This is a genomic window from Pseudomonas sp. SDI, assembly GCF_003105155.1.
Lineage (GTDB): Bacteria > Pseudomonadota > Gammaproteobacteria > Pseudomonadales > Pseudomonadaceae > Aquipseudomonas.
Genome location: NZ_QETK01000029.1, coordinates 1 through 57,274, shown reverse-complemented (window position 1 = coordinate 57,274; position 57,274 = coordinate 1). Strand labels below are relative to the sequence as shown.

At 63.3% G+C, this 57,274-nt stretch carries 49 protein-coding genes and 3 pseudogenes (1 of these 52 cut by a window edge); 30 read left to right on the top strand and 22 right to left on the bottom strand.

Translation table 11 applies throughout. The annotated features are described in order from the left end of the window. The 23 genes from DCO48_RS18370 to DCO48_RS18260 form a co-directional block, all read left to right on the top strand. Positions 1-215, top strand: the end of a protein-coding gene (locus DCO48_RS18370; protein WP_116552024.1) for a PilN domain-containing protein. It extends 313 nt beyond the left edge of the window; only the last 215 of its 528 coding nucleotides appear in the window; its start codon lies off the left edge, out of view; its stop codon occupies positions 213-215. Then, a complete protein-coding gene (locus tag DCO48_RS18365) occupies positions 212-1,072 on the top strand; it encodes a pilus assembly protein PilP (protein ID WP_116552023.1) in 861 nt (286 codons plus the stop codon). Before DCO48_RS18370 ends, DCO48_RS18365 begins: the two co-directional genes overlap by 4 nt. 24 nt (positions 1,073-1,096) lie before the next feature. Continuing rightward, positions 1,097-2,386, top strand: a complete 1,290-nt coding sequence (locus tag DCO48_RS18360; RefSeq protein WP_116552034.1) for a type IV pilus secretin PilQ — start codon at positions 1,097-1,099, stop codon at positions 2,384-2,386. Between the two features lie 4 nt (positions 2,387-2,390). Next, a complete protein-coding gene (aroK, locus tag DCO48_RS18355; protein WP_116552022.1) occupies positions 2,391-2,909 on the top strand; it encodes a shikimate kinase AroK in 519 nt (172 codons plus the stop codon). A gap of 100 nt (positions 2,910-3,009) precedes the next feature. Then, complete coding sequence (aroB, locus tag DCO48_RS18350) at positions 3,010-4,107, top strand: 3-dehydroquinate synthase (RefSeq protein WP_116552021.1); 1,098 nt, start codon at positions 3,010-3,012, stop codon at positions 4,105-4,107. Between the two features lie 16 nt (positions 4,108-4,123). Continuing rightward, entirely contained in the window at positions 4,124-5,749 is a 1,626-nt protein-coding gene (locus DCO48_RS18345; RefSeq protein WP_116552020.1) for an AAA family ATPase, read from the top strand. Between the two features lie 389 nt (positions 5,750-6,138). Further along, positions 6,139-10,584, top strand: a complete 4,446-nt coding sequence (gltB, locus tag DCO48_RS18340; protein WP_116552019.1) for a glutamate synthase large subunit — start codon at positions 6,139-6,141, stop codon at positions 10,582-10,584. A 103-nt stretch (positions 10,585-10,687) separates the two neighbouring features. Next, on the top strand, positions 10,688-12,106 hold the full coding sequence (locus tag DCO48_RS18335) for an FAD-dependent oxidoreductase (protein WP_116552018.1): 1,419 nt from the start codon (positions 10,688-10,690) through the stop codon (positions 12,104-12,106). Between the two features lie 152 nt (positions 12,107-12,258). Further along, a complete protein-coding gene (gene hemE / locus DCO48_RS18330; protein ID WP_116552017.1) occupies positions 12,259-13,323 on the top strand; it encodes a uroporphyrinogen decarboxylase in 1,065 nt (354 codons plus the stop codon). A 197-nt stretch (positions 13,324-13,520) separates the two neighbouring features. Continuing rightward, the gene (gene gbpA, locus DCO48_RS18325) at positions 13,521-14,996 is read left to right on the top strand and encodes an N-acetylglucosamine-binding protein GbpA (protein WP_256584092.1); all 1,476 of its coding nucleotides are present in this window, start codon (positions 13,521-13,523) and stop codon (positions 14,994-14,996) included. Between the two features lie 76 nt (positions 14,997-15,072). Beyond that, entirely contained in the window at positions 15,073-15,585 is a 513-nt protein-coding gene (locus tag DCO48_RS18320) for a cytochrome b (RefSeq protein WP_116552016.1), read from the top strand. Next, complete coding sequence (locus tag DCO48_RS18315) at positions 15,582-16,028, top strand: hypothetical protein (protein WP_116552015.1); 447 nt, start codon at positions 15,582-15,584, stop codon at positions 16,026-16,028. Before DCO48_RS18320 ends, DCO48_RS18315 begins: the two co-directional genes overlap by 4 nt. Then, complete coding sequence (gspD, locus tag DCO48_RS18310; protein WP_116552014.1) at positions 16,025-17,860, top strand: type II secretion system secretin GspD; 1,836 nt, start codon at positions 16,025-16,027, stop codon at positions 17,858-17,860. Before DCO48_RS18315 ends, gspD begins: the two co-directional genes overlap by 4 nt. After that, positions 17,857-19,314 (top strand): type II secretion system ATPase GspE, encoded by a 1,458-nt coding sequence (gene gspE, locus DCO48_RS18305; RefSeq protein WP_116552013.1) that lies wholly within the window; start codon positions 17,857-17,859, stop codon positions 19,312-19,314. Before gspD ends, gspE begins: the two co-directional genes overlap by 4 nt. 2 nt (positions 19,315-19,316) lie before the next feature. Then, the gene (gspF, locus tag DCO48_RS18300) at positions 19,317-20,522 is read left to right on the top strand and encodes a type II secretion system inner membrane protein GspF (RefSeq protein ID WP_116552032.1); all 1,206 of its coding nucleotides are present in this window, start codon (positions 19,317-19,319) and stop codon (positions 20,520-20,522) included. Positions 20,523-20,524: 2 nt separating this feature from the next. Beyond that, positions 20,525-20,974 (top strand): type II secretion system major pseudopilin GspG, encoded by a 450-nt coding sequence (gene gspG, locus DCO48_RS18295; RefSeq protein ID WP_116552012.1) that lies wholly within the window; start codon positions 20,525-20,527, stop codon positions 20,972-20,974. A gap of 2 nt (positions 20,975-20,976) precedes the next feature. Continuing rightward, positions 20,977-21,438: a prepilin-type N-terminal cleavage/methylation domain-containing protein gene (locus tag DCO48_RS18290; RefSeq protein WP_116552011.1), complete on the top strand. Its 462-nt coding sequence runs from the start codon at positions 20,977-20,979 to the stop codon at positions 21,436-21,438. Beyond that, on the top strand, positions 21,428-21,787 hold the full coding sequence (gene gspI, locus DCO48_RS18285; protein WP_256584090.1) for a type II secretion system minor pseudopilin GspI: 360 nt from the start codon (positions 21,428-21,430) through the stop codon (positions 21,785-21,787). Before DCO48_RS18290 ends, gspI begins: the two co-directional genes overlap by 11 nt. Further along, on the top strand, positions 21,780-22,349 hold the full coding sequence (gene gspJ, locus DCO48_RS18280; protein WP_116552010.1) for a type II secretion system minor pseudopilin GspJ: 570 nt from the start codon (positions 21,780-21,782) through the stop codon (positions 22,347-22,349). Before gspI ends, gspJ begins: the two co-directional genes overlap by 8 nt. A 13-nt stretch (positions 22,350-22,362) precedes the next feature. Next, entirely contained in the window at positions 22,363-23,181 is an 819-nt protein-coding gene (locus DCO48_RS18275) for a general secretion pathway protein GspK (protein ID WP_165840797.1), read from the top strand. After that, positions 23,178-24,239 (top strand): type II secretion system protein GspL, encoded by a 1,062-nt coding sequence (gene gspL, locus DCO48_RS18270; RefSeq protein WP_116552008.1) that lies wholly within the window; start codon positions 23,178-23,180, stop codon positions 24,237-24,239. Before DCO48_RS18275 ends, gspL begins: the two co-directional genes overlap by 4 nt. Next, the gene (gspM, locus tag DCO48_RS18265) at positions 24,236-24,643 is read left to right on the top strand and encodes a type II secretion system protein GspM (RefSeq protein ID WP_116552007.1); all 408 of its coding nucleotides are present in this window, start codon (positions 24,236-24,238) and stop codon (positions 24,641-24,643) included. The genes gspL and gspM overlap by 4 nt, the downstream gene beginning before the upstream one ends. A 65-nt stretch (positions 24,644-24,708) precedes the next feature. Next, a complete protein-coding gene (locus DCO48_RS18260; protein WP_116552006.1) occupies positions 24,709-25,056 on the top strand; it encodes a YgiW/YdeI family stress tolerance OB fold protein in 348 nt (115 codons plus the stop codon). A gap of 40 nt (positions 25,057-25,096) precedes the next feature. Here the strand turns inward: DCO48_RS18260 and DCO48_RS18255 are convergent, their stop codons facing one another. Next, entirely contained in the window at positions 25,097-26,359 is a 1,263-nt protein-coding gene (locus tag DCO48_RS18255; protein ID WP_116552005.1) for an MFS transporter, read from the bottom strand. Between the two features lie 120 nt (positions 26,360-26,479). Here DCO48_RS18255 and DCO48_RS18250 point away from each other — a divergent pair, with 120 nt between their 5' ends. Next, a complete protein-coding gene (locus tag DCO48_RS18250) occupies positions 26,480-27,382 on the top strand; it encodes a LysR family transcriptional regulator (RefSeq protein WP_116552004.1) in 903 nt (300 codons plus the stop codon). A gap of 180 nt (positions 27,383-27,562) precedes the next feature. Further along, complete coding sequence (locus tag DCO48_RS18245) at positions 27,563-28,336, top strand: ParA family protein (RefSeq protein ID WP_116552003.1); 774 nt, start codon at positions 27,563-27,565, stop codon at positions 28,334-28,336. Here DCO48_RS18245 and trxC read toward each other — a convergent pair. The 4 genes from trxC to DCO48_RS18225 are packed head-to-tail and all read right to left on the bottom strand — an operon-like array spanning position 28,333 to position 35,408. Continuing rightward, the gene (gene trxC / locus DCO48_RS18240) at positions 28,333-28,767 is read right to left on the bottom strand and encodes a thioredoxin TrxC (RefSeq protein WP_116552002.1); all 435 of its coding nucleotides are present in this window, start codon (positions 28,765-28,767) and stop codon (positions 28,333-28,335) included. The two genes, DCO48_RS18245 and trxC, sit on opposite strands and share 4 nt — an antisense overlap. Positions 28,768-28,827: 60 nt before the next feature. Then, on the bottom strand, positions 28,828-30,288 hold the full coding sequence (gene selO / locus DCO48_RS18235; protein WP_116552001.1) for a protein adenylyltransferase SelO: 1,461 nt from the start codon (positions 30,286-30,288) through the stop codon (positions 28,828-28,830). After that, positions 30,285-33,626, bottom strand: coding sequence for a mechanosensitive channel MscK (mscK, locus tag DCO48_RS18230; protein ID WP_116552000.1), 3,342 nt, complete (start codon positions 33,624-33,626; stop codon positions 30,285-30,287). The genes selO and mscK overlap by 4 nt, the downstream gene beginning before the upstream one ends. 39 nt (positions 33,627-33,665) lie before the next feature. After that, complete coding sequence (locus DCO48_RS18225; protein WP_116551999.1) at positions 33,666-35,408, bottom strand: potassium/proton antiporter; 1,743 nt, start codon at positions 35,406-35,408, stop codon at positions 33,666-33,668. A gap of 178 nt (positions 35,409-35,586) precedes the next feature. Between DCO48_RS18225 and DCO48_RS18220 the strand changes: the two genes are divergently transcribed. Beyond that, the gene (locus tag DCO48_RS18220) at positions 35,587-37,830 is read left to right on the top strand and encodes a dermonecrotic toxin domain-containing protein (RefSeq protein ID WP_133247620.1); all 2,244 of its coding nucleotides are present in this window, start codon (positions 35,587-35,589) and stop codon (positions 37,828-37,830) included. A gap of 96 nt (positions 37,831-37,926) precedes the next feature. Here the strand turns inward: DCO48_RS18220 and betA are convergent, their stop codons facing one another. The 3 genes from betA to betI all read right to left on the bottom strand — a co-directional run bounded on the left by betA (position 37,927) and on the right by betI (position 41,940). After that, on the bottom strand, positions 37,927-39,618 hold the full coding sequence (betA, locus tag DCO48_RS18215; protein ID WP_116551997.1) for a choline dehydrogenase: 1,692 nt from the start codon (positions 39,616-39,618) through the stop codon (positions 37,927-37,929). A gap of 152 nt (positions 39,619-39,770) precedes the next feature. After that, positions 39,771-41,243, bottom strand: a complete 1,473-nt coding sequence (betB, locus tag DCO48_RS18210) for a betaine-aldehyde dehydrogenase (RefSeq protein ID WP_116551996.1) — start codon at positions 41,241-41,243, stop codon at positions 39,771-39,773. A gap of 31 nt (positions 41,244-41,274) precedes the next feature. After that, positions 41,275-41,940, bottom strand: a complete 666-nt coding sequence (betI, locus tag DCO48_RS18205) for a transcriptional regulator BetI (protein WP_116551995.1) — start codon at positions 41,938-41,940, stop codon at positions 41,275-41,277. Positions 41,941-42,363: 423 nt separating this feature from the next. Between betI and betT the strand changes: the two genes are divergently transcribed. Next, positions 42,364-44,367, top strand: coding sequence for a choline BCCT transporter BetT (betT, locus tag DCO48_RS18200; protein WP_116551994.1), 2,004 nt, complete (start codon positions 42,364-42,366; stop codon positions 44,365-44,367). Between the two features lie 202 nt (positions 44,368-44,569). Here betT and choV read toward each other — a convergent pair whose 3' ends face one another. From choV to DCO48_RS18185, 3 genes are all read right to left on the bottom strand, one after another. Then, a complete protein-coding gene (choV, locus tag DCO48_RS18195; RefSeq protein WP_116551993.1) occupies positions 44,570-45,748 on the bottom strand; it encodes a choline ABC transporter ATP-binding protein in 1,179 nt (392 codons plus the stop codon). After that, on the bottom strand, positions 45,745-46,593 hold the full coding sequence (gene choW / locus DCO48_RS18190; RefSeq protein ID WP_371919524.1) for a choline ABC transporter permease subunit: 849 nt from the start codon (positions 46,591-46,593) through the stop codon (positions 45,745-45,747). The genes choV and choW overlap by 4 nt, the downstream gene beginning before the upstream one ends. Before the next feature lie 67 nt (positions 46,594-46,660). Then, complete coding sequence (locus DCO48_RS18185; RefSeq protein WP_116551991.1) at positions 46,661-47,608, bottom strand: choline ABC transporter substrate-binding protein; 948 nt, start codon at positions 47,606-47,608, stop codon at positions 46,661-46,663. A 448-nt stretch (positions 47,609-48,056) separates the two neighbouring features. Here DCO48_RS18185 and DCO48_RS18180 point away from each other — a divergent pair, with 448 nt between their 5' ends. Further along, on the top strand, positions 48,057-49,433 hold the full coding sequence (locus DCO48_RS18180; RefSeq protein ID WP_116551990.1) for an L-serine ammonia-lyase: 1,377 nt from the start codon (positions 48,057-48,059) through the stop codon (positions 49,431-49,433). A 396-nt stretch (positions 49,434-49,829) separates the two neighbouring features. Next, positions 49,830-50,933, top strand: a complete 1,104-nt coding sequence (locus tag DCO48_RS18175) for a GlxA family transcriptional regulator (RefSeq protein WP_116551989.1) — start codon at positions 49,830-49,832, stop codon at positions 50,931-50,933. A gap of 43 nt (positions 50,934-50,976) precedes the next feature. Here the strand turns inward: DCO48_RS18175 and DCO48_RS18170 are convergent, their stop codons facing one another. From DCO48_RS18170 to DCO48_RS18160, 3 genes and pseudogenes are all read right to left on the bottom strand, one after another. After that, entirely contained in the window at positions 50,977-51,237 is a 261-nt protein-coding gene (locus DCO48_RS18170; protein WP_116551988.1) for a hypothetical protein, read from the bottom strand. Between the two features lie 245 nt (positions 51,238-51,482). After that, a pseudogene (locus tag DCO48_RS18165) lies at positions 51,483-51,587 on the bottom strand (thioesterase); the annotation flags it as partial. 22 nt (positions 51,588-51,609) lie between these two features. Further along, positions 51,610-51,726: pseudogene (locus DCO48_RS18160) on the bottom strand (L-carnitine dehydrogenase); the annotation flags it as partial. A 226-nt stretch (positions 51,727-51,952) separates the two neighbouring features. Here DCO48_RS18160 and DCO48_RS23315 point away from each other — a divergent pair. After that, positions 51,953-52,195, top strand: coding sequence for a hypothetical protein (locus tag DCO48_RS23315; protein WP_371919523.1), 243 nt, complete (start codon positions 51,953-51,955; stop codon positions 52,193-52,195). Here the strand turns inward: DCO48_RS23315 and DCO48_RS18150 are convergent. From DCO48_RS18150 to tssD, 8 genes and pseudogenes are all read right to left on the bottom strand, one after another. Then, positions 52,178-52,597 carry a DUF3010 family protein gene (locus DCO48_RS18150; RefSeq protein ID WP_116551986.1) on the bottom strand — a complete coding sequence of 140 codons (420 nt, stop codon included), beginning with the start codon at positions 52,595-52,597 and terminating at the stop codon, positions 52,178-52,180. The genes DCO48_RS23315 and DCO48_RS18150 overlap by 18 nt on opposite strands. Before the next feature lie 7 nt (positions 52,598-52,604). After that, positions 52,605-53,027, bottom strand: coding sequence for a lysozyme inhibitor LprI family protein (locus DCO48_RS18145; protein WP_116551985.1), 423 nt, complete (start codon positions 53,025-53,027; stop codon positions 52,605-52,607). Between the two features lie 268 nt (positions 53,028-53,295). After that, positions 53,296-53,733: pseudogene (locus DCO48_RS18140) on the bottom strand (helix-turn-helix domain-containing protein); the annotation flags it as partial. Positions 53,734-53,850: 117 nt separating this feature from the next. Beyond that, entirely contained in the window at positions 53,851-54,186 is a 336-nt protein-coding gene (locus tag DCO48_RS18135; RefSeq protein WP_116551984.1) for a hypothetical protein, read from the bottom strand. Then, complete coding sequence (locus DCO48_RS18130) at positions 54,183-54,896, bottom strand: DUF4225 domain-containing protein (protein WP_116551983.1); 714 nt, start codon at positions 54,894-54,896, stop codon at positions 54,183-54,185. Before DCO48_RS18130 ends, DCO48_RS18135 begins: the two co-directional genes overlap by 4 nt. Then, on the bottom strand, positions 54,893-55,378 hold the full coding sequence (locus tag DCO48_RS18125; RefSeq protein ID WP_116551982.1) for an Hcp family type VI secretion system effector: 486 nt from the start codon (positions 55,376-55,378) through the stop codon (positions 54,893-54,895). Before DCO48_RS18125 ends, DCO48_RS18130 begins: the two co-directional genes overlap by 4 nt. A gap of 928 nt (positions 55,379-56,306) precedes the next feature. After that, positions 56,307-57,020: a DUF4225 domain-containing protein gene (locus DCO48_RS18120; RefSeq protein ID WP_116551981.1), complete on the bottom strand. Its 714-nt coding sequence runs from the start codon at positions 57,018-57,020 to the stop codon at positions 56,307-56,309. Further along, positions 57,017-57,274 (bottom strand): type VI secretion system tube protein TssD (tssD, locus tag DCO48_RS18115; protein WP_116551980.1); only part of this gene is annotated, 258 nt, incomplete at its 5' end. The genes DCO48_RS18120 and tssD, both read right to left, overlap by 4 nt.

The following is a 57,274-nucleotide window of genomic DNA, read 5'->3' as shown; positions in this document are numbered from 1 at the left end:
TCGGGGAGCAATTGCCGGCGGGTATCCAACTGGGTGTGTTGCAAGTGCAGGGCGAGCGCTTGTCGTTGTCCGGGCTGGCCGAGTCCGGTCCGCAGGTAGCGCGACTGCTGGAGCACCTGGCACAGGTGCCAGGGCTAGTCGCGCCGACCTTGCAGGAGATCACGGCGCTGGCCGCGGGTGAGCAGTTCCAGCTGAGCGCGCAGGTGACGCCATGAATGTACGTCTCGATTGGTCGGCCCTGAGCCAGTGGCCGCGCGCGCGCCAACTGTTGTTGCTGCTCGGCTGTTGTGTGTGCAGCGGCGTGCTGGGGTACGGGCTGCACGTGCGCGGCCTGGCAGCCGGATGGGAGCACGCAGCGCAGCAGCGGCAAGCCATACAGGCGCAATGGCTGGATAAACGTAGCCAGGCCGAGCTGGTCGGCGCCTTCCGAGCCCAGGTCGACGAGCTGGCGGCGGAACGCCGCGGGGCTGCTCGGGCCCTGCTCGACGAGGCTGGCCTGCCGGCTTTCCTGGCGGAAATCTCTCGGCTGGGCCGGGGGCTTGCCTTTGAACAGACCCGCGTGCTGGCGGCAAATGATAGGAGGTTTCCTACGCAAGTGCCGATTCAACTCAGCGTTGTCGGCCGCTATGCAGCACTGACGGCCTTTGTCGCCGCGCTGGCGCGGATGAATACCTTGCTCACCTTTCACGACCTGACCCTGGCACCGCTGGAGGACGGCGCGCCGGGGCTGCTGCGCTTGCAGTTGCAGGTGAACAGTTACCGCTCGCCGCTGGCCCGTTCGGTGTTGCCCACCGCGCAGGCTCAGCCGGCGGCGGCCCGCGACCCGTTCCAGCCGGTACAGGATGCCTCGACGTTACCGTTGTTGCAGCGTGTCCCGTTGGATCAGTTGATGGGGGTCGGCAGCCTGGCCGGCGCGGAGGAGCGGATAGCCCTGGTGCGTGTCGCCGACAGCGTGCTGCCGGTGCGCGAGGGCGATGTGCTGGGCAAGGAGGGTGCGCGGGTGGCCAGGGTGGCCGAGCAGCATATCGAACTGGTCGAACCGTCGCGGACGATCCGCTGGGGCCAGCCTTAATAAAGGAGAAGGACAATGAACAGGATGTTCAGGCTTTTCGCACTATTGATACTTGGGCTGTTTACACAGGTTGTTGGGGCAACGCTGGAGTCGGGGCGGCTGGCCGGCAACACGCTCTCGCTGAATTTTCAGGATGTTGAGGTGCGTGCGGTGTTGCAGGTGCTGGCCGACTTCAGTGGGGTCAACCTGGTGGCCAGCGACAGCGTACAGGGCAAGCTCACCCTGCGCTTGCGCGAGGTGCCCTGGGAGCAGGCGCTGGACCTGGTACTGCGCAGCAAGGGCCTTGGCCAGCAGCGTGACGGTAACGTGTTGTTGATCGCGCCGCTGGCGGAGCTGGCCGGGCGCGAGCAACTGCTGCCGGATACCGAGCGAAGCCTGTCGCGGGTCGGCCCCCTACAGCAGGTGTTGCTGCCGATCAACCACGCCAAGGCGGCGGACATCGCCGAGCTGTTTGAAACCCTCGACCTCGGCGCGGCGGGCAGCGGCGCTGGGCTCGCGGTCGACGAGCGGACCAATATGCTGATTGTCAGCCAGCCTGCGGAGCGCCTGGAGGCTTTGCGCGCGCTGGTCGGCCAGCTCGACGTACCGGTGCGCCAGGTGATGATCGAGGCGCGGATCGTCGAGGCCAATGTCGATTACGAGAAGGGCCTTGGGGTGCGCTGGGGTGGGTTGCTCAAGCTCGGCGGCGGCGTGGAGTTCAAGGGGCTGGCGGGTGAAGGGCAGCCTTTCGTCGACCTCGGTCTGGAGCGTGCCAGTGCCGGCATCGGTGTCGGCCTGGTGCGCGACAGCGGGTTGCTCGACCTGGAACTCAGTGCCATGGAGAAAAGCGGCAACGGCGAGATCATTTCCCAGCCCAAGGTGGTCACCGCCGACAAGGAGACGGCGCGCATCCTCAAGGGCACCGAGGTGCCCTATCAGGAGTCCGGCGCCAATGGCACCACCTCTACGACCTTTCGCGAAGCCTCGCTGTCGCTGGAGGTGACCCCGCAGATCACCCGTGACAACCGGGTGATCATGGACGTCAAGGTCACCAAGGACGAACCGGACTATCTCAACGCCCTGGCCAATGTGCCGCCGATCCGCAAGAACGAGGTCACGTCCAAGGTGCAGGTGGCCGATGGCGAGACCATCGTGATCGGCGGCGTGTACTCCACGGTGAAAAGTAATGTGCTCGACAAGGTGCCATTTTTCGGCGATGTGCCGTATGTTGGGCGGCTGTTTCGTCGCGCTGTCGTTCAAGAGAAAAAATCCAAGCTGCTGGTCTTCCTGACTCCGCGTATCATGAGTGACCAGGCGATTGCTGTGAGTCGTTGATTCTGTGCGAAATTTGATACTTGTAGGGCCGATGGGGGCCGGTAAGAGCACCATCGGTCGCTTGCTGGCCAAAGAGCTGCGCCTGCCGTTCAAGGATTCCGACAAGGAAATTGAATTGCGCACGGGCGCCAATATCCCGTGGATTTTCGACAAGGAAGGCGAGCCCGGTTTCCGTGATCGCGAGCAGGCCATGATTGCCGAGCTCTGCGCCGCCGATGGCGTGGTGCTGGCTACCGGTGGCGGCGCTGTCATGCGCGACGCCAACCGCAAGGCGCTGCACGACGGCGGGCGGGTGATCTACCTGCATGCCTCGGTCGAGCAGCAGGTCGGGCGGACTGCCCGCGACCGCAACCGGCCGCTGCTGCGCACCGCCAACCCGGAAGCCACCTTGCGCGCCCTGCTGGAGCTGCGCGATCCGCTGTACCGCGAGATTGCCGATCTGGTGGTGGAAACCGACGAACGGCCGCCACGCATGGTGGTGCTGGATATTCTCGAGCGCTTGCAGAAGTTGCCGCCCCGCTGACGCATGATTATCCTCGGCGATCCGTTATGCCGTGGCAGGGCACCTCGATATCACGCAGCGCGAGTCGTCGTCGCTGCGCCTTTGTTCTTTGTGGGGAAACATGCAGACACTTAAGGTCGAACTGGGCGAACGAAGCTACCCGATCTACATCGGTGAAGGCTTGCTCGACAAGCCGGAACTGCTAGCGCCGCATATTGCTGGCCGGCAGGTGGCTATCGTCTCCAACGAGACTGTCGCGCCCCTCTATCTGGAACGCCTGAGCCGTACCCTGGGGGCCTACTCGGTGTTGCCGGTGGTGCTGCCGGACGGTGAAGCGCACAAGAACTGGGAAACCCTGCAACTGATTTTCGACGCCATGCTCGGTGCCCGTCTCGATCGTCGTGCCACCGTGGTGGCGCTGGGCGGCGGGGTGATCGGCGACATGGCCGGCTTCGCTGCCGCCTGCTATCAGCGCGGCGTGGACTTCATCCAGGTGCCGACCACCCTGCTGTCGCAGGTCGACTCCTCGGTGGGCGGTAAAACCGGCATCAACCACCCGCTGGGCAAGAACATGGTGGGCGCGTTCTACCAACCGAACGCCGTGCTGATCGACACCGCGAGCCTGAACACCTTGCCTTCGCGCGAGCTGTCGGCGGGCCTGGCGGAAGTGATCAAGTACGGGCTGATCTGCGACAAACCGTTCCTGACCTGGCTCGAAGCCAATGTCGAGGCCCTGCGTAACCTCGACCAGGCCGCCCTCACCGAAGCCATCCAGCGTTCCTGCGCGGCCAAGGCGGCGGTGGTCGGTGCCGACGAGCGCGAGTCCGGCGTGCGTGCCACCCTGAACCTCGGGCATACCTTCGGCCACGCCATCGAGACGCACATGGGCTATGGTGTGTGGCTACATGGTGAAGCGGTCGCGGCTGGCACGGTGATGGCGCTGGAAATGTCGATGCGTCTGGGCTGGATCAGCCCGGACGAGCGCGACCGCGGTATCCGCCTGTTCCAGCGCGCCGGCCTGCCGGTGCTGCCGCCTCAGGAAATGACCCCGGCGCAGTTCATGGAACACATGTCGGTGGACAAGAAAGTACTCGACGGTCGTTTGCGCCTGGTTCTGCTGCGCCACATGGGCGAAGCCGTGGTTACCGACGACTACCCGCAAGAGATTCTTCAGGCCACGCTGGCGGCGGATTACCGCGCAATCGTGGCCCAGCTTTGAGGTTGATGAAAGTTCAATGACCAGTTTGCATGCCGACGAGGCCTTCCTCGGCCATTACCAGTTGAACCATGACCCCTTCGCCGCGCGGGTGCCTGGCTTCAAGTTCTTTCCTGCCCAGCGCAAGCCGGTACTTGGCCAGTTGCATCACCTGGCGCGTTACAGCCAGTTGCTGCTGGTGGTCACCGGGCCGCAAGGCAGCGGCAAGACCCTGCTGCGCCAGGCCCTGGTGGCCAGCACCAACAAGCAATCGGTGCAGAGCGTGGTGGTTTCCGCGCGCGGCGCCAGCGATGCTGCGGGCCTGCTGGCGCAGGTTGCCCAGTCGCTGAACGTGGCCACGGCACAAGTGCCGGAAATCCTTGCCCAGGTGGTTCAGCTGGCGCTCACCGGGCAGGAAGTCTACTTGCTGGTGGACGACGCGGAACAACTGGGCGAGTCGGCACTCCAAGCCTTGCTGGAACTGGCGACGGGCACCCCGGAAGGGCGTCCGCACGTGTTCCTGTTCGGCGAGCCATCGCTGATCGCCAGTCTCGACGAGTTCGAGGCCGATCAGGAGCGCTTCCATGTCATCGAGCTGCAGCCTTACAGCGAAGACGAAACCCGGGAGTACCTGGAGCAACGTCTGGAAGGTGCGGGGCGCGGGCTGGAGGTGTTCACCAGCGAGCAGATCGCCGATATCCACCAACACTCTGATGGCTGGCCGGGTGCAATCAACCAGGTCGCCCGAGACACCATGATCGAAGCCATGATCGCCAGCCGTACCACGGTGAAGCGACCATCAATGGGGTTCAATATGCCGAAGAAACACGTGCTGGCGCTGTCTGCTGTGGTAGTAGTCGCCGTCGCGGCCGCCGTGCTGATGCCGAAGAAAGGCGATCAGGCGCCCGGCACCGCGCCGGCCGAGCAGGCGCAATTGCCGCTGGGGCAGGGGCAGCCGGGCACTGCCCAGCCCAACAACGGTGGCCCGTCCATCGAGTTCGCTGGTTCCTCGCAGCCGATGCCGTTGCCGCTGGTTGGCCAGTCGCAGCCGGTCATGCGCGGCCCGCTGGCCGAAGCCGCCGGCATGGGCGAAGGTGAAGAAACTGCCCCTGCCGCCAATACTGCGTTGCAGCCGCCAACCGTCACCACCATTGCACCGCCGTCAGGCGTCGAGGCCGGCCCTGCGCCGACCCCGGCCCAGCCTGTAGCCAGCGTGCCGGCGCAGCCGGTTGCACCTGTGTCGCAACCTGTAGCGAGCAAGCCGGTTGCACCTGCAGCCAAGCCTGCACCGACACAAGTTGCAACCGCAGCGCCTGCAGTCAAACCGGCCACAAAGCCGGCCGAAAAGCCCGCGGCCAAGCCCGCAGCCGGTGCCGCCGGCGGTGGCTGGTACGCCGGTCAGGCGCCAGGTAACTACGTGGTACAGATTCTGGGCACCAGCTCTGAAGCCACTGCCCAGGCCTACGTCAAAGCCCAGGGTGGCGACTATCGCTACTTCAAGAAAAACCTCCAGGGCAAGCCGCTGTACGTGATCACCTATGGCAGCTTCTCCAGCCGTGATGCAGCCCTTGCTGCAATCAAGGCCTTGCCAGCCAAGGTCCAGGCTGGTAAACCTTGGCCACGTAGCGTTGCCAGCGTCCAACAAGAACTGGCCGCAACCCGCTGAAAATAGCCTGGTGGCACTACCCCCGCCACCTGCTGAGCGACTCCTGAATCCCGGTCAAGCCTGCTGCGTCATTACGCGGCAGGCTTTTCTGTCCCAGACTGCCGGCCACAAGCCATATTGCAGTTCAGGCTGAAACGCTTCAGACTCAAGCCGAAGCCGTTACCACGGTGCATGGTTTAAAAACATTCAAAAATGCGACATGAATTTTCACTGATTCGTCAGTAAATTTGTGAGCGTCACTGTCGCTGTGCAACACTGTGCCGCAATTGCTCCATGTTCTGGCTTCACTTTTACCCCGCAAAGCTGGCATTCGTTCGGCGTGGATGGTAAGTGGTTGTACTAAAAAGAGATTTGCCTTGGTGAGAGGCGAACCTGGTGAGAAAGTGTCTATGAAAACAGGTCTGTACCATCCCGAAGAATTCAAGGATAACTGTGGTTTCGGCCTGATCGCCCATATGACGGGCGAACCCAGCCACCACCTTCTGACAACGGCCATCGAGGCCCTGACCTGCATGACCCACCGCGGTGGGATCAACGCCGACGGCAAAACCGGCGACGGTTGCGGTCTGCTGATGCAGAAGCCCGATCAGTTCCTGCGTGCGGTTGCCCGCGAGCAGTTCGGTAGCGAGCTACCGAAGCAGTACGCGGTCGGCATGGTGTTCTTCAATCAGGACAACGCCAAAGCCGAAGCGGCGCGCGACAACATGAACCGCGAGATCCTCGCCGCGGGCCTGCAACTGGTAGGCTGGCGCAAGGTGCCGATCGACACCAGCGTCCTCGGCCGCCTGGCCCTGGAGCGCCTGCCGCAGATCGAGCAGGTGTTCGTCGGTGGCGAAGGCCTCAGCGATCAGGCGTTCGCGATCAAGCTGTTCAGTGCCCGGCGTCGCTCCTCGGTGGCCAACGCCGCCGACACCGACCACTACATCTGCAGCTTTTCGCACAAGACCATCATCTACAAAGGCCTGATGATGCCGGCGGACCTCGCCGCGTTTTATCCAGACCTGGGTGATCAGCGCCTGCAAACCGCGATCTGCGTGTTCCACCAGCGCTTCTCCACCAACACCCTGCCGAAATGGCCGCTGGCGCAGCCGTTCCGCTTTCTCGCCCACAACGGCGAGATCAACACCATTACCGGTAACCGCAACTGGGCCCAGGCGCGGCGGACCAAGTTCGCCAACGAACTGATCCCCGACCTCGAAGAGCTCGGCCCGCTGGTCAATCGCGTCGGCTCCGACTCCTCCAGCATGGACAACATGCTCGAACTGATGGTGACCGGCGGCATCGACCTGTTCCGCGGCGTGCGCATGATCATTCCGCCAGCGTGGCAGAACGTCGAAACCATGGACGCCGACCTGCGCGCGTTCTACGAATACAACTCCATGCACATGGAAGCCTGGGACGGCCCGGCCGGCGTGGTATTGACCGAAGGTCGCCACGCGGTGTGCCTGCTCGACCGCAACGGCCTGCGCCCGGCGCGCTGGGTGACCACCAAGAACGGCTACATCACCCTCGCCTCGGAAATCGGCGTGTGGAACTACAAGCCGGAAGACGTCATTGCCAAGGGCCGCGTGGGCCCGGGGCAGATCTTTGCCGTGGACACCGAAACCGGGCAGATCCTCGACACCGACGCCATCGACAACCGCCTCAAGTCGCGCCACCCGTACAAGCGCTGGCTGCGCCAGAATGCCCTGCGCATTCAGGCCGACCTGAGCGACGACCAGGGCGCCGCGAGCTACGACACCGATCAGCTCAAGCAATACATGAAGATGTTCCAGGTCACCTTCGAGGAGCGCGACCAGGTGCTGCGTCCGCTCGGCGAGCAGGGCCAGGAAGCGGTCGGCTCGATGGGCGACGACACGCCGATGGCAATCCTGTCGCAGCGCGTGCGCTCGACCTACGACTACTTCCGTCAGCAGTTCGCCCAGGTTACCAACCCGCCGATCGACCCGCTGCGTGAAGCCATCGTCATGTCGCTGGAGATCTGCCTCGGTGCCGAGCGCAACATCTTCCAGGAATCCCCCGAGCACGCCTCGCGGGTGATCCTCAGCTCGCCGGTGATCTCGCCGGCCAAATGGCGCTCGCTGATGAACCTCGACCGTCCGGGTTTCGAGCGTCAGCTGATCGACCTCAACTACGACGAGAGCATCGGCCTGGAAGCGGCCATCCGCAATATTGCCGACCAGGCCGAAGAGGCTGTCCGTGCCGGCAAGACCCAGCTGGTGCTCAGCGACCGCCATATTGCGCCGGGCAAACTGCCGGCGCACGCCTCGCTGGCGGTGGGCGCGGTGCATCACCGCCTCACCGACCTGGGCCTGCGTTGCGACAGCAACATCCTGGTCGAGACCGCCACCGCCCGCGACCCGCATCACTTTGCCGTGCTGATCGGCTTCGGTGCCTCGGCGGTCTACCCGTACCTGGCCTATGAAGTGCTGGCCGACCTGATCCGCACCGGCGAAGTGCTGGGCGACCTGGACGAAGTCTTCAAGTACTACCGCAAGGGCATCTCCAAGGGCCTGTTGAAGATCCTCTCGAAGATGGGCATCTCGACCGTCGGTTCCTACCGTGGCGCCCAGCTGTTCGAAGCGGTCGGCCTGTCGGAAGAAGTGGTTGCCTTGAGCTTCAAGGGTGTCGCCAGCCGCCTCAAGGGTGCGCGTTTCGTCGACATCGAGAACGAGCAGAAGCTGCTCGCCGCTGAAGCCTGGAGCCCGCGCAAGCCGATCCAGCAGGGCGGCCTGCTGAAGTTCGTCCACGGGGGCGAATACCATGCCTATAACCCGGATGTGGTCAACACCCTGCAAGCCGCCGTGCAGCAGGGCGACTACGCCAAGTTCAAGGAGTACACCGCGCTGGTCGATAAGCGTCCGGTGTCGATGATCCGCGACCTGTTGCAGGTCAAGGTCGCCGAACAGCCGCTGGCGTTGAGCGACGTCGAGCCGCTGGAAGCGATCCTCAAGCGCTTCGACTCGGCCGGGATCTCCCTCGGTGCGCTGTCGCCGGAAGCCCACGAAGCGCTGGCCGAAGCGATGAACCGCCTGGGCGCGCGTTCCAACTCCGGTGAGGGCGGCGAAGACCCGGCCCGCTACGGCACGATCAAAAGCTCGAAGATCAAGCAGGTCGCCACCGGCCGCTTCGGGGTCACACCCGAGTACCTGGTGAACGCCGAAGTGCTGCAGATCAAGGTGGCCCAGGGTGCCAAACCGGGCGAGGGTGGCCAGCTGCCCGGCGGCAAGGTCAACGGCCTGATCGCCAAGCTGCGCTACGCGGTGCCGGGCGTGACCTTGATCTCGCCACCGCCGCACCATGACATCTACTCGATCGAAGACCTGTCGCAACTGATCTTCGACCTCAAGCAGGTCAACCCGCAGGCACTGGTGTCGGTCAAGCTGGTCGCCGAAGCCGGCGTGGGCACCATTGCCGCCGGTGTGGCCAAGGCCTACGCCGACCTGATCACCATTTCCGGTTACGACGGTGGCACTGGCGCTTCGCCGCTGACCTCGATCAAGTACGCTGGCGCCCCGTGGGAACTGGGCCTGGCCGAGACCCACCAGACCCTGCGCGGCAACGACCTGCGCGGCAAGGTGCGGGTGCAGACCGACGGCGGCCTGAAAACCGGCCTCGACGTGATCAAGGCCGCCATCCTCGGCGCCGAAAGCTTCGGCTTCGGCACCGCACCGATGATCGCCCTGGGCTGCAAATACCTGCGTATCTGTCACCTGAACAACTGCGCCACTGGCGTCGCCACGCAGAACGACAAGCTGCGCAAGGATCACTACATCGGCACCGTCGACATGGTGGTGAATTTCTTCACCTACGTCGCCGAAGAAACCCGCGAATGGCTGGCCAAGCTTGGGGTGCGCAGCCTCGGCGAGCTGATCGGGCGTACCGACCTGCTGGAAATGCTCCCGGGCGAAACCGAGAAGCAGAAACACCTCGACCTCAGCCCGTTGCTCGGCAGCCCGCACGTGCCGGCCGACAAGCCGCAGTTCTGTGAAGTCGACCGTAACCCGCCGTTCGACAAGGGCGTGCTGGCCGAGAAGATGGTGCAGATGGCCCTGCCGGCGATCCGCGACCTGGCCGGCGGTGAATTCGAACTGGATATCTGCAACTGCGACCGCTCCATCGGCGCGCGGATCTCCGGCGAAATCGCCCGCCTGCACGGCAACCAGGGCATGGCCAAGGCGCCACTGACCTTCCGCTTCAAGGGCACGGCCGGGCAGAGCTTTGGCGTGTGGAACGCTGGCGGCCTGAACATGTACCTCGAAGGTGATGCCAACGACTACGTCGGTAAAGGCATGACCGGTGGCAAGCTGGTGATCGTGCCGCCTGCGGGCAGCCCGTTCGCGACTCAGCACAGCGCCATCGTCGGCAACACCTGTCTGTATGGCGCCACGGGCGGCAAGCTGTTTGCTGCCGGTACGGCCGGCGAACGCTTCGCCGTGCGCAACTCCGGTGCCCACGCCATTGTCGAAGGCACCGGCGACCACTGCTGTGAATACATGACCGGCGGCTTTGTCTGCGTTCTGGGCAAGACCGGTTACAACTTCGGCTCCGGGATGACCGGTGGTTTCGCCTACGTGCTCGACCAGGACAACAGCTTTGTTGACAAGGTCAACCACGAACTGGTGGAAATCCAGCGCATCAGCGGCGAGGCGATGGAGGCTTATCGCAGCCATCTGTCCCGCGTCCTCGGCGAATACGTCGAGGAAACCGGCAGCGAGTGGGGCCGTGAGCTCTGGGAAAACCTGGACGATTACGTGCGTCGCTTCTGGCTGGTGAAGCCGAAGGCGGCGAGCCTGAAGAACCTGCTGTCCAGCACCCGTGCCAACCCGCAATAAGCCGCTGCAAGCTTCAAGCTGCAAGTGGTGCAGATTGAGCGGGCGTAAAGATTCTTGCAGCTTCAGGCTTGCCGCTTGAAGCTGCTGCTAAGAGGTTTTGAACATGGCTGAACGTCTGAGTAATGACTTCCAGTTCATCGAGGTCGGTCGCAAGGATCCGAAAAAGAAGCTGTTGCGCCAACGTAAAAAAGAGTTCGTCGAGATCTACGAACCGTTCAAGCCCCAGCAGTCGGCCGAGCAGGCCCACCGCTGCCTGGGCTGCGGCAACCCGTACTGCGAATGGAAGTGCCCGGTGCACAACTTCATTCCGAACTGGTTGAAGCTGGTGTCCGAGGGCAACATCCTGGCGGCGGCGGAACTGTCGCACCAGACCAACACCCTGCCGGAAGTCTGCGGCCGGGTGTGCCCGCAGGACCGCCTGTGCGAGGGTGCCTGCACCCTCAACGACGGCTTTGGCGCGGTCACCATCGGTTCGGTGGAGAAGTACATCACCGACACCGCCTTCGCCATGGGCTGGCGCCCGGACATGTCCAAGGTCAAGCCGACCGGCAAGCGTGTCGCGATCATCGGTGCCGGCCCGGCCGGCCTGGGCTGTGCCGACGTGCTGGTGCGTGGCGGGGTCACCCCGGTGGTGTTCGACCGCAACCCGGAAATTGGTGGCCTGCTGACCTTCGGTATCCCCGAGTTCAAGCTGGAAAAGACCGTGCTGAGCAATCGCCGCGAAGTCTTCAGCGGCATGGGCATCGAGTTCCGCCTGAACACCGAGGTGGGCAAGGACATCAGCATGGAACAGCTGCTCGAAGAGTTCGATGCAGTGTTCATGGGCATGGGCACCTACACCTACATGAAGGGCGGTTTCCCGGGCGAAGACCTGCCGGGCGTGCATGATGCGCTGGACTTCCTGGTAGCCAACGTCAACCGTAACCTGGGCTTTGAAAAGTCGCCGGAAGACTTCGTCGACATGAAAGGCAAGAAGGTCGTGGTGCTCGGCGGTGGCGACACCGCGATGGACTGCAACCGCACCTCGATTCGCCAGGGCGCCAAAGCGGTGACCTGTGCTTATCGGCGCGACGAGGCGAACATGCCGGGCTCGCGCAAAGAGGTGAAGAACGCCAAGGAAGAAGGGGTCAAGTTCCTCTACAACCGCCAGCCGATTGCGATTGTCGGCGAGGACAAGGTCGAAGGCGTGAAGGTGGTCGAGACCCGTCTCGGCGAGCCGGATGCCCGTGGCCGGCGCAGCCCCGAGCCGATTCCCGGTTCCGAGGAAATCATCCCGGCCGACGCCGTGGTGATCGCCTTCGGTTTCCGCCCGAGCCCGGCGCCGTGGTTCGAGCAGTTCAGCATCCAGACCGACAGCCAGGGCCGTGTAGTGGCGCCGGAGCAGGGTGCCTACAAGCACCAGACCAGCAACCCGAAGATCTTCGCCGGTGGCGACATGGTGCGCGGGTCCGACCTGGTGGTGACGGCAATCTTCGAGGGGCGTAATGCGGCCGAGGGGATTCTGGATTACCTGGGCGTCTGAAAAAGCATCGTGGGATGAGCTCGCTCCTTGGAACCTGTGTTTAGCAAAATCTATTGATCCACCTCATCCCAATAGACAAAAGGCACGGTTCTAACCGTGCCTTTTCTGTTGGTGTCTGAGAAAATGCCCGCACTTTTTTTCCGGATGCCGACATGACTGCCCTGAAGAACGATCGTTTCCTGCGTGCACTGCTCAAGCAACCCGTAGACGTCACGCCTGTCTGGATGATGCGCCAAGCCGGCCGCTACCTGCCGGAATACCGCGCCAGCCGTGCCAAGGCCGGTGACTTCATGAGCCTGTGCATGAACCCGCAGTTCGCCTGCGAAGTCACCCTGCAGCCGCTGGACCGTTACCCGCTGGACGCCGCGATCCTCTTCTCCGACATCCTCACCATCCCCGACGCCATGGGCCAGGGCCTGTACTTCGAAACCGGCGAAGGCCCGCGTTTCAAGAAGGTCGTCAGCACCCTGGCCGACATCGAGGCGCTGCCGATTCCCGATCCGCAGAAAGACCTCGGCTACGTGATGGACGCGGTCAGCACCATCCGCCGTGAACTGAACGGCCGGGTGCCGCTGATCGGTTTCTCGGGTAGCCCGTGGACCCTGGCCACCTACATGGTCGAAGGCGGCTCGTCGAAAGACTTCCGCAAAACCAAGGCCATGCTCTATGACAATCCGCAGGCCATGCACCTGCTGCTCGACAAGCTGGCGCAGTCGGTGATCAGCTACCTCAACGGGCAGATCCTGGCCGGTGCGCAAGCGGTGCAGATCTTCGACACCTGGGGTGGCAACCTGTCGGCGGCGGCCTATCAGGAGTTCTCCCTGGCCTACATGCGCAAGATCGTCAGTGGCCTGATTCGCGAGCACGAAGGGCGCAAGGTGCCGGTGATCCTCTTCACCAAGAACGGCGGCCTGTGGCTGGAAAGCATCGCCGATGCCGGTGCCGACGCGCTGGGCCTGGACTGGACCTGCGATATCGGCGAGGCGCGTCAGCGCGTTGGCCACAAAGTGGCGCTGCAGGGCAACATGGACCCGACCGTGCTCTACGCCAAACCGGAAGCGATTCGCGCCGAAGTCGGGCGCATCCTTGCCAGTTATGGCAAGGGGTCCGGGCATGTGTTCAACCTCGGCCACGGGATTACCCCGGAGGTCGACCCTGCGCATGCCGGCGCGTTCATCAATGCCGTGCACGAGTTGTCGGCGCAGTACCACGGTTAAACGTATCCAGTCGTTTCAAAAAGCCCGGCATATGCCGGGCTTTTTGTTTTCTGCAGGGGTGTGTCGGTTCCTGCTGGCAATATTAGAGAAAGTTCCTACGCCATATGGAGAATGGTCCGACTTCGCCATTTAGAGAGTTTCCATAATCTTGCGCATCTTCTAGTTGTAAGACTTTGACCTCAGGAAGCGTAATAAAAATGGAAACAAAAAAAGTCGGTCTCTCTGTGCTGGGCGGGCTGTCCTGCGCCGTCTTCATGCTCTCGTCTGTTTACTCCTCGGTGGCTGCCGCCCATGGCTACATGGCCAATCCACCTTCGCGTGCCTACGCCTGCGCCAAGGGCCTGAACCTCAGCGCCGATTGCGGCGCGGCGCAATATGAGCCGCAAAGCGTCGGCGAAACCGTCAAGGGTTTCCCGGCGGCCGGCCCGGCGGATGGCAAGCTTGCCAGCGGTGGCAACAATGCCTTTGCCCAGCTTGACGTGCAGGCCGCCAACCGCTGGTACAAGACCAAGGTGGCGTCGGGTGCTATCGATTTCGGCTGGCACTACGCTGCCGGTCACAACACCACGCGCTGGGAATACTTCATCACCCGCAGCGACTGGAACCCCAACCTGCCGCTGACCCGTGCCGCGTTCGACCCGGGCCCGTTCTGCACCGTGCAGTGGAACGCCACGCCGCCGTTCGACAAACCCGAGGGCAGCAGCGGCCCAGGCAAGGAACTGCACCACTGCCAACTGCCGGCCGACCGCCGTGGCGACCATGTGATCTATGCGATCTGGACCGTCGACAACACCGCCAATGCGTTCTACAACGTCGTCGATGTGACCATCGGCGATGGCGGTGAAGAGCCTGGCCCACAATGGGACGAAGTCGGGCGGGTGCAGCCGCAGCGCGAACTGAGCATCGGCGATCAGGTCACTGCTCGGGCGTTCGTCGCGGGTGTGGAAAACCCAGGGTTCAGCACCACGCTGAAGATCGCCTCGGCCGAGCAAGGGCAACCGGCCAACTGGTCCTATGCGCTGGCCAAGCAGATCAACCTGACCCAGACCCAGGTCAAGGCCGGGCTGCGTGACAGCCAGGGCGAGATCATGCCCAACCTGGGCAGCAACACCCTGTTCGCCAAGCCGGCCTCCGGCATCAGCAGCTTCGAGCTGGCCTACGACCTCAAGCCGATCGACGAAGCCTACCTGCAGATCCAGGGTCTCAAGCCCGATTACCCACTCAGCGAAGGCAAGGCCACGCTGGACTTCCAGGTGCTTGCCAGCCAGCAGCTGGATGTTCGCGCATCGCTGTATGACAGCGAACACAAGCAGGTCGGTACCACCGGGCAGGCCGTGGATGCCGGCACGACCTCGTTGCAGCTGAACGTGCAAGGCACTGCCGGTAAACACCTGCTCAAGCTGATCGGTACCAGCAAGCAGGGCCGCACGGTGCTGCAGGACGAGCGGGAAGTGCAGCTGAGCGCCGCCGACAGCGGCGGTTACGACTTCAGCTTCCCGGAAGAGATTGGCCAGTACCGTGCCGGCACGCGCGTGCTACAGGTCAAAAACGGCAAGGTCTATGAGTGCCAGCCATTCCCGTACGAAGGCTTCTGCCGTCAGTACTCGCCAACGGCCAACGGCTTCGAGCCGGGCGTTGGTTCGGATTGGCGCACGGCCTGGATCGAGCGCTGACAGCGTCGCGACAACGCTTACAAACCAGCCCCCCCCGTGGGCTGGTTTCTCCCTGACTTTCTGAAGAGACACCCCCATGAATACCCGGGCTTACAGTGCCGCCCAGATCGTGCTGCACTGGCTATCTGCGGTGGTCATCATCTGGACGCTGGCCAGTGGCTTCCTGCTGGGGCTGGACGTATTGGGTCGCAACGAACAACTGGCCCGTTTCAACGTTGCCCTGACAACCGTATTCATTCCCTTTTTTGTGCTGCGCTGCGTCCTGCGGCTGATCCGGCCGGTGAACAAACTGGCCACCGGCAACGCCACTCAGGCGCTGCTCGCCGAGCTCGTCCACGCTCTGCTGTATGGCGTCACTGCGCTGGTACTGCTGACCGGTGTGCTGATGATGAGGCAGCCGATCGACGTCTTTGGCTGGGTGCAGTTCCCGGCCCCGCTCGACATCGGCCCGTTAAGCGCCGGGCTGGGTAGCTTGCATATCGGCGCCTGCGTGGTGTTGTCCTTGCTGGTCGCGCTGCATGCCGGGGCCGTGCTGCTGCATACCCTGGCCGGCCGCCCAGTGCTCAAACGCATGTCGGTGTTCCGGTGAACGCACGGCGCCTGTTGCCGTGGCTCGGCGTCGTGCTGTGTGCCACTGCCTGGATGGGCTGGGACGAGTTCGACCACCGTCGCCAGCTCGATCAGCGGCAACCGGTGCTGCCAGCTAGCGCCGTGGCGACCCCGGCGCGGCCCTTCGATGCCGGCACCATTGCGCTGGCCTTCGCCGCCTCGGCCAGCGTCGGCGCCTTGGCCACGGCCGAACAGTTGACGCTGCAAGCGGTGATCCTCGGCAGCGAGGGCGACTCCCGCGTGCTGATCGGTGCCACCGGCAAGGCGCGTTTCTACCGGGTTGGCGAGCGTTTGCCGGATGGCAGCGTCGTGCGCCGTATCGAGGCACGGCAGGCGCTGCTCTGGCAGCGCGGTCACGAACAGCGCGTCTCGCTGGCCATTACCCCGTCCCTGTTGATCCCTACCCGTGGAAACCGCTCATGAACCGTATTCCCAACCGGCTGCGCCTGGCGCTCGCGCTGTGCTGCCTTGCGATCACTGCGGCGATGGCCGAAGAACAGCGCTGGCAACTGGCCCTGAACGATGCCGATGTGCGCGAAGTGGTTCGTGAGGTCGGGCAGATACTTGAACAAACGATCATTCTCGACCCGCGTGTGAAGGGCAAGATCAGCGTGCTGTCGGCCGAGCAACTGGACCGCGAGGGCGTGCGCCGGTTGTTCTACTCGGTGCTTAACGCACAGGGTTTCGCTGCGGTGAACGACGGTGAGCGCCTGCTCGTGGTGCCGGCCAATGAGGCCAAGACCTGGGCCAACCGGCAGGTCTACGACCTCCCCGATGCCTTTGACACCCAGGTGTTCGAGCTAGGCAGCAGTGTCGCGGCCGACCTCGCCGCGCTGCTGCGCCCACTGGTGTCGGCCAATGGCTACATCGGCCCCTCGGCCTCGGCCAATGCCCTGGTGATCACCGACTCGGTGGCCAACCTCGGACGCCTGGCCGAGCTGATCGACCAGCTCGATGCCGGCGAGCAGCACAATCACAGCCTGGTCAGCCTGCGCCACGCCCAGGCCGAGGCACTGGTGCCGCTGGTCGAGGCGGCCATCGGGCGTGCGGATGCCGGGCACAAGGTGCTTGCCGACCCGGCCGGTAACCGCGTGCTGATCCTCGGCCCGGCCAAGGTCCGCGCGCGCCTGGAGCGCCTGGTGCGCTCGTTCGATACGCCGACCGCGCCGAGTGCGCGCAACTGGCGGGTGATGCGCCTGAACCATGCCGATGCCGGGCACCTGGCCAAGGTCATGGGCGAGGTCGGCAAGCGCCTCGATGAGCCCGACCAGGCCGGCGACAGCCGCAAGGCCGGCGGCGACAGCAAGCCGAAGGTCGAAGCCGACGAGAGTCAGAACGCGCTTGTGCTGGTCGCCCAGCCGGAACGCCTGCGGGCAATGGAACAGATCGTCGGGCAGCTCGACAAGCCACGGGCGCAGGTGCTGATCCAGGCGGCGATCGTCGAGGTCAGTGGTGACATCAACGAAGCCCTCGGCGTGCAGTGGGGAATCAACCGTGGCGACGTGCTCGGGGTGATCAACTTCCCGGGCACCGACCTGGCGCTGCCCGAATTCCTCGCCGGCGCCGCCGGTCGGGGCGGGAACGGTGCCGCCGTGGCGCTGGGTTCCGACCGCTTTGTCGCGCTGGTTTCGGCGCTGGCCAACAATACGCGCAACAACCTGCTGTCGACCCCCAGCCTGCTGACCCTGGACAACCAGGAGGCGGAGATCCTGGTCGGGCAGAACGTACCGTTCCGTACCGGCTCCTACACCACCTCGGGGGGTGGTGCGGACAATCCGTTTACCACCGTCGAACGCAGAGACATCGGTATCAGCCTGAAGATCAAGCCGCATATCAATGAAGGCAGCAACCTGCGTCTGGAGGTGCAGCAGGAGAGTTCGGAGATCATTCCCGGCCTCGAAAGCGAGGACATCATCACCAACAAGCGTTCGCTCAAGAGCACCATCCTTGCCGACGACGGGCAGATCATCGTGCTCGGCGGGCTGATCAAGGACAGCGTGCGCAGCGAAGAAAGCGCGGTACCGCTGCTCGGCCGTCTGCCCTGGGTCGGCGGGCTGTTCCGTTGGCGCAGCGACACCAAGGTCAAGACCAACCTGATGGTGTTCCTGCGCCCGACCGTGCTGCGTAGCGCCGAGGCGCTGGGACAGCAAAGCCGTCAGGCATTCGACGCGATTCGCCGGGGCAGCCCCGAGGGCTGGATCGACAGCGATCCGGCTAGCCTGTTCGTGCCGTCGGCCAGCGAACCAGCGCGATGAGCGAGCTGCTGCCGTTCGCCTTCGCCCGCCGTCATGGGCTGCTGCTCGACCTGCAGGCCGTGCCGCCGGCACTGCTGATGCGAGCCTCGGCCAGCCTCGCGGCGCTGGCCGAAGCCCGCCGGGTGGTCGGTGCGCGCTGGCCCTTGCAGCAGGTCGACGAGGCCGCTTTTGCCGCGCGCCTGGCCGCCTGCTACAGCGCTGGGCAGGAGCAGGCCGGGGCGGTGGTGCAGGGCCTGGACGAGCAACTCGATCTGTCGCGTCTGGCCGAGGAACTGCCGCAAACCTGCGACCTGCTCGACCAGCAGGACGACGCGCCGATCATCCGCCTGCTCAATGCGCTGCTCAGCGAGGCGGTGCATGCGCGGGCGTCGGACATTCATCTGGAAACCTTTGAGCAGGACCTTTGCGTACGCCTGCGCATCGACGGGGTACTGCGCGAAGTGCTGCGACCGCGCCGCGAACTGGCAATGTTGCTGGTGTCGCGGATCAAGGTCATGGCGCAGCTGGATATTGCCGAAAAGCGCGTGCCGCAGGATGGCCGGCTGAGCGTGCGGCTGGCTGGCCACGAGGTCGACGTGCGGGTTTCGACGCTGCCTTCGGCCCATGGCGAACGGGTGGTGATGCGCCTGCTCGACCGCCAGGCGGTGCGCCTGGACCTGACGGCGCTGGGCATGCCGGCAGGCGTGCAGGCACCATTCGAGCAGGTGCTGCACAAACCCCACGGCATCTTCCTGGTTACCGGGCCGACCGGTTCGGGCAAGACCACCACGTTGTATACCGCGCTGTCCCTGCTCAATGACAGCTCGCGAAACATCCTCACCGTCGAGGACCCGATCGAGTACCACCTGCCGGGCATTGGCCAGACCCAGGTCAACCCCAAGGTCGAGATGACCTTCGCCCGCGGGCTGCGGGCCATCCTGCGGCAGGACCCGGATGTGGTCATGGTCGGCGAGATCCGCGACCGCGAAACCGCGCAGATTGCCGTGCAGGCCTCGCTGACCGGGCACCTGGTGCTGTCGACGCTGCACACCAACAGTGCGCTGGGGGCGGTGGCGCGGCTGGTTGACATGGGGGTCGACCGCAGTCTGCTCGCCGCCTCGCTGGCCGGGGTGCTGGCGCAGCGTTTGGTGCGGGTGCTTTGCCCGCATTGCCGGGTCGAGGTCGAGGTGTCATCGGCGCTGGCCGGGCGCCTGGGCCCGGCGGCGCCGGCGCGGGTCTTCGCGGCGCGTGGTTGCGCGCACTGCCGGCAGGGTTATAACGGCCGGCAGGCGATCTACGAGATGCTCCCGGTGACGGCGGCGCTGGCCCAGGCCATCCATGCCCAGGCGGCCCCGACCGAGCTGCTGGGCCTGGCTCGCGAGCATTCCAGCAGCCTGTTTCATAACGGCCTGGAGGTGCTGCGGCAGGGCCGCACCAGCGTTGAAGAGCTGCTGCGTGTGACGGTGGCCGAATGAGCCTGCCGCGTTTTCATTACCGTGCACAAACGGCTGAGGGCAAACGCAGCCGCGGTGTTCAGACGGCCCGCGATGCCCGGCATGCCCGGCAACTGTTGCGCGCCCGCGGCTTGCAGGTGCTGGCGCTGCGCCCGGCGTTTGCACTGAACCCTGGCGGGTGGATAACCCCGGCGTCGCTGAGTGTCAGTCAACGGGTCTTGCTGACCCGGCAACTGGCGACCCTGCTACAGGCCTGCATGCCGCTGGCCGAGGCGCTGCACGCAGTGGCCGCGCAAAGCGAGGCGCGGCCGGTGCGGCAACTGATGCTCGACGTCGCCCAGCGGATCGCCGAGGGGCACACCCTGGCCAAGGCACTGGGGCACTTTCCGCGGGCGTTCCCGCCGCTGTATTGCGCGACGGTGGCCGCTGCGGAGCGCTCCGGTCACCTTGGCCTGGCCTTCGAGAACCTCGCCGAGCACAGCGAAAACCAGCAGCTGGCACGTCAGCGGATCCGCCTGGCGATGGTCTACCCGTTGATCCTGATGCTGGCGTCCATGGCAATCGTTGCCTTCCTGCTCGGCTATGTGGTGCCGGATGTCGTGCAGGTGTTCGTGCAGAACCACCAGGCGCTGCCCGCCATGACCCAGGTGCTGATGGCCCTGAGCGAGGCGGTCCGCCGTTACGGGTTGCTGTGCCTGGCGGCCGTTGGCTCAAGCCTGCTGGTGCTGACACTGCTGTTGCGCGAGCCGGCGCGGCGCCTGCGCTGGCACGCCGTGCAATTGCGCCTGCCGGTCGTTGGCGCGGTACTGCGCGGTAGCGAAGCGGCACGGGCCATTCGGACCCTGGCCATTTTGCTCAGTAGCGGCGTGCCGCTGGTGGACGCCCTGCGCATTGCCGCCGCAGTGGTCGTCAACCTGGCGCTGCGCGCACGCCTGGAAGGCGCCGTGCAGGCGCTCAGCGAAGGCGACAGCCTGGCCCGCAGCCTGGAACGCAGCGCCACCTTGCCGCCGCTGATGTTGCACATGATTGCCAGCGCCGAGCGCGCCGGCGAACTGGAACGGATGCTCGGGCGCGCCGCCGAACTGCAGGAAAAACTCCTCGCCGCGCGGATCGCCCTGGCCGTCAGCCTGTTCGAGCCGTTGATGCTGGTGCTGATGGGCGCCGTGGTGCTGTTCATCGTCCTGGCCATTCTCATGCCGATCCTCAACCTCAACCAATTGGTGAACTGAACATGCCTGCCTGCCGATCCCGCAAACGCCGCCAGGGCGGCTTTACCCTGATCGAGATCATGATCGTGGTGGTCATTCTGGGGGTCCTGGGTGCCCTGGTGCTGCCCAACCTCATGGGCCGCCCCGACCAGGCCAAGGTCACTGCAGCGCGGACCGACATCCAGTCGATTGCCACCGCGCTGGAAATCTACCGCCTCGACAATGGCCGTTACCCGAGCACGGCCCAGGGCCTTGAAGCGCTGGTGCGTCGGCCGCAGGTGGCACCGCTGCCGCGCAACTGGAGCGCCCAGGGTTATCTCAAAGCCGTGCCGAGCGACCCTTGGGGCACGCGCTATCAGTACCGTAGCCCTGGGGTGAAGAGTACGCAGGGCTTCGACCTCGGGTCGTTGGGCGCCGATGCCCAGCCCGGTGGCGACGGGGTGGCTGCCGACCTCGGCAACTGGGCGCTCTGAGCATGCGTCGGGCTTGCGCGGGGTTCACCTTGCTCGAACTGTTGATCGTGCTCGCGCTGATGGCGCTGGCGGTGTCCATGACCGGCTTGGTGGGCACCCGCGACCCGGCGCGGGAAGCGCGTCAGGAGGCGGCCGGGATGCTCGAACTGCTTCAGCACGGGCGCCAGCTGGCGCTCAGTGAAGGCCGTGAGTATGGCCTCTGCGTCTCCCCGGCCGCCGTTCAGTTGATGCGTTGGGGCGGAGCCAGCTGGCAGCCGCAGGGCGCTGCGCTGCTCGCTGCCAGCGTGCTGCAGCTGTCTGTGCAGGGGCAGGGCGTGCAGTTGCCGGCGCGCTGTCGCGAGCCGCAGGTGCTGCTGTCGAGCAGCGACGAGATCAGCGAGTTCAGGTTGCGCCTGAACCGTGACGGCAAGCCCCTTGCGCAGGTCGTCGGCAACGGTTTGGACGATCCGCGCAGTGAGGACTAGGCAACAGGGCTTCACCCTGCTCGAAGTGCTGATCGCCCTGGCCGTGTTCGCCCTGCTGGCGGCCACCGTCGCCTCGGCCAGCGGCCATGTGCTCGGTCGTCAGGGCCAGTTGCGCGATCGTCTGGTTGCGGCCTGGGTCGCCGACAACTACCTCAGCGAACGGGCGCTGGTCGCCGGACTGCCCGCCGCTCAAGTCCGCATGGACGGCCGTGACTGGTGGATCCGCGAAACAAGCCTGGGGCCGGCGGGCGAGGGCCTGGAAGCAATCGAAGTCAGTGTCGGTTTACTGCGTCAGCAGCAGGCCCTGCACCGCACGCTGAGTTGGCGCCAGGGGCCGCTGGATGAGTAGGCGCGGGCAGCAGGGTTTCACCTTGCTTGAGCTGTTGCTGGCCCTGGCGTTGTTCGCCCTGCTGGCGCTGGCCAGCTGGCGCCTGTTCGATCTGTTGTTACGTGCACAGGCGGCCAGCAGCGCCCATGCTGGCCAGTTGCGCAGCGTGCAGCGCGCCGTGGCGCTGATCGAGCGGGATGTGCGTCATGGTCTGTTCGTACCGGGCAGCAGTGGCGCGCTGTTCACTCACGACGGCGCGCGCCTGCAATGGTTGCGGGCCGCCGAGCGCAACCTGGCCGATGCGCCGCGCAGCGCGTTGCGCCAGGTTGAGTACTGGCTGGAGGACGGTACGCTGTGGCGCTACAGCCGCGTCCTGGAGCGCCATGAGGGGCGGCCACAGGCGGTGTTGCACAACGTGCGGCAACTGCGCTGGCGCTTCCACCTTGGTGCGCAGGGTTGGCAGGCGCGGCAGCCCAAAGCCCCTGGCGAGACCGCACAAGCGCTGGAGCTGCTGCTGTCGGTAGGCGACTTCAGCGAGCTGCGGCGGGTGATCGCCCTGGTCGAGGCACCCGAGGATGCCTAGGCGGCAGCGGGGCATGGCCCTGATTACCGTGTTGCTGGTGCTGGCGCTGGTCCTGGTGAGTGTCTCGGCGCTGCTGCGCAGCCACCAACTGGCGCTGGACAGCCTTGGCCAGCAGCTGCGGGCCATGCAGTTGCGGCAACTGGCCGAGGCTGCCGAGCGCCATGCACTGGGCCGGCTGCGCCGCCGCGAAACGCTGACCCATGCGGGCCAGGCCTGGGCCCAGCCGCAGCTACTTGAGCTTGCCCCGGCGCGGGTGCGGATCGCTATCGAAGACCTGGCCGGGCGCTTCAACCTGCGCACCCTCGCGCGCCAGGGACAACTCGACCAGCCGACCCTGCGGCGCTGGCAGAACCTGCGTAAGGCGCTGGCCATCGATGCCCTGGCGCCCGAGCAATGGCAGGGCCTGCGTCTGCTCAGCCTGGACCAGTTGCGGGTCTTGCCCGGGGTCGACCGGGCGCTGCTCAAGCGTTTGCAGCCGAGGGTTGCATTGCTGCCGGTAACGCAGGGGCTGAACGTCAACACCGTCGGCGCGCCGTTGCTGGCGATGCTTGAAGGCATCGACGAAGCCGCCGCCCGGCAATTGTTACAGCAACGTCCGGAGCACGGCTTCCCCAGCGTGCAGGCCTTCACCGCGCAAGCCCAGGCGCAGCAATTGCTGCTCAGCGGCCAGGGGCTGGCGGTTGCCAGCAACTGGTTTCGCCTGACCATCGAGGTGCAGTTGGGCGAGCAGCGGCTCTATCTGTACAGCGAGGTGCAGCGCGAGGAGGGTTCGCCGACGCTGCGAGTCGTCCGGCGCACCTTGTCACCGTTTGAGGAACATCACCTGTTATGAGCGAACACTGGCTTTACCTGCTCCCCGATGGCCTGGCGGCGCCCGGCAGCGACTGGCCGACCTGGCGCTGGCGCAGCGACAGCCAGACGCCGCTTGCCGCACCACTGCATGAGGCGGCTCAGGCGCTCGGCGCCGTGCCCATGGTGTTGGTGCTGCCGCAGGAAATGCTCGGCTGGGACCTGTGCCCGGCGCTCGGCCGCTGGCCGTCGCGGCAGGCGCTCGGGTTTGCCCTGGAAGAGCAGTTGGCGCAGCCGCTGGAGACGCTGCACCTGGCCTTCGGCGCGGCGCTGGATGACCGGCGTCGGGCGGTCCTGAGCGTTGACCGCGAGCGTTTCGCCGCCGTGCTGACGCTGCTTGCCGGGCATGGCCTGTCGGCGCTGGCGGTGCATGCCGATGCCGACCTGCTGGCCGCTGAAGCACCCTGTGCGGTATGGCAGGCCGGGCGCTGGCTGTTGGGGGGCGGGCAGGCGCCGCGATTGGCCTTGAGTGCGGCTGACGCCGAGTTGCTCAAACCCTCGCTGGCGGCGTTGCAGTGGCTGCCCGAGGCACCGCTGCCGACGCGCCGCACAGGTGCCATCGACCTGCTGCAGGGGGCACTGCGCCGACGGCGCAAGGTATTGGCCTGGCAGGCCCCGGTGTTGACCGCGTTGCTGTTGCTGGCCCTGGCCTGTGGCTTCAACGAACTGCGCACGGCCGGCGTCAACGCCCGTCTCGGTGCCCTGCAGGTGCTCAACGACAAGCGCTTCGAGGCGCTCTATCCGGGCGTGCGGCGCCATGACGATCTGTTCGCGCAGCTTGCTAGCCTGCAGCAGCAGGCTGCACCGGACACCCGTCTGCAGCGCCTGGCGGTGATCAGCGAGGCGATTGTCGCGACCGGAAACCTGCGTCTGGAGCGGGTCGAGCTGCAGGCCAGCGGTGGCTGGCGGCTGGAACTGCTGGCCGAGGACCTGGCTGACCTGGAACGCTTGCGCCAGGGCCGCCCGCAGTTGGCGCTGGTGCAGGCGAACATGGGCGCCGAGGGCGTGCAGGCGCAGTTGCTGTGGGAGGACGAGGCATGAGCCAGCAATGGCGTCTGGGGTTGGCCGGGGCGCTGCTGGCCGTGCTGCTCTGGCAGGTACTCTGGCAACCTGGCCTGGGCCGGCTGGAGCGCGCGCAGCAGGCGCATGCGCGGGCGCTGGTGCTGGCTGGGGCACTGCTGGGGGCGCAACCAGGGGGCTTGCCGGCGCAGGTCGAACGGTCGCCGGCGCGCTTGAGCGCCAGTGCGCGGGCGGCGGGGCTGAAGGTGCTGGGCTTTGAACTGGGCGAGGGTCAGCTGCAGGTGGCGGTGCAGGGGCCGGCGCAGGTCCTGCTGGGCTGGTTGCAGGCGCGCGAGGTCGAGGGCGGGCGCTTCAGTAGCCTGACCCTGGAGCGGATCGACGGGCAGTTGCGTGTGCAGGCGGTGCTGGAGGTGCCGGCGGGCTGATTTAAGCTTCAGTTCAGTTGGCCTGGTTATCGTAGCGCCATCAACTACTGCACTGGAGCCTTACCATGAAAGCCCGTTACCTCGTTCTGCTGCTTGCCCCGCTGTTCAGCACGGCTGCCCTGGCCGTCGGTTATACCGGGCCAGGCGCCCAGCCGATCAGCACCGTTGCCGCCGCCAACGACGCGGCCGATGACAGCCCGGTGGTGTTGCACGGGTTTGTCACCAAGCAGCTGAACAACGACGACAAGTACGAGTTCAAGGACAATACCGGCACCATTACCGTGGAGATCGATAACGAAGATCTGCCGGCGGTAGCATTCAACGAGAAGACCAAGGTCAAGCTGACCGGTGAAGTGGAAAAGAACCTGATGAGCCGCGAGATCGATGTGGATCTGGTCGAGATCGTCAACTGATCGAAAGCATCGCGGGACGAGTCGTCCCGCGATGAGGCCCTCACTGTTTAACGGGCAACCGACTCAACTTCAGCGCCACCAGCAAGGCCACCACCAGCAAGCTACCGATAAACACCCCGATGCCGTTCCACCCGGCGTAATGCCAGAACACCCCGCCTGCCGTCCCCGCCACGCTCGACCCCGCGTAATAACTGAACAGGTACAACGACGAGGCCTGGCCCTTGGCGGTTTTCGCGCGCCGGCCAATCCAGCTGCTGGCCACCGAGTGCGCACCGAAGAAGCCGAAGGTAAACACCAGCATGCCGACAATCACCAGCGGCAACGGCTGGAACAAGGTCAGCAGCAAACCAGCGAACATCAGCACAATCGTTGCCCAGAACACCTTGCGCCGGCCCAGCTTGTCCGCCAGTGCGCCAATCTGTGCCGAACTGTAGATGCCCGACAGATACACCACCGACAGCAACCCGACCAGCGCCTGGTTCATCTGGTACGGCGCCGCCAGCAGGCGATAGCCGATGTAGTTGAACAGGGTGACGAACGCCCCCATCAACACGAACGCCTCCAGAAACAGCCACGGCAGCCCGGCATCGCGAAAGTGCTGGGTAAAGCCCTCGAGCAGGCTGCGCGGGTTCAGCGGGCGGGCGCGGAAGTTGCGCGACTCCGGCAGGATCCGCCAGAACAGCGCCGCCGCTACCAGTGCCAGGCCGCCAATCACCAGCATCGCCGTGTGCCAGCTGACAAAGTCGATCAGCACACCGCTGATCAGTCGCCCGCTCATCCCGCCAATCGCATTGCCGCCGATGTACAGGCCCATCGCCAGGCCGATGTGCTGCGGATGAATCTCTTCGCTCAGGTAGGTCATCGCCACTGCGGCTAGCCCGCTCAGCGACAAGCCGACCAGCGCGCGCAACGCCAGTACCCCCTGCCAGGTCGGCATCAGCGCACTGGCCAAGGTGCACAACGCGGCACAGAACAACGCCGCAACCATCACCTGCTTGCGCCCGATGCGGTCGGAAATCGGCCCGGTAATCAACAAGCCGATGGCCAGCATCGCGGTCGACACCGACAACACCAGGCTGCTTTGTGCCGCATTGATGGAAAACTCCGTCGACAGCAGCGGCATCATCGGTTGCACGCAGTACAGCAGGGCAAAGGTGGCAAAGCCGCCGCAGAACAGTGCCAGTACCGTACGCATGAACGCCGGGGTGCCTTTCTCGATCCAGCGTTCGCTGAACGGCTCGGCAGCCACATCGGCAGCAGCAGGGGGAACGTCGTGGGCGTGGGGCGCAACAGCAGTTTTCACAGGAACCTCGGAAGGGCTACGGCCGTACCCGGCAGTGAAAAAAGCATATAGCTGGCTAATGATCATTTCCAATATATTGTTCGACCTGTTTAAGAGGTTTTACGACCTATTGGAGCCGCCATGGAATTGCGTCACCTGCGCTACTTCATCGCCGTCGCCGAAGAGCTGCATTTCGGACGCGCCGCGCAGTTGCTGGGCATCTCCCAGCCGCCGCTGAGCCAGCAGATCCAGGCCCTGGAACAGCAACTGGGGGCGCGGCTGTTCGACCGCACCAACCGCCGCGTGGCGCTCAGCGAAGCCGGCCGGCTGTTCCTTGAGGAAGCCCGCCTGGTGCTGGCCCAGGTCGATAAGGCCGCCGATGTCGCGCGCCGTGCGCAGCTTGGCGAGCTGGGCGAGATGAAGGTTGGCTTCACCTCGTCGGCACCGTTCAACTCGAACATTCCCAAGGCCATCTACGCCTTCCGCCAGCGCTTTCCGGCGGTGCACCTGAACCTCAAGGAAATGAGCAGCCGCGACGTCGCCGACGCGCTGCTCGACGAGTCCATCGATGTCGGCCTGATGCGGCCGCTGGCCCTGCCCGACAGCCTGCTGGCCACCGAGCTGCTGCGCGAACCTCTGGTGGCGGTGCTCAACGCCGGCCATCCGCTGGCTGCTGGCAGCGAAGCCGGCCTGCACCTGGCGGCGCTGGCGCATGAACCGTTCGTGTTCTTTCCGCGCAGCTATGGCAGCGGCCTGCATGCACAGTTGCTGAGCCTGGCCCGGGCAGCCGGGTTCAGCCCGCACTTCGCCCAGGAGGCGGGGGAGGCGATGACCATCATCGGCCTGGTGTCGGCGGGGTTGGGGGTCTCGGTGCTACCGGCGTCGTTCCAGCGCATGCGTATCGACGGCGTGGTCTACCGCACCCTGCTCGATGCCGAGGCGATGACCGCCGTGTGGCTGGTGCAGCGCAAGGCGACTGCGTCGGCGATGGTCAACGCCTTTGTCGCCTTGCTGGGCGGGCGCGAGGTGCACCCGCCGGGCTAGGTCAGTCGACGTGCGCCAGGTCGTCGCTGGCGAAGCTGATCAGCGCGTTGGCATCGGCTTCCTTGGCCGCCGCCGCCGACCCTCGGTCGAAAGCCTTCACCCGTGGTCCAGCGGGTGCTGGCTAAACCGGCGCAGCGCCGACATACTCGGGCCTTCCCCCTGACACATGGAGGTTTTTGCATGCGGCGCGTGGTGTTCAATCAGAAAGGTGGCGTGGGCAAGTCGAGCATTGCCTGCAACCTGGCGGCGGTGAGTGCCAATGAAGGCTATCGGACCCTGCTGATCGACCTGGATGCCCAGGCCAACTCGACCCAGTACCTTACCGGCCTGACCGGCGAGGACATTCCCATGGGCATTGCCGACTTCTTCAAGCAGACGCTGTCGTCCGGGCCGTTTGCCAAGAAGAGCAAGGTCGATATCTACGAAACCCCGTTCGACAACCTGCATGTGGTCACCGCCACCGCGGAACTGGCCGACCTGCAACCCAAGCTTGAGGCCAAGCACAAGATCAACAAGCTGCGAAAGCTGCTGGATGAGCTGGCTGAAGACTACGACCGGATCTACCTGGATACGCCGCCGGCGTTGAATTTCTATGCGGTATCGGCGCTGATTGCTGCCGATCGCGTACTGATTCCCTTCGACTGTGACAGTTTCTCGCGTCAGGCACTGTATGGGCTGATGGCCGAGATCGAGGAGCTGAAGGACGACCACAACGAGGGCTTGGAGGTGGAGGGGATTGTCGTCAATCAGTTCCAGGCGCGTGCCAGCCTGCCGCAGCAGATGCTCGACGAGTTGCTGGCCGAGGGCTTGCCGGTGTTGCCGGTGTACCTGGCCAGCTCGGTGAAGATGCGCGAGTCGCACCAGGCCAGCCAGCCGCTGATCTACCTGGACCCACGGCACAAGCTGACCCAGCAGTTCGTCGAACTGCATGCCTTGCTCGAAGAGCGCGCTTAAACCCCGGCGCTGCGTAGCCACTCCAGGAGTTGCTGGAGTGGGAATGCACCGCTCTGGCGGGCGATTTCACGACCATTCTTGAACAGGATCAGGCTCGGGATCGAGCGGATGCCCAGTTGCCCGGCGAGGTGCGGGTTGGCTTCGCTGTCGAGCTTGGCCAGGCGGCAGCGGCCGGCCAGTTGCTGTGCGGCCTGTTCGAAGATCGGCGCAAAGGACTTGCATGGGCCGCACCAGTCGGCCCAGACGTCGATCAACAGTGGCAGGTCGCCTTTGATCTGGCTGGCGTAGTCGGCCTGTTTCAGCTCGAACGGCGTGCGCGACAGAACGCTGGCTTTGCAGCGCCCGCATTTCGGCTGATCGCCCAGGCGCGTGGCGGGGATGCGGTTAAGGCCGTTGCAATGCGGGCAGGGGATGAGCAGGGGGTCGGTCATGCGGGGCTCCTATGTAAATCGAGATTTCAGGTTTTGCGGCTGCACCGCATAATCAAGCACTTACGAGGAACAACTGATCTCCAGGTGCTTGCCCCACTCCGGCGGCCGCTCGGCATACGCTTGCATCCCCGGCTGTTCGTCGAACGGCCGCGTCAGCACCTTGTGCAGGCGCCGTACCTCTGCGTAATCGCCGCCTTCGGCCGCTTCGATCGCCCGCTGCGCCAGGTAGTTGCGCAAGATATACAGCGGGTTCACCGCATGCATGCGCGCACGCCGGCCCTCGGCGTTGCCCGGTTCGCGCGCCAGCCGGGCCAGGTAATCCTCGCCCCAGCGATCGAACCCGGCGAGGTCGACGAAATCCTCACGCACCACTCGCAACGCCGCTTCCGCCGGCTGGTCGCCCAGGTGGCGGAAGAACAGCGTGTAATCCACCGCCCCGCGCTGCATCAGCTGCAACAGCCGTTCCAGCAAGGCCTTGTCTGCATCCTCGGCCACGGTCAGGCCCAGGCGCCGGCGCATCAGGTCCAGGTAATGCGCCTCGTACAACGGCAGGAACAACCCCAGCGCCTCCTGCAACGCCGCGACGCTGATGAACGGGGTCAATGCCTGTGCCAGTGCACTGAGGTTCCAGTGCGCAATCGGCACCTGGTTGCTGTAGCTGTAGCGGCCCTGGTTGTCGGAGTGGTTGCAGACGAAGTTGGCATCGAAATCGTCGAGAAACGCATACGGCCCGAAATCGAAGGTAATACCCAGGATCGACAGGTTGTCGGTGTTCATCACTCCATGGCAGAAGCCATACGCCTGCCAGCGCGCGGTGAGCTCGGCATTGCGCTCGACGATGCTGCGGAACATCGCCAGGTACGGCTCCGCTGCCTCGCGGCATTCGGCAAAGTGCAGGTTGAGCACATGCTCGATCAGCAACCGCTGCTGTTCCGGCTGGCGGGTGTAATAGAAATACTCGAAATGCCCATAGCGGATATGGCTCGGCGCCAGGCGCAGCAGCATCGCCGCGTGCTCCTGGGTTTCGCGCCACACCGGGGTGCTGGAACCGATCACGCACAAGGCCCGGCTGCTCGGGATGCCCAGCGCCGGCAAGGCTTCCGAGGCGAGGAACTCGCGAATCGACGAACGCAGCACGGCGCGGCCATCGCCCATGCGCGAATACGGGGTCTGCCCGGCGCCCTTCAGGTGCAGGTCCCAGTGTTCGCCGGCGTCGGTGTACACCTCGCCCAGCAGCAGCCCACGGCCATCGCCGAGGCGCGGGTTGTAGTGGCCGAACTGATGCCCGGAATAGACCATCGCCCGCGGTTCGGCCTCGGCCCACAGCTTGTGCCCGCTGAACAGCTCGGCGAACAGCGGCGACTGCGCTTCGCGCGGGTCGAGGTCGAGCAGCGCCAGGGCGGCCTCGCTGGCCACGACCAGGCGCGGCTCGGCAATCGGCTCGGGCAGCACATGGGTGGAGAACGCATCGCCCAGGCGGGCGAAGCGGTTGTCGAACAGCAGTTCGTCGAGGCTTTTCAACGCGGGTCTCCGGCAGGTTTCTGCTCAGCGTTCGGCGCTAATGGCAGCACCGTCTTGTCCATGCTTTCGACCGGCACCATCTTGTATTCCTGACCCTGCATGTTCTTCAGGTACACCTCCATCTGCCGGAACGAGATGTTGATGTGCTGTTTCTTGAATTCCTTGTTGATGTAGCGATTGATCTCGTCGAGCACCGGGTTGCGGTCGCCGAGGTCGCGCACGTGCATGCGCAGCTCATGGTCGAGGGTGCTTTCACCGAAGTTCAGGAAGTACACGATCGGCGCCGGCTCCTTGAGCACGCGCGGGTTGTCGTTGGCCGCCTGCAACAGCAGCGAACGCACCAGGTCGAGGTCCGAGCCATAGTCGACGCCGAGCTTGAGCGTGACCCGGGTAATGGTGTCGGTCAGCGACCAGTTGATCAGCTGGCCGGTGATGAAGGTCTTGTTCGGGACAATGATGTCCTTGCGGTCGAAATCGGTGATGGTGGTGGCACGGATGCGGATCTTGCTCACCGTGCCGGACAGGTTGCCGATGGTGATGGTGTCGCCGATCCGCACCGGGCGCTCGAACAGGATCATGATGCCGGAGATGAAGTTGGCGAAGATCTCCTGCATGCCGAAACCAAGGCCCACCGACAGCGCCGCCACCAGCCACTGCAACTTGTCCCAGCTCACGCCGAGGGTCGACAGGGTGGTGACGAAGCCGATCCCGGCAATCGCGTAGGACAGCAGCGTGGTGGTGGCGTAGGCGCTGCCCTGGGCCAGGTTCAGCCGCGACAGCACCAGCACTTCCAGCAGACCAGGCAGGTTGCCGGCCAGGGCGAAGGTGATGCCGATGATCACCAGTGCGCCGAGCATGTCGCCGAGGCTGATCGGCACCATGCTCATGGCCGCGCCGGTGCCGCTGGTGTACTCGTAGAGGGTGATGTTGTCGAGGTAGGCGAACACGCTGATCAGGTCCGACCAGACCCAGTACAGCGCGGCCATGAAGCCCCCGAGCAGGGCCAGGCGAATCAGTCGCAGCGACTGCTGGTTGACCTGTTCGATGTCCAGGGTCGGCTCTTCGACCACGGTTTCGCCGTCCAGGCCTTCCTTGACCGCCTGGCGCTTGCTCAGTGCCCGCTGGTAAGCCAGGCGCCGCGCAGCAACGGCCAGGCCGCGGACGAAGGCGGCCTCGATCACCAGCCAGAACATCAGCAGGTAGAGGGTGTCGATCAAGCGGTCGGTGAGCTTCAGGGCGGTGTAGTAGTAGCCGAAGCACACCGCCATGAACAGGGCGATCGGCAGGGCGGTAAACGCCACCCCGACGGCCTGGCGGAACAGCGAGGTGTTGCGGTGCGCCGGGCTGCTCAGCAGCAGCCGGCTGAGCAGCCAGGCCATCAGCGCATAACAGGTCAGTACCACGCCGATACCGAGCACGTCCTCGGCCAGCGCCGACGGCTGGTGCTCGGCCACTGCAACCACGCCGACCAGGGCCAGCACCACCGTGCCGAGACGGCGGATCCAGCTACGGAGGAACTCGACCTGCGGCTTGGCCCAGCGGAAGTGCAACTCGGCCACGCCACCGGGGGCCAGAATGCGGTAGGCGGTGTAGAACACCAGCCACGCCTGGGCGATCTGCCAGAGGGCGGCGCCGAGGTTGGCGTTTTGCCCACGGGCGTCGATCTGCAAGGCGTAGCCGCACAGGGCCAGGCCCAGGCTTAGCGGCATTGCCAGCAAGACGTTGATCAGGATCGCCTGCGGCGTGTGCCACTGGCTGTCGCGCTTGAAGTGGCCGACGTCCTGGTGAACCTTGCTCAGCCGCGCATAGAGGTATTTGCGCCGCCACAGCAGCACGCCGATCAGCAGCAACAGCGGCAGGAACAGCAGAGGCCGCTGCACCAGGCCGTCGGCCATGCCCTTGATGCCCGACCCCCAGGGCAGGCTCACCACCTGCTTTTGCAGGCGCTCGGGCACGCTGCGCAGCCATTCGAGGTCCAGCGGCTTGTTGCTGGGAATCCAGAACATCTGCTCGTCGAGGGTATTGCGCAGGGCCTGGGCGGTGCTCAGCAGTTGCTTCTGGTTCAGTTGCAGGGTGATCGATTCGTTGAGCAGGGCGCTCAGCTCGCGGTTCAGCCGTTCGAGCAGGTCGCTGCGGGTGATCGCCACTTCCAGCAGGGCCCGGCGCAGTTGCGGGGTGATGGTTTCCGCGGGTTGGCTGGCGAGCAGTTGCTCGACATAGCTGCTCGGGCTGCTGAGGGTTTCGCGCTGCTGGTTGATTTCGAACTGGTACAGGCGGATGTCGGCGATCTGGTCGGCCAGGTCGCGGTCGAGCCTCAGGTGCGGCAGCGCCTGCTTCTGCTTGTAGAGGATCTTCGACAGCAGCAGGCTGCCCTTGAGCACGTTGATCTGCTCGTCGAGGGCCTGGTCGCTCTGGGTCACGCTGTCGAGCTGCTGCTTGGTCTGCAGGTTCTGCTGGGTCAGTTCGTTGAGGCGGTCGGTGCTGCGCAGCAGGTAGTCGGAGAGCTTCAGGTTGGCGGCGCTCTCGGTCGCCAGCAGGCTGCTGCCGCCCGCTTTCTGCGCCTCGATGGACTGCTCGGTAACGGTTTGCTGCGACTGCGCCAGGCGCTTCTGGTTGATCAGCGTCTGCAGGTCCTGAATCTCCTGTTCCAGACGGGCGGCGCGCTCGATCAGCAGGTCGTGCTGGGCATTGCCGAGGTCCTGCAACAGGCTGTTGCCGGCCAGTTCCTGGCGGCGCAGCAGGGTCACGGCATTGAGCGAGGCCAACTCGGCGTTGAGCTGGGTGCGCTGCTCGGCGGAGAGCGCCTTGCCGGCGTCCTTGCCCAGTTTCAGGGTGGTGTTGATCTGCTGGCTGCGGGTCTGGTTGGCACTGATCTCGGCCTGGGCGCGCTCGGGGCGGGTCTGCGAGTTGATGATCAGGCTGTTGGCGTCGGACAGCGCCTTTTGCAGCTCACTCTGCTGGCTGGTGCGCTCGGCCAGCAACTGCTCCAATTGCGGCACGCTCTGCGCGGCATAGCGCTGGGCTACCGGCAGGGTCTTGCTGTCTTTGAGCTTGGTCAGCTCACGTTGGCTTTCGCTGGTTTGTCGCGGCGCGTCGGCGAGCTGCTGCTTGAGCGCGGCCAGGCGTTTTTCCGCCTCGTCCTTGCTGTTGAGAAACGCCAGGGTCTGTTGCAGCACCTGCTGCAAGGCCTTCTGGTCGGCCTCCGGCAGCTTGCGCTCGGCAATCTTGTCGAGGCTGTGCTGCACCGACGCGGTGCTGGGCAACTCCGCGGCATCGGCGAAGGAGAGGGACAGGCACAGCCCGAGCAGGGCTGCGCAGAGATAAGTGCGCAGGGACATAGGCAGAAAATTCGTACAACCGGGGCTGGAAATCGGAGTTTAAAGGAACAGCCCTGGGCCGGGTCGAGAACCTTCGGGGAATTTGACGCCGACTTTGAGGATCTTGTTCCCTTCCATCACCGCGACCGTCCACAGGGTGTTGTTCCATTCGATCTGGTCGCCGACGATCGGCGCCCCGCCAACCTTGTGCGCGATGAACTGGGCGAGCGGCATGTGCGCGTCCTGACCATCCAGCTTGAGGCCGTAGAGCGCGGCTACAGCGCCCAGTTCTGCGTCACCTTCGAGCACGAAGTCACCAAAGAAGCGCAGGTCGAGGCCACGCTGCGGTGCCTGGCTGAACAGTTTGCCGAGGGCCGGCAGGTTGTGTTCGTGGCCAATCACGCAGAGCAGATCGTCGACTTCGAGTACGGTACTTCCCGACGGGTGGAGCAGTTGCTGGCCCCGGAACAGGGCGGCGATCCGGGTGCCTTCGGGCATTTTCAGTTCGCGCAGGGCGGCGCCGATGCACCATTTTTCCGCACCCAGGCGGTAGACGAACAGCTCCCACTCGCTGGTGATGTGCACTTCCAGGGCGGAGCGGGAGATCGGCGCCGGGTCCGGCGGTACGGTCACCTTGAGCAAGCGCGCGACCCACGGCAGGCTGGTGCCCTGCACCAGCAGCGAAACCAGCACGATGAAGAACGCCAGGTTGAAGTACAGCTGCGCATTCGGCAGCCCGGCCATCAACGGGAACACCGCCAGAATGATCGGGACCGCGCCGCGCAGGCCGACCCAGGAGATGAAGGCTTTCTCGCGGCCATGAAAGGCCTTGAACGGCAGCAGGCCGGCCATCACCGACAACGGCCGGGCGACCAGGATCATCCACAGCGCCAGGATCAGCGCCGGCACGGCAATCGGCAGCAGGTCGTGCGGCGTCACCAGCAGCCCGAGCACCAGGAACATGCCGATCTGGGCCAGCCAGGCCATGCCGTCGAGCATGTGCAGGATGCCGTGGCGGCTGCGGATCGGCCGGTTACCGAGCACCAGGCCGCACAGGTACACGGCGAGGAAGCCGCTGCCGTGCAGGGCGTTGGTCAGGGCGAAGATCACCAGGCCGCCGCTGACTACCAGGATCGGGTACAGGCCGCTGGCCAGGTTGATCCGATTGACCAGTTGCAGCATCAGCCAGCCGCCGCCCAGGCCGAGCACGCCGCCGATCCCGAACTCGCGCAGCAGGTGGCCGAGCAGGCTCCAGTGCAGGCCGGTCTGGCCGCTGGCGAGCATGCCGATCAGGGTGACGGTGAGGAATACCGCCATCGGGTCGTTGCTGCCGGATTCGATTTCCAGGGTGGCGCTGACCCGCTCGTTGAGGCCCTTGCCGCCCAGCAGCGAGAACACCGCGGCGGCGTCGGTGGAGCCGACGATGGCGCCAATCAGCAGGCCCTGGATCAGGTTCAGGTCGAACAGCCAGGCCGCCATCATGCCGGTCAGGCCGGTGGTGATCAGCACGCCGACCGTGGCCAGCGACAACGCCGGCCAGAGGGCCACGCGGAAACTCGCCACGCGGGTGCGCAGGCCGCCGTCGAGCAGGATCACCGCCAGGGCAAGGTTGCCCACCAGGTAGGCGGTCGGGTAGTTGTTGAAGATGATCCCGCCGCCATCGACCCCGGCAAGCATGCCGACTGCCAGGATGATCACCAGGATCGGGATACCCAGGCGCGACGACAGCGAGCTGACCAGAATACTTGCACCCACCAGCAATGCGCCGATCAAGAACAGGCTATTGATGGTGGACGCATCCAAAGGCAGTACTCCAGGGGTAAAACGAAAAGGGGACGGACCGTTACAAGCAGGTCGCATGCCAACCGATTTAACCTGAGCGCTTGGCGGGCTGTAAAGCGCTGCCTACATAGTTACCACCGGCGTGGAGGACGGCGGATCGAAGTTGGACGCCCGTGCCACTGCTCAAGGTTGAACGCTGATGTCCTCCTCTTCCGTTGTTGCGCCCCAGGCGCCTGCTTGCGTTTCCGTGCAGGCGATTGCCGAACGCTACCTGGCCAATTTTCCCGACCTCCACCGCCTGGCCCGCCAGGGCGCCGGGCATCTGTTGCAGGCACAGCTGGGCCACTGGTGCGATCCCGATACAATCTGGTGGCATCGCTTCGACACTGCCCAGAGCAGCTCGCGCACCTTTACCGGCTGGGAGCACAGTGGGCAGCCGCGCGAGTCGGTAACCCTGACGCACTTGCTGGTGCGCCGGTTCACGCTGCGCGAGCAGTTCAATTTCGACCTGCTGGGGCAGTGCGGCGGGTTCTACCGCAGCCCGGCCGGCCCTGGCCATTACGACGAGCGCAACGAGGTCCGGCTGATGCCCGACAGGGTGCTCGATGCGCTGTGGAGCATGGACTTCCGTTCGGTGTACAGAAAGGCCTTCGAGGCGTTTTGGTGGCAGCACGCCAGCGATTTCTGCGTGCTGGCCCGTGCGCGCTTTCTGGCTGCCGTGACCCAGGCGCGGGCCGACCAGCGGCTGACGGCCGACGAGCGCTACCAGTTGCTCAATGCCGCCTTCGGTGCGCTGCAGTTGCCGACACACCTGCAGCGCTTGGGGCAGGACCGCGACAGCCGCGTTCGTTCGGGCTTTCGCACTTTCGAGGTCGGCGGCTTGCAGGCGCGTGGTGTGCTGCGCATGCAGTTCGGCAATGGCCGACAGGTGCTCTATGTGGTCGGCGCCGAGGCAGCGCTGTACACCTTCAGGGATCACCTGGACCTGTATAACTGGGTGCTCGCGCTGGTACGCGAGGAGGAGGGGCGCGAGCGCTTCAGCGGCTGGTTTCTTGACGCGGGCAACTATCGACAGGTGCAGGGCATCTGTACGCAGCTTCGAGCGCACGAGCTGCAGCTCAACAGCAAGGCCGAGGCGATCCGCGGCGATGTATTCGTGTACTTGCGCGAGCAGGTCAAGGCGGCGCTGAGCCGCGATGCCCACGCGCAGATCGTCTCCAACAGCGAACTGAGCAAATCCCAATGGCTGGTTTACCTCGGTGAGGCCGCCGGCCTCGCAACCCCGGCGGCGCCGCTGGGCTGGCCGCTGGCGCTGCTGGGAATCGGTGCTGGGGTTGGCAGCCTGGCGCTGCACCTGGACCAGGCGCTGAACGGGCGTACGACCGCGTGGCGTCAGGCGGGTTGGTGGGGGGTGTTGCTGGATACGCTGTTCGTGCTGCTCGATGCCTACATGATGCGTGCTGGCGAACTGCTGGAGGTGCCATTGCAGAAGCTCGACCGGCGCACCCTGCAGGTAACGCGGCAGCCCGCGTCGGCGCCGTCGGCGCTGCTGGACGAGCTGGCGCCGACGTTGGAGACCGCCGGCAGCGGCAGGCTGGAGCGGCGCAGTTCGTCGTTCTGGGACCTGCACATGCAGGCTGGGGTGGATCGCTTGCACGCGGCGTCCGATCTGGCCCTGGTGCGCCAGCGTCTGCTGTTGGCCGATGTGCCGCGGGTCGATGCGCAGATGCTCTCGGCCAGTGGGCAATACCTCGATGCGTTCGGCCAGCCGCTGGCGGTGTACTGCGACGAACTGGGCTTCGGTGCGCGCAACATCAAGCAGTACAGCCACTCGCCGCAGCGCTACAACGACCTGTTGCGCGGCTTGCCGCTGGAGGATGGGGTGGCGCCGAGTGTGGCGCGGGTGCATGCGCTGTGCGATGAACTGGGGCAGTTGGGCGCGGACAACCAGGTGCGCCTGTACCGGGTCGGGCTGGCTGAGCGGGGTACCTCGGGGGCGTATTGGCGCGACGGGCGGATCACGGTCGGCGACCGGCTGCTGACCACCGATTTCACCTCGTTTTCGGAGAATCCGTATGTTGCCTGGGAAATGTTCCATAACCCGCAAGTGCTGGCGGCTGGGCACGTGGTGTTCGGTGAAGACGCCGTGGTGTATGTGCTGGAACCGGGCGGGGCACGGTGTGCGGTGCCGGTGGCGCCGTTTTCCGATTTGCCGCATGAGGCGGAGTCGCTGCTGATGCCGGGCTGGGCGTTGCGGGTGGAAGCGGTGGCCGAGGTGAGCGGGGCGCAGTATCGGTTTACCCAGGTGCGCTTGAAGGCGCTGGAGGCGGGGAGTGGCGGTGGGGCGTTGTTCGAGTTGCGCAGCGGGGCGCCGGTAGTGCGGCAAGCGTTGGCGCAGCGGGTGGGCGAATCGTTGATGGAACGGTTGTTTCGGGAGGTTTGAGCGCCTCATCGCGGGACGAGCCCGCTCCCACAAGAGCAGCGCTGCACTGCTTTACTGTGGGAGCGGGCTTGTCCCGCGATAGGGTTCGGCGGGGGGTTAAGCCTGCTGCACCTCACGCAGTGCCTTGCCTTTGACCGGCGCGCCATTGGCGACGTAGTACTTGGCAGTGCTGCGTGGCAGTGGCTGGCGACCACGGATCTTGTCGGCGATTTTCTCCGCCATCATGATCGTCGGCGCGTTCAGGTTGCCGGTGGTGATGATCGGCATGATCGACGCATCGACCACGCGCAGACCCTGCATCCCGTGCACACGACCCTGGCCGTCTACCACGGCCATCTCGTCGGTGCCCATCTTGCACGAGCAGGACGGGTGGAACGCAGTCTCGGCATGCTCACGGATGAACTTGTCGAGCTCTTCGTCGGTCTGCACATCGGCGCCCGGGCTGATTTCGCGGCCGCGGTAAGCGTCCAGCGCCGGCTGGGCCATAATTTCGCGGGTCAGGCGGATGCCGTCGCGGAACTCCTGCCAGTCCTGCTCGGTGGCCATGTAGTTGAAGAGGATGCTCGGGTGCTGGCGCGGATCCTTCGACTTGGCCTGGATACGGCCACGGCTTGGCGAACGCATCGAGCCCATGTGCGCCTGGAAACCGTGCTCCTGCACACCGTTGCTGCCGTTGTAGTTAATCGCCACCGGCAGGAAGTGGTACTGGATGTTCGGCCACTCGAACTCAGGGCGGGTGCGGATGAAACCGCCGGCCTCGAACTGGTTGCTGGCGCCGATACCGGTGCCGTTGAACAGCCACTCGGCACCGATGGCTGGCTGGTTGTACCAGAGCAGCGACGGGTACAGCGATACCGGCTGGGTGCACGCGTATTGCAGGTACAGCTCAAGGTGGTCCTGCAGGTTCTCGCCGACGCCCGGCAGGTCGTGAACCACAGGGATGTCCAGGCGCTTGAGCAGTTCGGCGGGGCCGACGCCGGAGCGTTGCAGCAGTTGCGGCGAGGCAATCGCGCCGCTGCAGACGATGACTTCCTTGCGGGCACGGGCTTCAACGCGCTCTTCGCTGGCGCCGACCAGGTAGGTCACGCCAATCGCACGCTTGCCGTCGAACAGCACGCGGTCGGTCAGGGCGTGGGTGACGATGGTCAGGGTGGCGCGCTTCTTGGCGGTGTCCAGGTAGCCGCGGGCGGTGCTGGCGCGACGGCCTTTCGGCGTCACGGTACGGTCCATCGGGCCGAACCCTTCCTGCTGGTAGCCGTTCAGGTCTTCGGTACGCGGGTAACCGGCTTGCACGCCGGCTTCGACCATGGCGTGGAACAGCGGGTTGTTGCCGGCTTTCGGCGTGGTCACGCTGACCGGGCCATCGCCACCGTGCCAGTCGTTCGGGCCGATGTCGCGGGTTTCCGCCTTGCGGAAGTACGGCAGGCAGTCCAGGTAGCTCCAGTCTTCCAGGCCTGGCAGTTTTGCCCAGCCGTCGTAGTCCATGGCGTTACCGCGGATGTAGCACATGCCGTTGATCAGCGACGAGCCACCCAGGCCCTTGCCGCGACCGCATTCCATCCGGCGCCCGTCCATGTGCGGCTCGGGGTCGGTCTCGTAGGCCCAGTTGTAGCGGCGGCCCTGCAGCGGGAAGGCCAGCGCGGCCGGCATCTGGGTGCGGAAGTCGAAGCGGTAGTCCGGGCCACCGGCTTCGAGCAGCAGGACGGTGACGCCTTCGTCTTCGGTCAGGCGGGTCGCCAGGGTGTTACCGGCAGAGCCGGCACCGACGATGATGTAATCGAATTCCATGGGCTTTCTCCGAAAGCAGTTGCGAGCGTCAAGCTACAAGCTGCAAGTAAAGGCACAAGTGCGAGGCTCGCGAGTGGAGGGAGGCTGCAAGGGCCAGTGGGCATAATGCGCACTGGCTGTCACTTGCAGCTTGCCGCTTAAAGCTTGCGGCTTCAGAACACCGAGTTGTAGTTGCCCAGCTCGACCTGTACCGACTTGATGCGAGTGTACTGAGCCAGCGAGCTCACGCCGTTTTCACGGCCGACACCCGATTGCTTGTAGCCGCCGACCGGCATTTCGGCAGGCGACTCGCCCCAGGCGTTGATCCAGCAGATACCGGCTTCCAGCTGGTGGATGATGCGGTGGGCGCGGCTGATGTCGTTGGTGCAGACGCCAGCGGCGAGGCCGAAGTCGGTGTCGTTGGCACGACGGATGACTTCTTCTTCGCTCTCGTAGGAGAGGATGCTCATCACTGGGCCGAAGATCTCTTCCTTGACGATGGTCATGTCGTCGCGGCAGTCGGTGAACACGGTCGGTGCAACGAATGCGCCCTTGGCGAATTCGCCGTCGGTCAGACGCTCGCCGCCGCACAGTACGCGGGCCCCTTCTTCTTTACCCTTGGCGATGTAGCCGAGCACGTTTTCCATGTGTGCGAAGCTGACCAGCGGGCCGAAGTTGGTGTTCTCGTCTTCCGGGTTGCCAACGCGGATGCGGGCAACGCGCTCGGCGATCTTGGCTTCGAACGCCGCTTTCATCGAGGTTGGGATGAACACGCGGGTACCGTTGGTGCAGACCTGACCCGAGCTGTAGAAGTTGGCCATCATGGCGATGTCGGCGGCGCGATCCAGGTCGGCGTCTTCGCAGATGATCAGTGGCGACTTGCCGCCCAGTTCCATGGTGACTTCCTTGAGCGACGAGCTCGAGGCGCTGGCCATGACTTTCTTGCCGGTGTCGGTGCCGCCGGTGAAGGAGACTTTCTCGATGCGCGGGTGCTCGGTCAGCCAGGTGCCGACTTCGCGGCCGCTACCGGTCAGGACGTTGAACACGCCGTCCGGCAGGCCGGCTTCGGTGTAGATCTCGGCCAGTTTCAGGGTGGTCAGCGAGGTGACTTCGCTCGGTTTGAAGATCATCGCGTTACCGGCCGCCAGGGCCGGTGCGGATTTCCACAGGGCGATCTGGATCGGGTAGTTCCAGGCGCCGATACCAACGGTGACGCCCAGCGGCTCGCGGCGGGTGTAGACGAACGAGCTATCGCGCAGCGGGATCTGCTCGCCTTCGATGGCTGGCACCAGGCCGGCGTAGTATTCCAGCACGTCGGCACCGGTAACGATGTCGACATAGCGGGTTTCCGAGTAGGACTTGCCGGTGTCCAGGGTTTCCAGGGCGGCCAGCTCGTCGTTGCGCTCACGCAGGATGTCGACGGCGCGACGCAGGATGCGCGAACGCTGCATGGCCGTCATCGCGGCCCAGACCTTCTGGCCACGTTCGGCGCTTTCTACGGCGCGCTCGACGTCTTCCTTCGTGGCACGTTGCACGTGGGCGAGGACTTCGCCGTTGGCCGGGTTGATGGCTTCAAACGTGGCGTCGCTGGAAGCGTCGACGTAACCACCATCAATGTAGAGTTTTTGCAGTTCGAAACGGGCCATAGTGTCCTCGCAAGTGCATTGGTGTAGTTGGCTATCCGCGCGTCGCTCCTGCCTGTTTGGCAATCGCCGGACGCGGTGGTTCAGAGGCCTGGTGTAGGGTGTCCGGGCTCTTCTGTTTCGCCAGTTGTAAATCCATGTATTCGAAAGCGATTTGTTGCGCCTGGTCGGTGTCGAAAGCGTCTCCGGACAACGCACCGCGCAGCCACAGGCCGTCGATCAACGCTGCCAGTCCGCGGGCCGCGCTGCGTGCTTCAGGCAACGGCAATACACGGCGGAACTGGCAGCACAGGTTGGAATACAAGCGGTGATCGTTGATCCGCTGCAACCTGTGCAAAGACGGCTGGTGCATGCTGGTGGCCCAGAACGCCAACCAGGTTTTCATCGCCGGGCCGTTGACCTGACTGGCGTCGAAGTTGCCTTCGATGATCACCTTCAGGTGGGCGCGCGGGCTGTCGTCGTCGAGTGCCTGTCGGCGGGCGACGACGTTTTCGATCAGCGCATTCATCAGGTGCCGCATGGTCGCTGCGATCAGGCCGTTCTTGTCCTGAAAGTAGTGACTGATGATGCCATTCGACACACCGGCCAAACGGGCGATCAGCGCAATGCTGGCATCCCCCATGCCGACCTGGTCGATGGCCACCAACGTGGCTTCGATCAACTGCTGGCGGCGAATGGGTTGCATACCGACCTTGGGCATCTTGCAAATCTCCTCAGGCCTGCGGGCAGACGACAAGCGGCTACCTCGGCGAAGGCCAGTCTATTTTGTTTTGATTGAACGTTCAATCAACAAAGAATAAGCTCTGCGACAATCTGTGCCATTGACAGGTTTTTTACCCGATCAGCGGTCACAAATTGGCACCCCAGAAAGACCTGTAACCCCCGTAATACAAGGCGTTGACGGTTTTTATCGAAGCGTTGGACAGATCTGCCGAACGGTCTCGTACCGTGCGGCGAACCCTCGGGAAGGGGATTCGGCCTGTTTTTTTTCAATGCAATCGGTTTGGGATCACGGTTTTTTCAAGGTGCTTTTATAACACCTGACGCAGTGGGGCTATTGCACCAAATGCGCAGGTACAGGTCGTTTTCAAGTTTTCTCCGCACTGCCTGGAGCCTCTGTGCAATGAGTTCTGCCTCCCTGATAAAGACCCCTGCCGAGAGGGTCCGGGTCAACAGCGTGGTGTTTTACACCTCGGCGCTGCTGATCCTGTTGTTGACTGCCTTGCTGATCGCGGTCCCGGAAACCGCAGGTCTTGTGTTGAGCCAGGCGCAGGCCTGGTTGTCACGCAGCTTTGGCTGGTACTACATGCTGGTGATCGGCGGCTACCTGCTGTTCGTCATCGTTCTGGCGTTCTCGTCGTTCGGCAAGCTCAAGCTGGGCAGCAAGGACGACAAGCCGGACTTCAGCTACGGTGCCTGGGCCGGCATGTTGTTCTCCTCCGGTATCGGTATCTCGCTGCTGTACTTCGGCGCGTCCGAGCCGCTGGACCACTACTTCAACCCGCCTGAAGGCGCGCCGGCCAGCCTGCAATCGGCTCGCCAGGGCCTGCAACTGACTTTCCTGCACTGGGGCCTGCATGGCTGGGCAATCTATGCCCTGGTCGGCCTGTCGGTGGCGTACTTCGCCTACCGTCATAACCAGCCGCTGGCCTTGCGTTCGGCGCTGTACCCGTTGGTGGGCGAGCGTTGGGTCAAGGGCGCCGCCGGTCACACCGTCGACATCTTCGGCATGTTCGTGACCCTGCTGGGCCTGGTGACCAACCTGGGTATCGGTTCGATGCAGGTGTCGTCGGGCCTGGAATACCTGTTTGGCATGGAGCACAGCAACACCAACCTGTTGATCGTGATCCTGGTGATGAGCACGGTGGCGACCATCGCTGCGGTGTCGGGTGTGGAGAACGGCATCCGCCGCCTGTCCAACCTGAACATCATCCTGTTCAGCGGCCTGCTGCTGTTCGTGCTGCTCAACGGCCCGACCCTGCACCTGCTCAACAGCTTCGTGCAGAACATCGGCGACTACCTGAACGGCGCGATCCTGAAAACCTTCGACCTGTATGTGTATGAAGGCGACGCGGCCAAGTCCGAGCGCTGGTTGGGCCTGTGGACCGTGTTCTACTGGGCCTGGTGGATTTCCTGGGGCCCATTCGTCGGCATGTTCATCGCGCGTATTTCGCGTGGGCGTACCGTGCGCGAACTGGTTGCCGGTGTATTGCTGATTCCGCTGGGCTTCACCCTGGCCTGGCTGTCGATCTTCGGTAACACCGCACTGGACCTGGTGATCAACCAGGGCGCCGTGGAGCTTGGGCGCGCAGCGCTTGAGCAACCGTCGATGTCGATCTACCAACTGCTGGAGCACTTCCCGGCGGCGAAGATCGTGGTCGGCGTGGCGATCTTTGTCGGCTTCGTGCTGTTCCTGACCCCGGCCGACTCCGGCGCGGTAATGATGGCCAACCTGTCCTGCAAAGGCGGCGATGTCGACGAGGACGCGCCGAACTGGCTGCGGATTCTCTGGTCGGCGATCATCACTGTGGTCACCGTCGGCTTGCTCTTCGCCGGTAACTTCGAGGCGATGCAGACCATGGTGGTGCTGGCGGGGCTGCCGTTCTCGGTGGTGCTGGTGCTGTTCATGTTCGGCCTGTACAAGGCGATGAAGCAGGACAGCCAGGTCGAGCAGGAGCAGGCCGAGCTGGCTGCCCGTGGTCGTCGTGGCTTCAGCGAGCGCCTGTCGCAGCTGGACCTGCAGCCAACCCAGGCAATCGTTCAGCGGTTCATGGACAAACAGGTCAGCCCGGCCCTGAAAGATGCGGCGGCACAACTGCAGAGCATGGGCTTGCAGGTGCAGACCCGGGTTGGTCAGTCGCGTTCGGCGATGGGCCTGCGCATCGAGATGGAAGAGGGCAACCCATTCGTCTACGAAGTGAGCCTGGACGGTTACCTGGCGGCACCGAGCGAAGCGCCGGTGGAAGGTGAGAGCGATGTCCGTCAGCGCTTCTACCGCGCCGAGGTTTATCTGCACAACGGTAGTCAGGAATACGACCTGATGGGCTTCACCACCGAGCAGATCACCCGCGACGTGCTGGACCAGTTCGAAAGCCACCGTCAGTTGCTGGGGCGTGTGTATAGCTGATCGTTGATTGGCTGAAGAAGAAGCCCTGCCGGAGACGGTGGGGCTTTTTTGCGAGCGCGTTGCGCTCGATCGCGGGACTAGCCCGCTCCCACAGGGTCCGTGGGGGAAGGAAATGTGCTTTTACTGTGTGCGGGCTGGTCCCGCGATGAGGTCTCTCCTGACACCCTACGGAATCGCGTTCCCTGCGATTCCCCTACAGCGTTTAACCCAGGTTCTTGCCCAGCAGCGCGTGATACAGCTCGCTGTCGCCGAGAATACCGACCACCCGGTTGCCTTCCTGCAACACCAGCTTGTTGCCGGTTTGATAACGAATCTGCAGCGCTTCGCGCATGCCGATACTGGCGTTCACCAGCGTCGGTTTACGGCCCAGACCTTCCACCGCTTCACCCGGCGCCCAGTTCTGCAGGTCCATGCCGTTGACGCCCTGGCGTGCACCCTTGATGGTGTTGCCTTCAGCCAGGTCCAGCCACGAATCGCCGCCCGGGTCCAGACACACCGAGCCGTTGATCCGTTTGCACTTGTCCAGCGTGCGCATCAGGCTGCGCCCGCACAGCACGTTGAGCGGGTTGGTATGCGCGACGAAGGTGCGCACATAGTCGTCGGCCGGGTTCAGCACGATTTCTTCCGGCTTGCTGTACTGGATGATCTTGCCGTCTTTCATGATCGCGATCCGACTGCCCAGCTTCAGCGCCTCGTCGAGGTCGTGGCTGACGAACACGATGGTCTTGTTCAGCTTGCGTTGCAGCTCCAGCAACTCGTCCTGCAAGCCCTGGCGAATCAGCGGGTCGAGTGCCGAGAACGGCTCGTCCATCAGCAGGATGTCGGCATCCATTGCCAGCGCCCGGGCCAGGCCCACCCGCTGCTGCATGCCGCCGGACAGCTCGTCGGGCTTCTTGTTGCGCCACTGGGTCAGGCCCACCAGCTCCAGCTTCTCGTCCACCAGCTTGCGCCGCTCTTTTTCCGGCCGGCCCTGCATCTCCAGGCCGAAGCTGATGTTTTCGCGCACCGTCAGCCAGGGCATCAGTGCGAACTTCTGGAAGACCATGGCGATCCGCTGGGTGCGCATCATCTTCAGCTCGGCCGGCGAGCAGTGGGCGATATCGATGTGCGAGCCTTCATGTTCGACGAACAGCTTGCCGCGGCTCACCGTGTTGAGGCCGTTGATGCAGCGCAGCAGGCTCGACTTGCCCGAGCCGGACAGGCCCATCAGCACACAGATTTCGCCCTTGTTGATTTCCAGATTGGCCTTTTCCACGCCGACCACCAACCCGGTCTTTTTCAGGATCTGCTCCCGCGAAAGGCCCTGGTCTAGCAGGCTTAAGGCCTCACGCGGTCGATTGGAGAAGATTACGTCGACATCTTCGAAGCGAATGATGCTCATGCTTCACCCCTCACCGGTAACTCGGGTTGTTTGCAGATACGGTCGAGCATGATTGCCAGCAATACGATCGCCAGGCCCGCTTCGAAGCCCAGGGCGATGTCGGCGGTGTTCAGTGCGTTGACCACGGGTTTGCCCAGGCCGTCGGCCCCCACCAGCGCGGCAATCACCACCATCGACAGCGACAGCATGATGCACTGGGTGACGCCGGCAGCGATGCTCGGCATGGCATGCGGAAGTTCGATACGCGACAGCAGTTGACGCTTGGAACAGCCGAACGCCTTGCCGGCATCGAGCAGTTCCTGGGGCACGTCGCAGATGCCCAGGTAGGTCAGGCGGATCGGTGCGGCGATGGCGAACACCACCGTCGAAATCAGCCCCGGAACCACGCCCAGCCCGAACAGGGTCAGTGTCGGGATCAGGTAAACAAAGGTGGGCACGGTCTGCATCAGGTCGAGCACCGGCCGCATCATGGTGTAGAACATTGGCTTGTGCGCGGCGAGGATGCCCAACGGCACGCCGATGGCCACGCAGACCAGGGTGGCGAACAGCACCTGGGCCAGGGTTTCCATGGTTTCCTGCCAGTACCCCAGGTTGAGGATGAGCAGGAACGACAGGGCGCAGAATGCCGTCAGGGCCCATTTGCGCTGGATCAAGTGAGCGATCACCGCAATCAGGCCAATCAGCACGAAGGGGTTGAACCAGGTCAGTGCCGCGGTCACGCCGTGGATCATGAATTCCAGCGCTTCGGCGAACGCATCGAAATAGTTGGCGCCGTGTTGCGTCAACCATTCGACGAAGCCCGCGATGTACTGGCCCAAGGGTATTTTGTTGTCGATCAGCATGATAGCGAGCATCCACCTGCAAAGGGTTCGAGACGGCCTGCGGCGGGCCGGCGCCCGCCGCAGGTGGTGCTTACTGCGTCAGTTTGGCTTTGGCCGCTTCCAGGCCAGGTTTGCCGTCCACGGTGGTAACGCCGGCCAGCCAGGTGTCGAGAACCTGCGGGTTCTTTTTCAGCCAGGCTTTGGCGGCGGCATCGGGTTTCATCTTGTCGTCGAGCACGTTGCCCATCAGCGCGCTTTCCATGTCCAGGGTGAAGGACAGGTTTTTCAGCAGTTGGCCAACGTTGGCGCATTCCTCGGTGTAGCCCTTGCGCGTGTTGGTCAGCACCGTGGCCTTGCCGTAGTCCGGGCCGAAGAAGTCGTCGCCGCCTTCCAGGTATTTCATCTTGAAGCGGGTGTTCATCGGGTGCGGTTCCCAGCCCAGGAACACCACGTCGGTGCCACGCCGGGCGGCGCGATCGACCTGCGACAGCATGCCCGCCTCGCTGGATTCGACTACCTTGAAGCCGGCGTCTTTCAGGCCGAAGGCGTTCTTGTCGATCATGCTCTGGATGGTCCGGTTACCGTCGTTGCCTGGCTCGATGCCGTAGATCTTGCCGTCCAGCTCCTTCTTGAACTTGGCGATGTCGGCAAAGCTTTTCAGGCCCTTGTCATATAGGGCCTGGGGCACGGCGAGGGTGTATTTGGCGTTCTCCAGGTTGGCCCTTACGGTTTCCACGGTGCCGGCATCGCGGTACTGCTTGATGTCGTTTTCCATGGTCGGCATCCAGTTGCCGAGGAACACGTCCATGTTCTTGCCGTCGGCCAGCGACTTGTAGGTCACCGGTACCGAGATCATCGTGGTGCGGGTCTTGTAGCCGAGTGATTCGAGTACGGCGCTGGTGACGGCGGTGGTGACGGTAATGTCCGTCCAGCCGACGTCGGAGAAGTTGACCGTGTGGCACTGCTCGGGCTCGGCGGCCTGGACCAGCACCGGCAAGCTCATTAGCGCGGCCAGCAATAGTGAGGGTGAACCTTTCATGAATGGACTCCTGGGTGTTTTTCTCGGATGTCCCAACGGACCGCCGTGCTTTATAGGATGCAATCGGTCGGGCCTGGCTGCCGGGCGACAGCGGGACAGGTGCCGTGCAATCGAGTCGATACCGATCATCTAACAGCAAAAAACAAACGCCTACTGGTCGCGTCGTATCCAGTACAGACAGGGTCGTATCCAGTGCCGATGAGGTCGCATACAGATTTTTCGCCCTCGGTTAACGCTGTTTCGGGGCCTCTGCGCCGTATAAAAACGGCGCACAAACCGCGTTGGCACCGGGCGACGTTGCTGGGCAAGAGCGCGTCGGTTGCAGACGTCGGGGGTGCTGCCAAAAGCCTGATGATGCGTGCAATCGGCGGACTGCCGCACGTTGAGCGTAGCAGTTCCAGCGTCCCCGACCGGGGGCCGGCGTCCGCCCCATCAGGAGGTGCATGGCATGGCCATCAGTGTGTTCGACCTGTTCAAAATCGGTGTCGGGCCGTCCAGTTCCCATACCGTCGGGCCCATGCGCGCCGCGGCGCTGTTCGTCCAGGGCCTGCGCGAGCGCGAGCAGCTGGCGCAGGTACGGCGGGTCGAGGTGCGCCTGTACGGCTCTCTGTCGGCCACTGGCATTGGCCACGGTAGCGACAACGCAGTCATCATGGGCCTGATGGGCGAATGGCCAGACGCCATCGACCCGACGCAGATCGGCCCGCGTATCAGCGCATTGCGCGACAGCGACACGCTGTTGCTCGATGGCCGGCTGGCGCTGGAGTTCATCTGGCAGCGCGACATGCGCCTGCTCGACGAGAACCTGCCGTACCACCCCAACGCCATGACCCTGATCGCCGAGGGCGCGAGCGGCGAGCTGCACCGCGACACCTATTACTCGGTGGGCGGCGGCTTTGTGGTCGACGCCGCGCAGGCCGCCAGCGGCGTACTGGATGCCGACACCACGGTATTGCCCTACGACTTCGACAGCGCCGAAGAACTGCTGGAACTGTGCCGGCAAAACGACCTGCGCGTGTCGCAATTGATGCTGGAGAACGAGAAGGTCTGGCGCAGCGAAGCGGAGATTCGCGCCGGCCTGATGAACCTCTGGCGAGCCATGCAGGACTGCGTGGAAAACGGCCTGAAACACGAGGGCATCCTACCCGGCGGGCTGAATGTGCGGCGCCGTGCGGCCAAGCTGCACCGCAGCCTGCTGGAGCTGGGCAAGCCGAACGTGATCGGCTCGACCTTGAGTGCGATGGAGTGGGTCAACCTCTATGCCCTGGCGGTCAACGAGGAAAATGCCGCCGGCGGACGCATGGTCACGGCGCCCACCAACGGCGCGGCCGGGATCATTCCGGCGGTGCTGAACTACTACATGCGCTTCAGCGACGACGTCAGCGAAGCCAACGTTGTCGACTTCTTTCTCGGGGCCGCGGCGGTGGGCATCCTGTGCAAGAAGAACGCCTCGATTTCCGGCGCCGAAGTCGGCTGCCAGGGCGAGGTCGGCTCGGCCTGTGCAATGGCTGCGGCCGGCCTGGCCGAGGTGCTCGGGGCAACGCCCGGGCAGTTGGAGAACGCTGCCGAAATCGGCCTGGAGCATAACCTCGGGCTGACCTGCGACCCGGTTGGCGGGCTGGTGCAGGTGCCGTGCATCGAGCGCAACGCGATCGCCGCCGTGAAGGCGATCAACGCGGCGCAAATGGCCCTGCGCGGCGATGGCGAACACTTCATTTCCCTCGACCGGGTGATCCGCACCATGCGCGACACCGGCGCCGACATGCACGACAAATACAAGGAAACCTCGCGTGGCGGCCTGGCCGTCAGCGCCATCGAATGTTGACCGCGCTGCGCCGTTTTCGCCCACCGGCTCCAGCGCATGCCGCCTTTTGGCGCGTGCGCTGAATCAGCGTCGTCGATCCCCCGCCGTTAGCCGCTGCGCGCCTGTGGTAACTCTTCGTCGATGTCGCTTCTGGGCATCCTACTCACAAGTGCTACCGAATTGCTCAATAGTCCTACAGACGCGCTTTGGTACGCTGCTTTGCGTTTATTACCGACATTTTCCGCAAGGGCTATATAGACGGCCCGCGACGTCGTTTTCAGGCGTTATTGAATGACCATTCAACTTAGGCATGGCATTTGCGTTGTGATTGGCAAAGCCCTGCACTCGAATCGGGGCCATGACAAGAAAGATCGTGCCGCCTGAGGCGCAACCTGCATTGTGTGAGGAGAGATCGCGATGACGTCGTACCACTCCGGGGCCCAACCCCAGAACCGCACGCCCCAATCCATCGGCTTTCTGCTGCTGGACAATTTCACGCTGATTTCACTGGCCTCCGCTGTCGAGCCGCTGCGCATGGCCAACCAGTTGTCCGGTCGCGAGCTGTACCGCTGGCATACCCTCAGCGTCGACGGGAGCCAGGTGTGGGCCAGCGACGGTTTGCAGATCACCCCCGATGCGGCCATGCACAAGGCGCCGGCAATGGACACGGTGATTGTCTGCGGCGGTATCGGCATTCAGCGCACGGTAACCCGCGAGCATGTCACCTGGTTGCAGAGCCAGGCACGCCAGTCGCGCCGCCTCGGCGCGGTGTGCACCGGCAGTTGGGCGCTGGCCTGTGCCGGCCTGCTCGACGGCTTCGATTGCAGCGTGCACTGGGAATGCCTGGCCTCGATGCAGGAAGCCTTCCCGCGGGTGAGCATGAGCACCCGCCTGTTCACCCTCGACCGTAACCGCTTCACCAGCTCCGGTGGCACCGCGCCGCTGGACATGATGCTGCACCTGATCAGCCGCGATCATGGTCGCGAGCTGTCGGCGGCGATCTCGGAAATGTTCGTCTACGAGCGCATCCGCAACGAGCAGGATCACCAGCGGGTGCCGCTCAAGCACATGCTTGGCACCAACCAGCCGAAGTTGCAGGAAATCGTTGCCCTGATGGAAGCGAACCTGGAAGAGCCGATCGACCTGGACGAACTGGCGGTGTACGTCTCGGTGTCGCGTCGGCAACTGGAGCGGTTGTTCCAGAAGTACCTGCATTGTTCGCCGTCGCGCTACTACCTGAAGCTGCGCCTGATTCGGGCGCGGCAGTTGCTGAAGCAGACGCCGATGTCGATCATCGAGGTGGCGTCGGTGTGTGGGTTTGTGTCGACGCCGCATTTCTCCAAGTGCTACCGCGAGTACTTCGGCATTCCGCCACGCGATGAGCGGGTGGGCTCGAACACCGCGCAGCAGGTGGCAATGATGCCGATTCCGCAGGCGCTGGTGCTGTCGCCGCTGGCCGGGCCGATGTCGGCGTTGAGCCAGGCGCGCAACGAGTCGACCTTTGCCAGTGTGCGGCTCTAGAGCGAGTTGAATCCATCGCGGGACGAGTCGTCCCGCGCTGTTTTTAGCCTTTTGAGGAATTGAACTGCGCCAGCGCCGGTAGCAACTGCTGGTCGATTGCCTGGCGCACTGCCGGCAGGATTGTTGCCGAGCCGGTGTACAGCTGCTCGACCATCCCGCGCAGGGCCTTGACCCGTTCTTCGCTCAACCCGCGCACCGCGCTCTCGCAGGCCTGTTCGGCGGAGGCCCCGGCGGGCATTTCGAAGCCCAGGGCGCGCAGTTGCCCGAGCAGGTCGTCCTGATCAATCAAATCCGCATGCATCATGGCTGTTGTCCTTGTTTGCAGGAGAGATCGAGGTCGATTCTGGAAGCCTGCGGCGGGGACGGCAAGGGCAGATTGTCGCAATGGCAGGGGTGGCTAAGTGCAGGTCGTTTTCGGACCGCTGCGGCGTGACGGGAGACGGCACACTCAGGCCATACGGAAGGTTTGGTCACCCTCCACTGGCGACGTGCTCGCACTTGACCCCGGATGCTTCACGGCGGCCGGGGTTTCTTTTTTGGGTAGGTTTATAACGCATCGGTAGCGAAGCTGAAAATCAGCAAATAAAAGGCATCGCGCAGGTGCCCGTTATAGTCGACCCAGACCGCCTCGACCGGGGTCTGGTAAGTAATCATCGCAGGCACCGGGCTACTCCGTTCAGTCGCTGCAAGCCATGCCGTGCTTGACCTTGGTCGCGTTCACCGCGTTCAGCAGCGCCAGTTGGCAATCATCACGATGGCGCTCCAGCGCCGCAATGCTGTGCGTGCCCAACTGCCCGCGCCAGGACCGGCATTGAGCGAGATAGCCTAGTATTTTTATCGGGTTTCAAGCTGTTCCAGTTGAGGTTAAATCCCCCTATCGCTGAGGTGAGCCGTAGCGTCACGCTGTTTTTACTCATATGAGGAGCAGACCATGACTCTACCGCCGCGTCTTCCCGCCAAAGGCGACTACAGCGAGGCTGCGAGGCAGGAGCGTTTGAGCTTTTTGCGCGATCAGACCGGTGCCACTCGGTGTGGCTGGCCCGTTGCGGGTTAATGGGCGGTTCGCTCAGGGTGAGTTCTATGCACCGCTGGCCACCACCGAAGGTGCCCTGATCGAATCCAATCTTTCGAGCGACAAGAAGGCTTCTTTCCAGTCGTTCATTCTGGGGCGCGGGAGCCGGGTCGTTGCCGATTGTGTGATACCGAAGGCAGTTGTCCGGCAGGTACTGCACACCTCGTCGCCTTCAGCGGCGCTTGAGTAGCAGCGCGCAGGCGCTCTTGTAGGCTTCGTGCTGGTATTTGTTGAGCGAGGCGGGCAGTTCCAGGTTGTGTTTCTTGGCCTGGGCGCTGGCGGTTTGCGGTGACACCAGCTCGACTGCGCAGTTGTCCAGCAACTGCAGGATGCCTTCGATCTTGAAGGTGGTCGGGCCGCCGGCAAAATCGCCTTTTTTGCTGCGTTTCTTGATCGCCAGGGTGTCGACCCCGTGCTCGGCGACAAACGCCCGTGCCTGAGCGGCAAAGGCCTTGACCTGGGCGGCATCCTCGTCGTCGTCCAGGGCGAGCTTTTTGGTCGCGACGCCCAGGTGGCTCGGCGCGCCGTCTTCGAGGCCGACGAGGGCGAGCAGGGCTTCGCTGCCCTTGATTTCAATGCCGCAGATTTTCATGCTGGTCTCATTCCGGTTCGGCTTCGCCATCTTGCAGGCCAAGGCTTTGCAGGTATTCGGAGCGGTCGTCGCTGCGCTGGGCGATGCAGTTGTTCTGAGCGGTATCGAAGGCCTTGCCGGGCTTCTGGTCGAAGGTTTCCACCTTGCAGTCGGCGTCGCGCAGTTGCTTCCACAGGTTTTCGGCGTCGGTCAGGCGCTTTTTCAGCTCGTTGAGCTTGGCCGGCTCGCCTTTGTACTTATCGCCCACCTGGCTCAGCAGGTCGTCGAACGAGGCGCTCAGTTCGCGCTCTGCGGTCTTGCGGTTGTCGACCGCGCAGTCGTAGTTCTGCTGCTCGGTTTCGGCGTTGTCACAAGGGCTGCTGCCCTCTTCGTCGGCGGCGTGCGCGCCAAACGCCAGGGTTGCCAGAATCAGCCATGCCATCGATTTCATTCGGTCATCCTCCCAGGGGAACATGGGCATCGATTCTCGCTCAGTGCCACGCTAAAGAACAGCGCGCGCCATTGTTAAAAAGCGTGCAAGGGTCGCGCACACTTATTCACAGGCGTCCGGGTCAAGCGCTTCTACGCTCGGCGATTCGCCGCCCTGCGCTTTAGCAACCCTCTGCTCGCTGGAAGCGCCGTAATGCAAAGCCATAGCCTCAGCCGCGCCTCGACCAAGGTCCTGCTGGAGGAAGACGACCTCAAGCTGGTCGCCCAGTTTCTCGCCCCAGCTTGAAGGTGCGGGTCAGGTGCGGCCTGATGTCGTTGGCAGCCCAGATCCGCTGAACGCTGGTCGGCGAAGTACCAGCGACACATGCCATGCTACGACAGCTCCAACGTGGCTGACCGATGCGCGGTTGAGTGACTTGCTCAAGCGTTCGCTTCAAGGCTTCAGCAGGCGATGAAGGCTTGCGCCCTCGGCCCGGTAAATCCACCAAGCCCTGAAGACGCAGTGCTTGAAACCGCTTGCACCAGCGGGTGACGTAAACCACAGAGAGGCCCGTCAGCTCGGCGATTTCATTACGTGAATGGCCTTGGGCAGCCAGGAGAATTACGTGTGCTCGACGGCCGTCACGCTGGTTGATGGTGGCCGAGCGAACCCGTCGGTTCAACTCAACCTGCTCGTGATCACTGAGTACGATGTCTTGAGAGTTCATGGCTCCGTCCTGCCCCTGTCGGATAATGGAAACGTAGCTCAAACGGGATATTTATTTTTGAGACAGAACACTAGGCGGTGGGAGTGGTGGGGGCTTTTAGGGGAGTGTGGGGAATTGTTAAAGAGTGTGATGCTCTGAGTTTTCTGGCTGTTTTTTGGTAAACCACCATCTCATTTTCCATGTCATGGGCAACGCAAAAGCGTGTATTACAGTACAGGCGAAGGATACCCATCCTATGGATATGTGTTCATCTACCAATCCCGGTAAGCAGCCGAAAAATAGAAAACAGTCGGTTTTCATTATGTCCCTGTATAGGGCGATGAAGAAGCTGTTGTAAATCACGCAAATGAAGAACTTGATAAAGTTGAGGTTTTTTCCGGAGATTTTCCATTTAAGCCAGTAGGCGGAAGATACGCTTGCGCTCACAAGTATGGGGAAGGCCAGGCTGATCATTTTTTAGTTTCCTTATATATTTGTTTCCCGCTTTCTAAATTAACGTGGCTCTCAAGCATGAGTGAGGCCGATCCCATGGCTCTATAGTTTCGTATGTAATCCGAGTTGATGTAACGAAACAGGCGCCATGTGTCAGGTTTAACCACGAGCTTGCCAATTCCATATATGGATAGCCCAATATCTACTGTGCCGTAGGCAATGTTCCCGTCATGTGCATCCCCACCTAAAGCTTTTGCGGCCGATTGATATCCCTTGCGTACGGGACCTTCGGTATCGGATCGGCCTTCCCATAGATTCCGGCCACCTTCATAAACATTGTTAATTCCGTGGGCTATAAGCGGTAACCCTATGCCTAAGCACAATGTCATGGCCGAGGCGTAGCAGGCCCCAACTCCCGACGCTATCTGCAACGCGCCTGCGATAGCGGCGGCCCCTTGTCGTGTGGCCGTGCTTGATTGATCAAGCAGGCTCCGCTGCTCCATCTTCATCGCCAACACCGCCTCCTCCGGTGTCTTTCTTCCCGCCTCGACATCGTTCACCAGCGATTTTGTGAAATACGCGATCTCTCGGGTGAATTGCAGTTGCAACATCCCGTCCTGCAAATGTTGGCTGCCGAGGGTGCAGGCCTGCTTGGTCAAATTATTGGCCGCCTCGCAGACCACCCAGTAATCATCGTTATCGAGGCGGTACGGGGAGGGGCGTGGGGTCATTCCTCGTTCCCCCAGAAGGCATAGCCACTGGTGTTGGCGAGGTGGTGGGTCCAGCGGATGGTCTGGTAGCGCAGCGCCATTTGCTCGACCGGCTCGATCTGGTTTTCCAGGACCGCGTGCGGAACCTGAACCATCAATTCGGCGATCTCGCAGTCTTCAATCTGTACGGTGTAGTACTTCTCATGCGGCCCCTCGTCGGAGACGCGGTAGAAGTTAATGATGCAGTTGACCTTTTCGCGATTGGCCATGGCCATTGCCAGTAGAGGCGAGGCCTTGTCGATGTTCTTGGTGATCTGAATTGGCCCGTGGGTGGCATGCCTGATGTTGCCGATATTCGTCATGCGATGGTTGAACGCCAGCACCATGATCTCGTCGGTGTGGCCGCTCTGGCATTTGTTGCCGATGGAGCTCGGGGTGGAGCAGCCTTTACTGATCAGCCCTTGTTCCTTGCCGGTGAGGGTCATGTAGCCGTGACTGGCCATGTGCGTGACTCCTTGTCGATGGAGTGGGCAGGCTAGTGGCTTACGGTGTGTGGGTATGTAGGGCGGTTCTGAAATTGCGTTTAACGGTGAGGGTGGAAAAGCGAAAGGTCTGACACGCCGCAGCGGCTGGACTTGCTGGCGCTTTGCGCTATATCGCAGGCAAGCCAGTTCAGGTTCTGCGCATAAGGCAGACTAAAGCAATCCATCTGATCGCCGGGTGCTCAATTTCGAGGTTTGGAAAGTGCCAGTAGAAAAAGAAACACCGCTCTTTCAGGATTTTATAGTTCAATGCAAAGAAAAATAAATTTAGGGCTGCGCAGAGATAAAACTACAATAATTGAGGTGCTCTCCAGAAAGTCGAAATCGCAGGTAGTAGGCAATAGCTAAGCCTCCAGTTACGCTCATTGAAGAAATCCATTCTGTCACTTATTCAGGGCTGCGTAGATTTTTTGGTCGGTCATCAAGTTCAATTTTTGGCAGGGGTGGCATAGGCGTGCAAGAAGGCAGAAAGCACACTTCAATACACTGCAAAGTGCGATTGATAAAAGGTGAGTGTGAACATGGCTTTCTTGATGGTTTAGGTGGTTTCTGGATTAAGTAATGAAGTGGCGTGTAGTACTACCAAGGGGAGTACCACTTTTTTAGTTTCCAGCTAACTGGATTGGCAAAGCAGTGTAGTATAAGGCAGGCTAAAGCAATCCATCTGATCGTCGGGTGCTCAACTCTGAGAGTTGGGAAGTGCCAGTTAAAAAAGAAGCGCTGTTCTTTTAGGATTTTATAGTTTAACGCAAAAAAGAACAGGTTTATGGCTACGCAGAAGTAAAATTTATAGTAATTAAGGTTCTCTCCGGAAATTCGAAAGCGTAGATAATAGGCAATGCTTAGGCCTCCGCTAGTGATGATTGAAAACATCCATTCTTTCATTGTTTTACTCTTTCAGTTCTACGTAGATTTGTTGGCCTGTCATCATATCTATTCCAATTTCAAACATAATTGGTCCTGTGCCCATTGTTGTATGTGCGCGCACGTAGTCAGTTTTTACGTATCTAAATAGACGCCAAGCTCCTGGTTTTGAAACCAATCTACCCATGCTATATATTGAGAGTCCGATATCGACGGCACCATACGCTACATTCCCATCCTGTTTTTTTCCACCTAAAGTGTTCGCTAACAACTGATAGCCTTTTCGCACAGGGCCTTGAGCATCAGAGCGGCCTGTCCATAAGTTCTGACCATTTTCAATAATGTTATTTACCCCATGTGCAATCATCGGGGCGCCTGCAACCACACACAGGAGTCCGCCTGTTCTATAACAAATAGTCGCTCCCGTCGCTATCTGAAGTGCACCAGATATAAAGCCGGCTCCCTTTTTTATAATTTCAAAGCTTTGGTCTCCTAGATCCCTCTGCTCCATCCTCATCGCCAACACCGCCTCCTCCGGTGTCTTTCTTCCCGCCTCGACATCGTTCACCAGCGATTTTGTGAAATACGCGATCTCTCGGGTGAATTGCAGTTGCAACATCCCGTCCTGCAAATGTTGGCTGCCGAGGGTGCAGGCCTGCTTGGTCAAATTATTGGCCGCCTCGCAGACCACCCAGTAGTCATCGTTATCGAGGCGGTACGGGGAGGGGCGTGGCGTCATTCCTCGTTCCCCCAGAAGGCATAGCCACTGGTGTTGGCGAGGTGGTGGGTCCAGCGGATGGTCTGGTAGCGCAGCGCCATTTGCTCGACCGGCTCGATCTGGTTTTCCAGGACCGCGTGCGGAACCTGAACCATCAATTCGGCGATCTCGCAGTCTTCAATCTGTACGGTGTAGTACTTCTCATGCGGCCCCTCGTCGGAGACGCGGTAGAAGTTAATGATGCAGTTGACCTTTTCGCGATTGGCCATGGCCAT

Bases quoted from the DNA above. Each gene is read 5' to 3' on its own strand.
- DCO48_RS18365 (WP_116552023.1), top strand. From the start codon at position 212: ATGAATGTACGTCTCGATTGGTCGGCCCTGAGCCAGTGGCCGCGCGCG.
- DCO48_RS18360 (WP_116552034.1), top strand. From the start codon at position 1,097: ATGTTCAGGCTTTTCGCACTATTGATACTTGGGCTGTTTACACAGGTT.
- aroB (WP_116552021.1), top strand. From the start codon at position 3,010: ATGCAGACACTTAAGGTCGAACTGGGCGAACGAAGCTACCCGATCTAC.
- DCO48_RS18345 (WP_116552020.1), top strand. From the start codon at position 4,124: ATGACCAGTTTGCATGCCGACGAGGCCTTCCTCGGCCATTACCAGTTG.
- gltB (WP_116552019.1), top strand. From the start codon at position 6,139: ATGAAAACAGGTCTGTACCATCCCGAAGAATTCAAGGATAACTGTGGT.
- DCO48_RS18335 (WP_116552018.1), top strand. From the start codon at position 10,688: ATGGCTGAACGTCTGAGTAATGACTTCCAGTTCATCGAGGTCGGTCGC.
- hemE (WP_116552017.1), top strand. From the start codon at position 12,259: ATGACTGCCCTGAAGAACGATCGTTTCCTGCGTGCACTGCTCAAGCAA.
- gbpA (WP_256584092.1), top strand. From the start codon at position 13,521: ATGGAAACAAAAAAAGTCGGTCTCTCTGTGCTGGGCGGGCTGTCCTGC.
- DCO48_RS18320 (WP_116552016.1), top strand. From the start codon at position 15,073: ATGAATACCCGGGCTTACAGTGCCGCCCAGATCGTGCTGCACTGGCTA.
- gspD (WP_116552014.1), top strand. From the start codon at position 16,025: ATGAACCGTATTCCCAACCGGCTGCGCCTGGCGCTCGCGCTGTGCTGC.
- gspE (WP_116552013.1), top strand. From the start codon at position 17,857: ATGAGCGAGCTGCTGCCGTTCGCCTTCGCCCGCCGTCATGGGCTGCTG.
- gspG (WP_116552012.1), top strand. From the start codon at position 20,525: ATGCCTGCCTGCCGATCCCGCAAACGCCGCCAGGGCGGCTTTACCCTG.
- DCO48_RS18290 (WP_116552011.1), top strand. From the start codon at position 20,977: ATGCGTCGGGCTTGCGCGGGGTTCACCTTGCTCGAACTGTTGATCGTG.
- gspJ (WP_116552010.1), top strand. From the start codon at position 21,780: ATGAGTAGGCGCGGGCAGCAGGGTTTCACCTTGCTTGAGCTGTTGCTG.
- DCO48_RS18275 (WP_165840797.1), top strand. From the start codon at position 22,363: ATGGCCCTGATTACCGTGTTGCTGGTGCTGGCGCTGGTCCTGGTGAGT.
- gspL (WP_116552008.1), top strand. From the start codon at position 23,178: ATGAGCGAACACTGGCTTTACCTGCTCCCCGATGGCCTGGCGGCGCCC.
- gspM (WP_116552007.1), top strand. From the start codon at position 24,236: ATGAGCCAGCAATGGCGTCTGGGGTTGGCCGGGGCGCTGCTGGCCGTG.
- DCO48_RS18260 (WP_116552006.1), top strand. From the start codon at position 24,709: ATGAAAGCCCGTTACCTCGTTCTGCTGCTTGCCCCGCTGTTCAGCACG.
- DCO48_RS18250 (WP_116552004.1), top strand. From the start codon at position 26,480: ATGGAATTGCGTCACCTGCGCTACTTCATCGCCGTCGCCGAAGAGCTG.
- DCO48_RS18245 (WP_116552003.1), top strand. From the start codon at position 27,563: ATGCGGCGCGTGGTGTTCAATCAGAAAGGTGGCGTGGGCAAGTCGAGC.
- trxC (WP_116552002.1), bottom strand. From the start codon at position 28,767: ATGACCGACCCCCTGCTCATCCCCTGCCCGCATTGCAACGGCCTTAAC.
- mscK (WP_116552000.1), bottom strand. From the start codon at position 33,626: ATGTCCCTGCGCACTTATCTCTGCGCAGCCCTGCTCGGGCTGTGCCTG.
- DCO48_RS18220 (WP_133247620.1), top strand. From the start codon at position 35,587: ATGTCCTCCTCTTCCGTTGTTGCGCCCCAGGCGCCTGCTTGCGTTTCC.
- betA (WP_116551997.1), bottom strand. From the start codon at position 39,618: ATGGAATTCGATTACATCATCGTCGGTGCCGGCTCTGCCGGTAACACC.
- betB (WP_116551996.1), bottom strand. From the start codon at position 41,243: ATGGCCCGTTTCGAACTGCAAAAACTCTACATTGATGGTGGTTACGTC.
- betI (WP_116551995.1), bottom strand. From the start codon at position 41,940: ATGCCCAAGGTCGGTATGCAACCCATTCGCCGCCAGCAGTTGATCGAA.
- betT (WP_116551994.1), top strand. From the start codon at position 42,364: ATGAGTTCTGCCTCCCTGATAAAGACCCCTGCCGAGAGGGTCCGGGTC.
- choV (WP_116551993.1), bottom strand. From the start codon at position 45,748: ATGAGCATCATTCGCTTCGAAGATGTCGACGTAATCTTCTCCAATCGA.
- DCO48_RS18185 (WP_116551991.1), bottom strand. From the start codon at position 47,608: ATGAAAGGTTCACCCTCACTATTGCTGGCCGCGCTAATGAGCTTGCCG.
- DCO48_RS18180 (WP_116551990.1), top strand. From the start codon at position 48,057: ATGGCCATCAGTGTGTTCGACCTGTTCAAAATCGGTGTCGGGCCGTCC.
- DCO48_RS18175 (WP_116551989.1), top strand. From the start codon at position 49,830: ATGACGTCGTACCACTCCGGGGCCCAACCCCAGAACCGCACGCCCCAA.
- DCO48_RS18170 (WP_116551988.1), bottom strand. From the start codon at position 51,237: ATGATGCATGCGGATTTGATTGATCAGGACGACCTGCTCGGGCAACTG.
- DCO48_RS18150 (WP_116551986.1), bottom strand. From the start codon at position 52,597: ATGAAAATCTGCGGCATTGAAATCAAGGGCAGCGAAGCCCTGCTCGCC.
- DCO48_RS18145 (WP_116551985.1), bottom strand. From the start codon at position 53,027: ATGAAATCGATGGCATGGCTGATTCTGGCAACCCTGGCGTTTGGCGCG.
- DCO48_RS18135 (WP_116551984.1), bottom strand. From the start codon at position 54,186: ATGATCAGCCTGGCCTTCCCCATACTTGTGAGCGCAAGCGTATCTTCC.
- DCO48_RS18130 (WP_116551983.1), bottom strand. From the start codon at position 54,896: ATGACCCCACGCCCCTCCCCGTACCGCCTCGATAACGATGATTACTGG.
- DCO48_RS18125 (WP_116551982.1), bottom strand. From the start codon at position 55,378: ATGGCCAGTCACGGCTACATGACCCTCACCGGCAAGGAACAAGGGCTG.
- DCO48_RS18120 (WP_116551981.1), bottom strand. From the start codon at position 57,020: ATGACGCCACGCCCCTCCCCGTACCGCCTCGATAACGATGACTACTGG.